Source organism: Proteus sp. FZP2095 (assembly GCF_023701425.1).
Classification (GTDB): Bacteria; Pseudomonadota; Gammaproteobacteria; order Enterobacterales; family Enterobacteriaceae; genus Proteus; species Proteus cibarius.
The window spans coordinates 1-57,671 of the sequence record NZ_JAMQBJ010000004.1 but is presented as its reverse complement, the minus strand read 5'-3'; the positions used below and the strand labels follow the sequence as shown (position 1 = coordinate 57,671).

The 57,671-nt window shown below is 38.3% G+C and carries 57 protein-coding genes (1 of these 57 running past the window's edge); 37 read left to right on the top strand and 20 right to left on the bottom strand.

From position 1 onward, the window contains the following. The 7 genes from dppA to NBG71_RS14995 form a co-directional block, all read left to right on the top strand. Window positions 1-1,312, top strand: the 3' portion of a protein-coding gene (dppA, locus tag NBG71_RS15025; RefSeq protein WP_075671334.1) for a dipeptide ABC transporter periplasmic-binding protein DppA. It extends 296 nt beyond the left edge of the window; 1,312 of the gene's 1,608 nt are visible here — the last part of the coding sequence; the start codon falls outside the window, past its left edge; the stop codon is at window positions 1,310-1,312. A gap of 165 nt (window positions 1,313-1,477) precedes the next feature. Then, complete coding sequence (gene dppB / locus NBG71_RS15020; protein ID WP_075671336.1) at window positions 1,478-2,497, top strand: dipeptide ABC transporter permease DppB; 1,020 nt, start codon at window positions 1,478-1,480, stop codon at window positions 2,495-2,497. Window positions 2,498-2,508: 11 nt separating this feature from the next. Beyond that, window positions 2,509-3,411, top strand: coding sequence for a dipeptide ABC transporter permease DppC (gene dppC, locus NBG71_RS15015; RefSeq protein WP_075671338.1), 903 nt, complete (start codon window positions 2,509-2,511; stop codon window positions 3,409-3,411). Between the two features lie 12 nt (window positions 3,412-3,423). Then, the gene (gene dppD, locus NBG71_RS15010; protein ID WP_075671340.1) at window positions 3,424-4,407 is read left to right on the top strand and encodes a dipeptide ABC transporter ATP-binding protein; all 984 of its coding nucleotides are present in this window, start codon (window positions 3,424-3,426) and stop codon (window positions 4,405-4,407) included. Next, window positions 4,400-5,401 (top strand): dipeptide ABC transporter ATP-binding subunit DppF, encoded by a 1,002-nt coding sequence (gene dppF, locus NBG71_RS15005; RefSeq protein WP_156734292.1) that lies wholly within the window; start codon window positions 4,400-4,402, stop codon window positions 5,399-5,401. The genes dppD and dppF overlap by 8 nt, the downstream gene beginning before the upstream one ends. Before the next feature lie 529 nt (window positions 5,402-5,930). Then, window positions 5,931-6,641 carry a HAMP domain-containing protein gene (locus tag NBG71_RS15000; RefSeq protein WP_223672670.1) on the top strand — a complete coding sequence of 237 codons (711 nt, stop codon included), beginning with the start codon at window positions 5,931-5,933 and terminating at the stop codon, window positions 6,639-6,641. A 186-nt stretch (window positions 6,642-6,827) separates the two neighbouring features. After that, on the top strand, window positions 6,828-8,306 hold the full coding sequence (locus NBG71_RS14995) for an insulinase family protein (protein ID WP_235410057.1): 1,479 nt from the start codon (window positions 6,828-6,830) through the stop codon (window positions 8,304-8,306). A 142-nt stretch (window positions 8,307-8,448) separates the two neighbouring features. On the opposite strand, the gene NBG71_RS14990 is transcribed toward NBG71_RS14995, so the two are convergent. From NBG71_RS14990 to NBG71_RS14975, 4 genes are all read right to left on the bottom strand, one after another. Beyond that, window positions 8,449-9,459 carry a serine hydrolase domain-containing protein gene (locus tag NBG71_RS14990; RefSeq protein WP_075673347.1) on the bottom strand — a complete coding sequence of 337 codons (1,011 nt, stop codon included), beginning with the start codon at window positions 9,457-9,459 and terminating at the stop codon, window positions 8,449-8,451. A gap of 80 nt (window positions 9,460-9,539) precedes the next feature. Beyond that, window positions 9,540-9,749: a 2-hydroxymuconate tautomerase family protein gene (locus tag NBG71_RS14985; protein WP_075673346.1), complete on the bottom strand. Its 210-nt coding sequence runs from the start codon at window positions 9,747-9,749 to the stop codon at window positions 9,540-9,542. A gap of 69 nt (window positions 9,750-9,818) precedes the next feature. Further along, window positions 9,819-10,838: an inner membrane protein YhjD gene (gene yhjD / locus NBG71_RS14980; protein ID WP_075673345.1), complete on the bottom strand. Its 1,020-nt coding sequence runs from the start codon at window positions 10,836-10,838 to the stop codon at window positions 9,819-9,821. 330 nt (window positions 10,839-11,168) lie between these two features. Beyond that, complete coding sequence (locus tag NBG71_RS14975) at window positions 11,169-11,558, bottom strand: DUF1090 domain-containing protein (RefSeq protein WP_075673344.1); 390 nt, start codon at window positions 11,556-11,558, stop codon at window positions 11,169-11,171. Between the two features lie 180 nt (window positions 11,559-11,738). Here NBG71_RS14975 and NBG71_RS14970 point away from each other — a divergent pair, with 180 nt between their 5' ends. The 4 genes from NBG71_RS14970 (at window position 11,739) to NBG71_RS14955 (ending at window position 16,655) form a co-directional block, all read left to right on the top strand. Further along, a complete protein-coding gene (locus NBG71_RS14970) occupies window positions 11,739-12,581 on the top strand; it encodes a 23S rRNA (adenine(2030)-N(6))-methyltransferase RlmJ (RefSeq protein ID WP_191901642.1) in 843 nt (280 codons plus the stop codon). 144 nt (window positions 12,582-12,725) lie between these two features. Further along, window positions 12,726-14,081, top strand: coding sequence for a glutathione-disulfide reductase (gene gorA, locus NBG71_RS14965; protein ID WP_099075969.1), 1,356 nt, complete (start codon window positions 12,726-12,728; stop codon window positions 14,079-14,081). Window positions 14,082-14,693: 612 nt separating this feature from the next. Continuing rightward, complete coding sequence (locus tag NBG71_RS14960; protein WP_075673337.1) at window positions 14,694-16,115, top strand: NAD(P)/FAD-dependent oxidoreductase; 1,422 nt, start codon at window positions 14,694-14,696, stop codon at window positions 16,113-16,115. Between the two features lie 45 nt (window positions 16,116-16,160). After that, on the top strand, window positions 16,161-16,655 hold the full coding sequence (locus NBG71_RS14955; RefSeq protein WP_069369589.1) for a RidA family protein: 495 nt from the start codon (window positions 16,161-16,163) through the stop codon (window positions 16,653-16,655). 231 nt (window positions 16,656-16,886) lie between these two features. Here NBG71_RS14955 and NBG71_RS14950 read toward each other — a convergent pair whose 3' ends face one another. Then, window positions 16,887-17,867 (bottom strand): LacI family DNA-binding transcriptional regulator, encoded by a 981-nt coding sequence (locus tag NBG71_RS14950; protein WP_156734286.1) that lies wholly within the window; start codon window positions 17,865-17,867, stop codon window positions 16,887-16,889. 215 nt (window positions 17,868-18,082) lie between these two features. Here NBG71_RS14950 and NBG71_RS14945 point away from each other — a divergent pair, with 215 nt between their 5' ends. Further along, the gene (locus NBG71_RS14945) at window positions 18,083-19,741 is read left to right on the top strand and encodes a glycoside hydrolase family 13 protein (protein ID WP_250916977.1); all 1,659 of its coding nucleotides are present in this window, start codon (window positions 18,083-18,085) and stop codon (window positions 19,739-19,741) included. Window positions 19,742-19,800: 59 nt separating this feature from the next. Here the strand turns inward: NBG71_RS14945 and mobB are convergent, their stop codons facing one another. Next, the gene (gene mobB, locus NBG71_RS14940; protein ID WP_075673334.1) at window positions 19,801-20,319 is read right to left on the bottom strand and encodes a molybdopterin-guanine dinucleotide biosynthesis protein MobB; all 519 of its coding nucleotides are present in this window, start codon (window positions 20,317-20,319) and stop codon (window positions 19,801-19,803) included. Window positions 20,320-20,330: 11 nt separating this feature from the next. Beyond that, entirely contained in the window at window positions 20,331-20,915 is a 585-nt protein-coding gene (mobA, locus tag NBG71_RS14935; RefSeq protein WP_075673333.1) for a molybdenum cofactor guanylyltransferase MobA, read from the bottom strand. 220 nt (window positions 20,916-21,135) lie between these two features. Here mobA and NBG71_RS14930 point away from each other — a divergent pair, with 220 nt between their 5' ends. From NBG71_RS14930 to polA, 4 genes are all read left to right on the top strand, one after another. Next, complete coding sequence (locus tag NBG71_RS14930) at window positions 21,136-21,405, top strand: YihD family protein (protein ID WP_075673332.1); 270 nt, start codon at window positions 21,136-21,138, stop codon at window positions 21,403-21,405. Window positions 21,406-21,419: 14 nt separating this feature from the next. Further along, complete coding sequence (locus tag NBG71_RS14925) at window positions 21,420-22,415, top strand: serine/threonine protein kinase (protein ID WP_075673331.1); 996 nt, start codon at window positions 21,420-21,422, stop codon at window positions 22,413-22,415. Window positions 22,416-22,435: 20 nt separating this feature from the next. Beyond that, window positions 22,436-23,059, top strand: a complete 624-nt coding sequence (dsbA, locus tag NBG71_RS14920; protein ID WP_075673330.1) for a thiol:disulfide interchange protein DsbA — start codon at window positions 22,436-22,438, stop codon at window positions 23,057-23,059. Between the two features lie 638 nt (window positions 23,060-23,697). After that, window positions 23,698-26,496, top strand: coding sequence for a DNA polymerase I (gene polA, locus NBG71_RS14915; RefSeq protein WP_250916976.1), 2,799 nt, complete (start codon window positions 23,698-23,700; stop codon window positions 26,494-26,496). A 54-nt stretch (window positions 26,497-26,550) separates the two neighbouring features. Here polA and NBG71_RS14910 read toward each other — a convergent pair whose 3' ends face one another. Both NBG71_RS14910 and def read right to left on the bottom strand, forming a co-directional pair. Beyond that, a complete protein-coding gene (locus NBG71_RS14910; RefSeq protein WP_196576348.1) occupies window positions 26,551-27,009 on the bottom strand; it encodes a hypothetical protein in 459 nt (152 codons plus the stop codon). 171 nt (window positions 27,010-27,180) lie between these two features. Then, the gene (gene def, locus NBG71_RS14905) at window positions 27,181-27,699 is read right to left on the bottom strand and encodes a peptide deformylase (protein ID WP_075673328.1); all 519 of its coding nucleotides are present in this window, start codon (window positions 27,697-27,699) and stop codon (window positions 27,181-27,183) included. A 286-nt stretch (window positions 27,700-27,985) separates the two neighbouring features. On the opposite strand from def, the gene spfP reads away from it, so the two are divergent. Then, a complete protein-coding gene (gene spfP, locus NBG71_RS18955; RefSeq protein WP_438361642.1) occupies window positions 27,986-28,033 on the top strand; it encodes a small protein SpfP in 48 nt (15 codons plus the stop codon). A 150-nt stretch (window positions 28,034-28,183) separates the two neighbouring features. On the opposite strand, the gene yihA is transcribed toward spfP, so the two are convergent. Continuing rightward, complete coding sequence (gene yihA, locus NBG71_RS14900) at window positions 28,184-28,816, bottom strand: ribosome biogenesis GTP-binding protein YihA/YsxC (RefSeq protein WP_075673327.1); 633 nt, start codon at window positions 28,814-28,816, stop codon at window positions 28,184-28,186. Window positions 28,817-29,086: 270 nt separating this feature from the next. On the opposite strand from yihA, the gene ppiA reads away from it, so the two are divergent. The 3 genes from ppiA to argD all read left to right on the top strand — a co-directional run bounded on the left by ppiA (window position 29,087) and on the right by argD (window position 31,938). Beyond that, window positions 29,087-29,656 carry a peptidylprolyl isomerase A gene (ppiA, locus tag NBG71_RS14895; protein WP_072064793.1) on the top strand — a complete coding sequence of 190 codons (570 nt, stop codon included), beginning with the start codon at window positions 29,087-29,089 and terminating at the stop codon, window positions 29,654-29,656. 374 nt (window positions 29,657-30,030) lie between these two features. Next, on the top strand, window positions 30,031-30,606 hold the full coding sequence (locus tag NBG71_RS14890; protein ID WP_036933913.1) for an aminodeoxychorismate synthase component II: 576 nt from the start codon (window positions 30,031-30,033) through the stop codon (window positions 30,604-30,606). A 117-nt stretch (window positions 30,607-30,723) separates the two neighbouring features. After that, complete coding sequence (gene argD, locus NBG71_RS14885; protein WP_075673326.1) at window positions 30,724-31,938, top strand: bifunctional acetylornithine/succinyldiaminopimelate transaminase; 1,215 nt, start codon at window positions 30,724-30,726, stop codon at window positions 31,936-31,938. 95 nt (window positions 31,939-32,033) lie between these two features. Here argD and crp read toward each other — a convergent pair whose 3' ends face one another. Further along, a complete protein-coding gene (gene crp / locus NBG71_RS14880; protein ID WP_004246872.1) occupies window positions 32,034-32,666 on the bottom strand; it encodes a cAMP-activated global transcriptional regulator CRP in 633 nt (210 codons plus the stop codon). Window positions 32,667-32,979: 313 nt separating this feature from the next. Here crp and NBG71_RS14875 point away from each other — a divergent pair, with 313 nt between their 5' ends. Continuing rightward, a complete protein-coding gene (locus tag NBG71_RS14875) occupies window positions 32,980-33,387 on the top strand; it encodes an OsmC family protein (protein WP_075673325.1) in 408 nt (135 codons plus the stop codon). Window positions 33,388-33,476: 89 nt separating this feature from the next. Here NBG71_RS14875 and NBG71_RS14870 read toward each other — a convergent pair whose 3' ends face one another. The 3 genes from NBG71_RS14870 to NBG71_RS14860 form a co-directional block, all read right to left on the bottom strand. Next, window positions 33,477-34,346: a phosphoribulokinase gene (locus tag NBG71_RS14870; protein WP_075673324.1), complete on the bottom strand. Its 870-nt coding sequence runs from the start codon at window positions 34,344-34,346 to the stop codon at window positions 33,477-33,479. A gap of 65 nt (window positions 34,347-34,411) precedes the next feature. Then, window positions 34,412-34,633: a YheU family protein gene (locus NBG71_RS14865; RefSeq protein WP_075673323.1), complete on the bottom strand. Its 222-nt coding sequence runs from the start codon at window positions 34,631-34,633 to the stop codon at window positions 34,412-34,414. Next, window positions 34,630-35,610, bottom strand: a complete 981-nt coding sequence (locus NBG71_RS14860) for a hydrolase (protein WP_075673322.1) — start codon at window positions 35,608-35,610, stop codon at window positions 34,630-34,632. Before NBG71_RS14860 ends, NBG71_RS14865 begins: the two co-directional genes overlap by 4 nt. A 99-nt stretch (window positions 35,611-35,709) precedes the next feature. On the opposite strand from NBG71_RS14860, the gene NBG71_RS14855 reads away from it, so the two are divergent. The 3 genes from NBG71_RS14855 to NBG71_RS14845 all read left to right on the top strand — a co-directional run bounded on the left by NBG71_RS14855 (window position 35,710) and on the right by NBG71_RS14845 (window position 39,581). Then, window positions 35,710-36,315, top strand: coding sequence for a LysE family translocator (locus NBG71_RS14855; protein ID WP_099659191.1), 606 nt, complete (start codon window positions 35,710-35,712; stop codon window positions 36,313-36,315). 711 nt (window positions 36,316-37,026) lie between these two features. Then, window positions 37,027-37,887: an SIS domain-containing protein gene (locus tag NBG71_RS14850; RefSeq protein ID WP_075673320.1), complete on the top strand. Its 861-nt coding sequence runs from the start codon at window positions 37,027-37,029 to the stop codon at window positions 37,885-37,887. Window positions 37,888-38,036: 149 nt separating this feature from the next. Further along, window positions 38,037-39,581 carry a methyl-accepting chemotaxis protein gene (locus NBG71_RS14845; RefSeq protein ID WP_075673319.1) on the top strand — a complete coding sequence of 515 codons (1,545 nt, stop codon included), beginning with the start codon at window positions 38,037-38,039 and terminating at the stop codon, window positions 39,579-39,581. A 99-nt stretch (window positions 39,582-39,680) separates the two neighbouring features. On the opposite strand, the gene NBG71_RS14840 is transcribed toward NBG71_RS14845, so the two are convergent. The 3 genes from NBG71_RS14840 to NBG71_RS14830 form a co-directional block, all read right to left on the bottom strand. Then, complete coding sequence (locus tag NBG71_RS14840; protein ID WP_075673318.1) at window positions 39,681-41,426, bottom strand: methyl-accepting chemotaxis protein; 1,746 nt, start codon at window positions 41,424-41,426, stop codon at window positions 39,681-39,683. Between the two features lie 540 nt (window positions 41,427-41,966). Next, window positions 41,967-43,655, bottom strand: coding sequence for a methyl-accepting chemotaxis protein (locus tag NBG71_RS14835; protein WP_075674191.1), 1,689 nt, complete (start codon window positions 43,653-43,655; stop codon window positions 41,967-41,969). A 331-nt stretch (window positions 43,656-43,986) separates the two neighbouring features. Further along, the gene (locus NBG71_RS14830) at window positions 43,987-45,921 is read right to left on the bottom strand and encodes an ABC transporter ATP-binding protein (RefSeq protein ID WP_099659190.1); all 1,935 of its coding nucleotides are present in this window, start codon (window positions 45,919-45,921) and stop codon (window positions 43,987-43,989) included. Between the two features lie 121 nt (window positions 45,922-46,042). On the opposite strand from NBG71_RS14830, the gene kefG reads away from it, so the two are divergent. The 4 genes from kefG to slyD all read left to right on the top strand — a co-directional run bounded on the left by kefG (window position 46,043) and on the right by slyD (window position 49,391). Next, window positions 46,043-46,594, top strand: coding sequence for a glutathione-regulated potassium-efflux system ancillary protein KefG (gene kefG, locus NBG71_RS14825; RefSeq protein ID WP_098941719.1), 552 nt, complete (start codon window positions 46,043-46,045; stop codon window positions 46,592-46,594). Then, on the top strand, window positions 46,594-48,447 hold the full coding sequence (kefB, locus tag NBG71_RS14820; RefSeq protein WP_250916975.1) for a glutathione-regulated potassium-efflux system protein KefB: 1,854 nt from the start codon (window positions 46,594-46,596) through the stop codon (window positions 48,445-48,447). The genes kefG and kefB overlap by 1 nt, the downstream gene beginning before the upstream one ends. Before the next feature lie 13 nt (window positions 48,448-48,460). Then, window positions 48,461-48,664 carry a YheV family putative zinc ribbon protein gene (locus tag NBG71_RS14815; protein WP_036914399.1) on the top strand — a complete coding sequence of 68 codons (204 nt, stop codon included), beginning with the start codon at window positions 48,461-48,463 and terminating at the stop codon, window positions 48,662-48,664. Between the two features lie 88 nt (window positions 48,665-48,752). After that, the gene (gene slyD / locus NBG71_RS14810) at window positions 48,753-49,391 is read left to right on the top strand and encodes a peptidylprolyl isomerase (RefSeq protein ID WP_069369613.1); all 639 of its coding nucleotides are present in this window, start codon (window positions 48,753-48,755) and stop codon (window positions 49,389-49,391) included. An 80-nt stretch (window positions 49,392-49,471) separates the two neighbouring features. On the opposite strand, the gene NBG71_RS14805 is transcribed toward slyD, so the two are convergent. Further along, on the bottom strand, window positions 49,472-49,690 hold the full coding sequence (locus NBG71_RS14805; RefSeq protein ID WP_023583298.1) for a SlyX family protein: 219 nt from the start codon (window positions 49,688-49,690) through the stop codon (window positions 49,472-49,474). Window positions 49,691-50,024: 334 nt separating this feature from the next. Here NBG71_RS14805 and fkpA point away from each other — a divergent pair, with 334 nt between their 5' ends. Continuing rightward, a complete protein-coding gene (fkpA, locus tag NBG71_RS14800) occupies window positions 50,025-50,777 on the top strand; it encodes an FKBP-type peptidyl-prolyl cis-trans isomerase (protein ID WP_250916974.1) in 753 nt (250 codons plus the stop codon). 98 nt (window positions 50,778-50,875) lie between these two features. On the opposite strand, the gene NBG71_RS14795 is transcribed toward fkpA, so the two are convergent. Both NBG71_RS14795 and NBG71_RS14790 read right to left on the bottom strand, forming a co-directional pair. After that, complete coding sequence (locus NBG71_RS14795) at window positions 50,876-51,757, bottom strand: DMT family transporter (RefSeq protein ID WP_075674196.1); 882 nt, start codon at window positions 51,755-51,757, stop codon at window positions 50,876-50,878. Window positions 51,758-51,903: 146 nt separating this feature from the next. Beyond that, window positions 51,904-52,062 (bottom strand): hypothetical protein, encoded by a 159-nt coding sequence (locus NBG71_RS14790; protein ID WP_156734278.1) that lies wholly within the window; start codon window positions 52,060-52,062, stop codon window positions 51,904-51,906. A 347-nt stretch (window positions 52,063-52,409) separates the two neighbouring features. Here NBG71_RS14790 and NBG71_RS14785 point away from each other — a divergent pair, with 347 nt between their 5' ends. From NBG71_RS14785 to NBG71_RS14750, 8 genes are all read left to right on the top strand, one after another. Then, the gene (locus tag NBG71_RS14785) at window positions 52,410-53,114 is read left to right on the top strand and encodes a helix-turn-helix transcriptional regulator (RefSeq protein ID WP_023583301.1); all 705 of its coding nucleotides are present in this window, start codon (window positions 52,410-52,412) and stop codon (window positions 53,112-53,114) included. A gap of 9 nt (window positions 53,115-53,123) precedes the next feature. Continuing rightward, window positions 53,124-53,519 carry a sulfurtransferase complex subunit TusD gene (gene tusD, locus NBG71_RS14780; protein WP_075674197.1) on the top strand — a complete coding sequence of 132 codons (396 nt, stop codon included), beginning with the start codon at window positions 53,124-53,126 and terminating at the stop codon, window positions 53,517-53,519. Beyond that, window positions 53,519-53,887: a sulfurtransferase complex subunit TusC gene (gene tusC, locus NBG71_RS14775; protein ID WP_083629137.1), complete on the top strand. Its 369-nt coding sequence runs from the start codon at window positions 53,519-53,521 to the stop codon at window positions 53,885-53,887. Before tusD ends, tusC begins: the two co-directional genes overlap by 1 nt. A 31-nt stretch (window positions 53,888-53,918) precedes the next feature. Further along, entirely contained in the window at window positions 53,919-54,212 is a 294-nt protein-coding gene (gene tusB / locus NBG71_RS14770; RefSeq protein WP_075674198.1) for a sulfurtransferase complex subunit TusB, read from the top strand. A gap of 127 nt (window positions 54,213-54,339) precedes the next feature. Continuing rightward, on the top strand, window positions 54,340-54,714 hold the full coding sequence (gene rpsL, locus NBG71_RS14765; protein ID WP_004236497.1) for a 30S ribosomal protein S12: 375 nt from the start codon (window positions 54,340-54,342) through the stop codon (window positions 54,712-54,714). A 98-nt stretch (window positions 54,715-54,812) separates the two neighbouring features. Beyond that, window positions 54,813-55,283 (top strand): 30S ribosomal protein S7, encoded by a 471-nt coding sequence (gene rpsG / locus NBG71_RS14760; RefSeq protein WP_004246897.1) that lies wholly within the window; start codon window positions 54,813-54,815, stop codon window positions 55,281-55,283. Between the two features lie 78 nt (window positions 55,284-55,361). Further along, complete coding sequence (gene fusA / locus NBG71_RS14755) at window positions 55,362-57,476, top strand: elongation factor G (protein WP_075674199.1); 2,115 nt, start codon at window positions 55,362-55,364, stop codon at window positions 57,474-57,476. A 67-nt stretch (window positions 57,477-57,543) separates the two neighbouring features. Continuing rightward, the coding region (locus tag NBG71_RS14750; protein ID WP_228407520.1) for a GTP-binding protein at window positions 57,544-57,671 on the top strand (128 nt) is incomplete at its 3' end.

The window sequence follows — 57,671 nt, the reverse complement described above, 5'->3', positions numbered from 1 at the left end:
GAATTGGCATAGTAGTAAAACCTTTAAGCCAACACGTGAATTTAATGCGGATGACGTGATGTATACGTTTATGCGTCAAATGGATCCAAAACATCCTTACCATAAAGTGTCTGGTGGAAGTTATGAATACTTCTCAGGAATGGATATGAACAACATGATCGAGAAAATCGAGAAAGTTGATGATCATACCGTTCGTTTTGTTTTAACGCGTTCAGAAGCCCCTTTTATTGCTGATATGGCAATGGACTTTGCTTCTATATTATCTGCTGAATATGCGGATAATATGATGAAAGCGGGTACACCTGAAAAAGTGGACTTAGATCCTATTGGTACAGGGCCTTTCCAATTACAGCAATATCAAAAAGACTCTCGTATTCTTTATAAAGCTAATGACCAATATTGGGGTAAAAAACCAGATATTGACCGTTTAGTCTTCTCTATTACACCTGATGCCTCAGTACGATATGCAAAACTGCAAAAAGGTGAGTGTCAGGCAATGCCTTTCCCAAATCCTGCTGATATTGCGAAGATGAAACAAAATAGCGATATCAACCTATTAGAGCAACCAGGCTTAAACGTAGGTTATATCTCTTTTAATGTTGAGAAAAAACCACTGGATAACCAAAAGGTTCGCCAAGCATTAAGTATGGCGGTGAATAAAGACGCCATTATTGAAGCTGTTTATCAAGGTGCAGGTCAGAAAGCGAAAAACCTTATCCCTCCTACAATGTGGGGTTATAACGACGATATCGTTGATTACGAATATAACCCGGAAAAAGCCAAAGCACTGCTAAAAGAAGCGGGTCTTGCAGATGGCTTTACTATCGATTTATGGGCAATGCCAGTACAGCGCCCTTACAATCCAAATGCACGTCGTATGGCTGAAATGGTACAAGCGGATTGGGAAAAAATTGGCGTTAAAACCAAGATTGTAAGTTACGAGTGGGGCGAATATCTCAAACGTGCTAAATCCGGAGAACACCAAGCAGTGATGATGGGTTGGACAGGGGATAATGGGGATCCAGATAACTTTTTCGCTACGCTATTTAGTTGTGCGGCAAAAGAGCAAGGATCGAACTATTCAAAATGGTGTTATAAGCCATTTGAAGATCTGATCCAACCTGCTCGAGTCGCAGCCGATCACGACAAGCGTGTTGAACTCTACAAACAAGCTCAAGTTGTTATGCATGATCAAGCACCTGCACTGATTATTGCTCACTCGACCGTTTATGAACCAGTGAGCAAAAAAGTAGAAAACTACGTAGTTGATCCATTAGGTAAACATCACTTCGAGAATGTCTCTCTTAAATAATAGCAATACCTAATCGTTGGATTGCTTTAAATATGGTGTCTTTCTTTATGAAAGGCACCACTATTCAATAATAACGAATACATTCAGTACACTGTGGGCGCAGGGGACTTTCCCCTGATTTATCAGCGCTATCTTTTAGCTGATGTTTGAAAAGAGAATTAGGATATGCTGCAATTTATCCTTCAACGTTTGGGACTTGTGATCCCTACGTTTATCGGAATTACATTACTGACGTTTATTTTTGTCCATCTTATTCCCGGTGATCCGGTAATGATTATGGCGGGTGAACGTGGCCTTTCTCCAGAGCGCCATGCTTATTTAATGGCAGAATTGGGGCTGGATAAGCCTTTATGGCAACAATATATCAATTACCTAAATGGCATTTTCCATGGTGATTTGGGTATCTCATTAAAAAGTCGCATTCCTGTATGGGATGAATTTTTACCTCGCTTTAAAGCCACTTTAGAACTTGGCGTGTGCGCCATGATTTTTGCGGTTTCAGTTGGTATTCCTGTGGGCGTTTTAGCTGCGGTGAAACGTGGCTCTATCTTTGATCATACTGCGATTAGTGTGTCATTAGCAGGTTATTCTATGCCAATCTTCTGGTGGGGGATCATGTTAATCATGCTAGTGTCTGTGAAATTAGACCTTACACCTGTCTCTGGGCGCCTTGCTGATAGCGTCTTTTTAGATGACAGTAATCCACTCACTGGATTTATGCTGATTGATACCTTTATTTGGGGTGAAGAAGGGGATTTCTTAGATGCTGTCCATCACATCATTTTACCTGCCATTGTATTAGGAACCATTCCTTTAGCTGTTATCGTGCGTATGACACGCTCTTCGATGCTTGAAGTATTAGGCGAAGATTATATTCGTACTGCAAGAGCAAAAGGCTTAAGCCGTGCTCGAGTCATTCTTATCCATGCATTACGTAATGCGATGTTGCCTGTTGTCACAGTTATTGGGCTACAAGTCGGGACAATGCTGGCAGGTGCAATCTTAACAGAAACCATTTTCTCATGGCCGGGATTAGGTCGCTGGTTGATTGATGCTTTACAGCGACGTGACTACCCCGTTGTTCAAGGTGGTGTGCTTTTAATTGCAACGATGATTATCTTCGTCAATCTGTTGGTTGATGTTCTTTATGGCATTGTGAATCCTCGTATTCGCCATAAAAAATAAGGAATGCATAAATGACTGAAAATAAAGTAACACCGGTCATCAGTGCACCGGCTCCCATGACGCCCTTCCAAGAATTCTGGCATTATTTTAAACAAAATAAAGGTGCCGTTGTTGGGTTAATCTATATTGTAATTATGTTGCTTATTGCATCACTTGCAGGTTTTCTTGCACCTCATGCCCCTAATGAGCAATTTCGTGATTTCTTATTGGCACCTCCTGTTTGGCAAGAAGGCGGAAGCTGGCAATTTATTTTAGGTACAGATGATGTTGGCCGCGATATTCTTTCGCGCCTAATGTTTGGTGCTCGCCTTTCATTATTGGTGGGCTGTATTGTTGTCGTACTGTCACTTATTTTAGGAATTATTCTAGGGTTAGCAGCAGGTTATTTTGGTGGTCTTGTGGATATCGGCATAATGCGTGTTGTTGATATCATGCTGGCACTACCTAGTTTATTATTGGCACTAGTATTGGTCGCCATTTTTGGTCCCTCTATTGTTAATGCTTCTATCGCATTAACTTTTGTTGCCTTACCGCACTATGTTCGACTGACTCGTGCCGCTGTTTTAATTGAAGTTAACCGCGATTATGTGATTGCCTCTCGTGTTGCGGGTGCGGGTTCAATGCGTCAGATGTTTATCAATATCTTACCTAACTGCCTTGCGCCTTTAATTGTTCAAGCCTCTTTAGGTTTTTCTAATGCAATCTTAGATATGGCGGCATTGGGCTTTTTAGGCATGGGCGCACAACCACCAACACCTGAATGGGGGACCATGTTATCTGATGTGTTGCAGTTTACACAAAGTGCATGGTGGGTTGTGACGTTTCCTGGTCTAGCGATTTTGTTTACCGTATTAGCCTTTAACTTAATGGGTGATGGTTTACGAGATGCGCTTGATCCGAAATTAAAGCAGTAACGGAGTAAGAACATGGCACTACTAAATATTAATCAACTATCTGTTCACTTTGGTGATGAAGATACTCCGTTTAAAGCGGTAGACCGAATTAGTTATCAGGTTGAAGAAGGGCAAGTAGTCGGTATTGTCGGGGAATCAGGTTCGGGTAAATCTGTTAGCTCGTTGGCGATTATGGGGCTTATTGATTTTCCGGGGCGAGTGAGCGCACAAGAGCTCTATTTTGATGGTAGAGATCTTATGAAGATCTCTGAATCAGAGCGACGTAATTTGGTCGGTGCCGATGTTGCGATGATTTTCCAAGATCCAATGACAAGCTTGAATCCTTGCTTTACGGTTGGCTATCAAATTATGGAAGCGTTAAAAGTTCATCAGGGGGGAAGTCGTAAAACACGCAAACAACGTGCTATCGACCTTTTAACGCTAGTTGGAATTCCTGATCCAGCTTCTCGCTTAGATGTTTATCCACACCAGCTTTCAGGGGGAATGAGTCAGCGTGTTATGATCGCAATGGCGATCGCTTGTCGCCCTAAATTATTGATTGCTGATGAACCAACCACTGCGCTGGATGTCACTATTCAGGCACAAATCATAGAGCTTTTGCTCGACTTACAAAAACAAGAAAATATGGCACTAGTGTTGATCACTCATGATCTCGCATTAGTAGCAGAAGCTGCAGACACTATTATTGTGATGTACGCGGGGCAAGTAGTGGAATCTGGAAAAGCATCAGAAATTTTTAAAGCTCCTCGCCATCCTTACACTCAAGCATTATTAAGAGCACTTCCTGAATTTGCGAGCAATAAAGCGCGATTAGCATCACTACCGGGCGTTGTACCGGGACGTTATGATAGACCAACAGGCTGTTTACTCAATCCACGTTGCCCATATGCTCATGATGAATGCTATAAGGCTGAGCCTGAATTAAAAGAATTAGGAATGCACCGTGTGAAATGTCATACACCGTTAGATAATGCAGGGAGACCTACCCATGGCTGAAGTTAATCCAACTGTATCAACTCCCTTGTTAAAAGCGGTTAATTTGGCGAAATATTACAGCGTAAAAGGTGGGCTTTTTTCAAAAGAGAGAACAGTTAAAGCCCTTGATGGTGTCTCTTTTGAATTAGAGCGCGGTAAAACCTTAGCCGTTGTTGGTGAATCGGGATGTGGCAAATCCACATTAGGCCGATTATTAACAATGATTGAGATCCCTACTTCTGGAGAGCTTTCTTATCGTGGTCAAAATCTGTTAATTAAAGATAAATCGGCTGAGAAGTTACGCCGCCAGAAGATCCAAATTGTGTTTCAAAATCCTTATGGATCATTGAACCCGCGTAAAAAAGTGGGGCAAATTTTAGAAGAGCCTTTATTAATTAATACAACACTGAATGCCTCTGAGCGTAAAGAAAAAGTATTATCAATGATGGCTAAAGTTGGATTAAAAACAGAACACTATAGCAGATACCCACATATGTTTTCTGGTGGTCAACGTCAGCGGATTGCTATTGCGCGTGGTTTGATGCTTGATCCAGATATTGTAGTAGCAGATGAACCTGTTTCTGCACTGGATGTATCTGTTCGTGCCCAAGTGCTGAATTTAATGATGGATCTGCAACAAGATATGGGGCTCTCTTATGTGTTTATTTCCCATGATCTTTCGGTTGTCGAGCATATTGCAGATGAAGTTATTGTAATGTACTTAGGGCGTTGTGTAGAAAAAGGAACAAAAGCGCAAATTTTTGAAAATCCACAACATCCTTATACGCAGGCATTATTATCAGCAACACCGAGATTGACACCTGAATTAAGGCGAGAGCGTATTAAATTAACGGGAGAATTGCCAAGCCCATTAAATCCGCCACCGGGTTGTGCTTTCGCCGCTCGTTGTCGTCGTGCATTTGGATCATGTAGTCAATTACAGCCAACATTAAAAGAGTATAACGGTCAGCTTATTGCTTGTTTTGCTGTGGAGCAAGATAACGCAATAGTTTAAATAAAATAAACGCATCTCATTAAATAAGAACAATATATTGATTTATATTGTTCTTATTTTTTTCATTAATAATATTTAATTAATCTTAACTAAATAATCTAATAATGATTTTATAGATATCAAATATTATATTTATGTGAATTTTTTAAAATATACACTTCAATGATATTAATGAAAAATAATATTTTCCATTAAGAAATATACAACGCTTAGCATTGTGTTTTAACTTGGGGTTAAGGATTTAATAGTGTTTAATTTTATATGCTCTGGTGTTTTTTAGTGAATTGTATCTTTTCATTAATATAAAGTAGATTTGTTGTAAATAACAAAGAGAGAGTAATATTTTATTTTTATTTTACTATTTTTATCTTATAGCTATACTCAAATAATAATAATTATATATTTATTTACTTTCATTTTAATGGATGGACGCTTTTTATAACGTTGTTTTCTTTATTGAGAGTGATACATAATCATAAAAATACAGTATAATCACTCTGATCAGACATGTATATTGGAAATAGCAATGATGAAACCTCATCTTAAACATTCATTAACAATAAAACAGATGGCCGCTGTTGCGGGCGTTACGTTGGTGACTATTGCTATTTTTATCAGTATTCAACTTGTTTATTTGATAGATCAACGCCGTGAAGATTATCAAAATCAGCTTTTTAATGCCGGTGTAAGTATCCAGCAACCACTCGCTGATGCATTGTTACGGTCAGATTTGAACGATGCTAAACAACAGATAGTTGCACTAAAAGCGACGGGGATTTTGGGTAAAGCGATTGTCATGCAACCCAAGAATGTGCAAGTAATGAATTTAGATTTTGCACCTAAAAAAGAAGTCTCTGAATTTTCAAGTTGGCTTTTTGGTATTCCCGTTGAAGCTGTTGTTCCTTTACAACCATTAGGTATTACTTCAACAGATGATAAATCCTATAGTGGTCATCTCATTTTACAGGCTGACACAAACCGTTTTTATCGTTTTGCCAGTAATACTGTCGCATTGATGCTAACAACATATCTGTTGATGGGGCTTATTCTGACGGTTGCTATTAGTTGGTGTATTAATCGTATTGTTGTAAAACCTTTACGCCAAATCGCCGTCACCCTTAATAAAGATAGCCAAGTTTCAGCGTTATCTTGCCCAAAATCACATTGTGATGATGAGATTGGTTTGCTGGTTAAAGGATATAATCATCAAAAATCTGATCAAAAATTGCCGAAGGTCTGAACCTTCTTACGCCATAATGAGTCTAATCACTATAGTGATTTCATTTCATGTTTTTGTGGTGATAAAGAATGATAAAACAAAAAATAGACATCCAACATCTAACATGTCTTTTGGCACTTATTGTTAAACCTCATAAGTGGTTTAATACCAAGGATTAATACAACAGAGGTTCACATGCAGGGTGTAATGACACGAATTTTATTGGGAAGCGTTATGTTCGGCGCTGTTGTTTGCCAAGTTCAAGCAGAGGCTTTACAGCCTGATCCGGCTTGGCAAGAAGGGCGACTAGCAAATGGCTTTCAGTGGCAAATATTACAAACACCGCAACGCCCAAATGATAGAATACAGATCCGTTTATTAGTTAATACGGGGTCTTTATCAGAAAAAAGCAGTGAAACGGGTTTTTCATCCTTAGTGTCCAAACTCAATGTTTTGGAAAATACAGGTTTAACGCCAGAGAAACGCGATAATCTATGGAAAAATGCGCTAGATCCTGACTATCCGTTACCTCCAATGATCGTTTCATATGATTTTACTGTTTATAATCTAAGTTTACCGAACAACCAGCCTGAGTTGTTAAAGGATGCTTTTGCATTATTAGCAGGTATTGCTAAACCTGCACAATACACAGAAAATGCGGTTCGTAACGCAGTTCAATCACCACTTCCGATTGCAACATTTCCTGTTAATATTGAAGCTCCTATCTGGCGCTCACGTCTTGAAGGCTCTAATTTAAAAGGCCACAATCCGGGCAAACCCGTTAATCAATCAGTAAATACTAAAGAGTTGTCGGATTACCAACAGCGTTGGTACACCCCAGATATGATGACGCTTTATGTTGCAGGTAATGTTGATAATCGAGTATTAACTGAAAGTATTAATCAGGCTTTTTCATCTCTATCAGGAAAGCGTGTAACGCCAGTTCCAGTCCCTGTTCTTGCTGATATGAAACCTGAAACGTTATATGTACAAGAGCCTATGCGTGCAAAAGACCAAATTGCTTTAATTTGGGATTTAAATTGGTCGCCAGTAAAAGATTCTGATACGTTAAATAAATATTGGTTAAGTGATTTAGCTCGTGAAGTGATTTTCGTACATTTAGGTCGTAGCCTTGAACAACGTAAAGAAAATGACAGCACTCAAATTAACATTGATTGCCGAGTACAATATCAGCGTGCAAGTTGTTCTTTAAATCTTGATACTGCTACAGCACACATTCCTGCATTAGCATCATGGGTAGGAGAAGAATTGGGTCGCTTGCGTAACCAAGGTATCAGCGATGAGTTGTACCAAGAGTTGCAACAAGAGAAACAACTTCAATTAACTCAATTATTTGCGCGTTATGCAAAAACCAGTACGGCTATTTTAATTAATCAGCGCCTGTTATCGCAACAAAGCAATATTATTGATATTCCACCTGAACAATATCAGCGCCTACGCCAAGCATTTTTAGCGGGCTTAACAAAAGAGACGTTAAATCAGGAACTTTCAAGAGTTTTATCTGAAGATATTGCATTTGTGCTAACGCAAAGTGGTGAAACGCCAACTGTAAATCTAGGTGAATTGCGCATTCAATTTGAAAAGCAAGTTCATCCAGAAACGGCAAATACATCTGTTCCTGTCACAACGACTACACCCAGTAAAGCAGTTGAAACCCAGCGGTAACAACTCCAGCGGTAGAAACAACACCAACGAAGAAATCGTAATAGAGCAAAAGATAGGCTGATATTGAAAATATATCAGCCATAAAGTAACTAAAAAGCCAAAAGTGTTATTGATACATTTTTGGCTTTTTATTTGTTTGATCTTAAAGACGTTTAAAAGCTTCTTTAATAATAGCTATCAAATCGTCACGGTTATTTCGTTGGGTTGTAAAACCTGCAATAGCAATCTGTTTTTCAGGTAAGTAATACGCTGCTGAGCCCCAGTAACCAAGGTGATAGTAAAGCGTACCTAGACTAGTTTCTTCAGCCATTAAACCTAAACGATAATTTGCAGCCCCAGAGTGTGAGCCTTGCCATTTCATCTCTTTTAAGGTTGATGGATGCAAGTAAACTCTATCTTCGAAGAGATCAGCTGTAAATTTAGCTAATTCAAGGGTTGTCATCACAAGTCCGCCACCACCAAAAGCATCCATTGAAGCATCAATATGAGTTCCTTCATGTTCGCCTATAAATTGTCTGGCACGCGCTTTGGGATGCTTGGGTTGTGGTTCTAAACCTTCCCACCACGTTTGTGGCAAATCTAAGCCTTGAAAATGCAATAGTTCACGAACGGCAGTAGCCATATCTTTTCTCATAAACTGAGAAAGAATATCACCTAGCAAAATATATCCTGTATCTGAATAAATGAAGCGTTTCCCCGCAGGGATAATGGGAAAAACTTGTTGAGTATAGCGTGTAATTTGCTCTTCTCGTGTCCATTTATGAGAGGGATCTTTAATTACATCTTCAAGATAAGCTTCATTTGCATGATCGAATAAACCACTGCTATGGCTTAATAAATGGCGTAGTGTAATGGTCTTAAGATCATAGCCTAGCTCTAATAATGTCTGTTGATAATTAGCACTTAAATACTTCGTTATGTCATCATCAAGAGACAGAGCATTTTGTTCCCATAAACGTAAAAAAGCGGCAGCGAGAAAGGTTTTTGTATTACTAGCGATTCGAAAAGGCGTATCTACAGTTAATTTTTTCTGGGTACTTTCGTCGGCAAATCCGTGTGCCATACCAAAAGGGTATTGGATGCCTGCGCCTGTAATATAGATAGCACTTGCTGAAGGTAAGGCATGAAAAGCATCAGTTATTGATTGAACCATAGTTACTTCCTTATCTGTCAGGAAAATAAATCAGCAAAAAGGGTGTACTTGGCACCCTTTATTTATATTGCAGAAATTCATTATTTATTTTTTGTTGCTGCTCGTAATTCTGTTACTGTTTTACCGCCTATTCCCCAGTTGTCTGTTTCAACTTCATCAATTACTACAACGGTAGTTGCTGGGTTTTTACCTAATACATCAACCAAAAGTTGTGTTGCTCCCACAATAAGTTGCTCTTTTTGCTCAGCGGTTGCACCTTCGCGTGTAATTTTAATATTAACGTATGGCATTGTTTTTCCTTATTACGTTATTTATAGGTGGTTAATGCAGGGAATTAACCATATAGTTTTATCATAAAGTTAAGATGTTGATTGCGTTTCAGCCAGCTGTTCTTTACGCATATTTGGGCCATCAGTGGCTATCCATGCGGCACAAAAGAGCGTTAATCGGGCAAAAAAGTAGAAGAAAGCCATTAAACCTATCACTGAACCAAATGCAGCGCCTGAAGGTGAACTGGCTATTCTTGGTAGCATCCATGTCATTACCGATTTCAAAATTTCAAAACCGATCGCAGCGATAAGAGTACCTTTAATAAGTGAAATCCGTTTGGGCTGATGACGAGGCAAGATCCACAAAATCCATAAAAAGAGTAAATAGTTTGCGGTAATGGAAATAGTTAAGCCGATTGTTGTCCATGCTGGTGTTAGCCATTCAATACCATCTAACCCTAGTGTATGAACAATCATTCTTTGGGCTGAACCTGCCACAGAAGTTAGTGTAATAGTGACAATTAACGCAAAAAGTAAGCCAATTAGCGCTAAAAAGTCACGAAAATAGCGGAAATAGATTTTTTCTTGCTCTTCTTTATTTCTTTCCCAAACGGGGCGTGATTGCGCCAAAATTGCTTGGCGTAAATTACCCACCCAATTGACACCAGAATAAAGTGCAATCGCTAAACCAGTTAAACCAACAGTTGTACGCTGGCGAACTGCGGTATCAATACTCTGTTGAACAGTGGATGCAAGCGTTGGGTCATCAATGCTATTTGCAACACCTGTAATTAATTTAGCGAGTAAATCTGGGTTTGAAGCTAAAACGAAACCCGCACAAGCAAAGGAAAGCATTAATACAGGGATTAATGATAAAAATGAAAAGTAGGTAATGGCGGCACCAAACTGATTTCCCATTCTGTCAGTAAAACGTTCGGCGGTGCGAATTAGATGTGCAATAAAAGGAATGTTAGTAATAAAATTACTGATTTTAATCCCAACACCAATGGCTTTTTTTCCGCCATGGAGCCCTTTTTCCAGCCCTTTTTTGAGCGGCTGAGTCAGTTGAGTTTTTTCATTTTCTGTTTGGGGTTGCTGCTCTTCTGACATATATCCTCTTTAATTAGATCTGTCCATTTTTAATAATTGAGTGTCACTACTATAGTTTTCACTCAAAAATATCATAGCTTAATTTCTATTACACACCTTATGCTTATTGTAATTAGCCACTGATTTAGGAGATGTATTTGTTTGTTCTGGCTTAAGTGTAGATGATGCTCTATCAAAAGGCGTAGATAATCTTGTACTTAATAAAGGATAAAAAACCAATACAGCAATTCTGAAATTAAGTTTAGTTTAATAAGAGAATGGCTACTCACTTATTATTTTATTCTGTATTTCACAGTCAAATAAGGAGTAGGCATTAATTACTGATAATGACTACTTTGTCAGTAGATTTAATTCATCTTCAATGGCTTTTAATTCTGCTTTTTCTTCAGCCAGTTTTCTTTCTTGTTTAGCAATTTTATCTGCATCACCTTTAAGTTGCGCTTCTTTTAATTCAAGTTCACGCTCTTTGACATCGAGTTGTTTTTCACGTAATTCAAGGCGTGTGTTTTCAACCACTTTTTCTGGTGTGCAATAGCGTTCAACATTTTGCAATGCTCGCTCTAAACCTTGGATACGGTATTGATTACCATGTGCTTTCGCATATTCCATCTGTTTTTGGATATTTTGTTTTTTTATTTCGCAGCCATTGATTGATCTATCAGCATAAGCATTACTTGCGAGTAAACTTAGGGTTATGGCAGTAAAAAGTAATTTTTTCATCTTATTATCCTATTTAAACTAAAGTGAAATATGGACTTATCATAACGGTTGAATACTAAGACACAACGTTTCTTTCGCTTTCAATGAAGAAGTTCGGCTTTTTCTGATACACTGAGTTTAATCACGATTTCAGAGTAAATTAATTACTAAGCTATACTTATTTCTAACGGAAGATAAAGAATGCTGAGCTATCGCCATAGTTTCCATGCTGGCAACCACGCCGATGTTTTAAAACATATTGTTCAAACACTCATCATTGAGTCTTTAAAAGAGAAAGAGAAACCTTTTCTTTATCTTGATACTCATGCTGGCGCTGGACGTTATCAATTAACCAATGCTCATGCGACTCGCACTGGCGAATATTTAGAAGGGATTGCGCGCTTATGGCAACAAGAAGAGGTGCCTGAGCTTATTTTGCCTTACCTTGAAGCGGTCGGAGAATTAAACGCAAGTGGAGAACTGCGTTATTATCCTGGATCTCCTCTATTAGCGGGAAAATTACTAAGAGAACAAGATTCTTTAGTACTAACAGAATTACATCCAACAGATTTTCCTTTATTACGTACTGAATTCTCTCGTGATGAGCGAGCTAGAGTTTCTCGTGAAGATGGTTTTGGTCAATTAAAATCTAAGTTACCTCCTCCAAGTCGTCGTGGATTTGCATTAATTGATCCACCTTATGAGCTTAAACAAGACTATTCTGCCGTTGTTAAAGGTGTTGTTGAAGGCCATAAGCGCTTCGCGACGGGAACTTATGCGATTTGGTATCCTGTTGTTCATCGTCAGCAAATCAAACGTATGTTAAAAGAGCTTGAAGCAACAGGGATCCGTAAGATTTTACAAATCGAATTAGCAGTAAAACCTGATAGTGATCAATTGGGAATGACGGCATCAGGGATGATTGTGATTAATCCACCTTGGAAATTAGAATCACAAATGAAATCAATACTCCCTTGGTTACATAAAACCTTAGTTCCTGAGGGGATTGGACATACATTAGTTGAGTGGGTTGTACCAGAATAAGCATCTTTATTATTGTTTTTGCCTATTACTGTAAAAGTTAAAATCTAACGTGCTATGTTTTAAATTTTGTCATAATAGACATCATGATATGAAAGACTTAGCCTGTGAGTTACCTATTTTTCTACAGATAAATGGATCAGAGAAATGACGAGCAAACATTACGATTATATCGCCATCGGTGGCGGTAGTGGCGGTATCGCTTCAATTAATAGAGCGGCAATGTATGGCCAAAAATGTGCATTAATTGAAGCGAAAGCATTAGGTGGCACTTGTGTAAACGTGGGTTGTGTACCTAAAAAAGTGATGTGGCATGCAGCCCAAATTGCCGAAGCTATTCATCAATACGGTCCTGATTATGGTTTTGATACCACAGTGAACCGTTTTGATTGGGATACACTCATCAGTAGCCGTTCTGCTTATATTGACCGTATTCATCAATCTTATGACCGTGTTTTAGGCAATAACAAAGTTGATGTTATCCAAGGGTTTGCTCGTTTTGTTGATGCCAATACTATTGAAGTCAACGGTGAGAAGATCACGGCTGATAATATTCTGATTGCAACAGGCGGCCGTCCTGTTCAACCTAATATTCCGGGCGCTGAGTATGGTATTAATTCTGATGGTTTCTTTGAATTAAAAGCCTTACCAAAACGCGTTGCTGTTGTTGGTGCTGGTTATATCGCTGTTGAACTTGCTGGTGTATTAAATGCTTTAGGTAGCGAAACACATCTATTTGTGCGTAAACATGCACCACTGCGTAATTTCGACCCATTAATCGTTGAAACACTGTTAGAAGTGATGGAAACCGAAGGGCCTAAGTTACATACACATGCTATTCCTAAAGCTGTGATTAAAAATGCAGATGGAAGTTTAACGCTACAACTAGAAAACGGTACAGAGCAGACTGTTGATACTTTAATCTGGGCAATTGGACGTGAGCCTGCAACAGATAACCTGAATCTGGCAGTAACGGGCGTCGAGTTAAATGAAAAAGGTTATATCAAAGTTGATAAATTCCAAAATACCAATGTAAAAGGTATTTATGCGGTTGGCGATAACACAGGAGCGGTTGAATTAACACCCGTTGCTGTTGCCGCCGGGCGTCGTTTATCAGAGCGTTTATTTAATAACAAACCTAACGAACACTTAGACTATTCAAATATTCCGACCGTTGTATTTAGCCATCCTGCTATTGGTACTGTTGGTTTAACAGAGCCCCAAGCGGTTGAGCAATACGGTGCTGATCAGGTCAAAGTATACAAATCGTCTTTCACAGCGATGTATAGTGCAGTGACTCGTCATCGTCAACCATGTCGTATGAAGTTGGTTTGTGTTGGTGCAGACGAAAAAATTGTTGGTATTCATGGTATTGGTTTTGGTATGGATGAAATGTTACAAGGCTTTGCTGTTGCACTGAAAATGGGCGCAACGAAAAAAGACTTTGATGATACTGTGGCAATCCACCCAACTGCAGCAGAAGAATTTGTTACGATGAGATAAGCTATATTTATACAGCTTACTTTTATAATTACATGAAAAGCCAGAGTTAACTCTCTGGCTTTTTTATTGAAAAATTGTACTTAGCCCCGTTTTGTTTCGGACTCAAACATCCTCTTTTCTACCTATTTTCCCAAAAAAGCATATTCGTCTACTAACTAACCAATAAACCAGTGATTAAGTAAAATTATCGACTTGTAAAAAAAAGGTTATTACCTAATCGATATCCTCTTTTTATTTTATGCATTTGTGCGATGGGTTTTGCTTGTTTTGTAAACAAATATTGACAGGTTTACATACTGATTTGTATCTAAATGTTAATTAAATAAACAATTATATTTTTTATTAATAATGTTAAGGTGGGTAATTATATCTTTATTTATCATAGGGTAACCTAGACTCATTCAGGGAAGGAATGTCTTTAAATGATGTTTTTTTATGAGAAAAATCGATTAAATTGACCATATTGTATCTATGGATATTGTTGTTGAGGTAAATGGTTAACAAATAATTATAATTATTAACAATGTAATGAACTATGATAATATCCACTTTTAAAGATACAAATTAATAACATTATAAATATAAATGGTAAATCCATTACTGAGGTAGAAGATGAAAATTTCAAGGAGAAAGCTGCTTTTAGGTGTTGGTGCTGCGGGTGTTTTAGCTGGTGGCGCTGCGTTAGTTCCAATGGTTCGCCGTGATGGCAAATTCGTTGAAACTAAATCTAGAGTATCATTTGTCGAAGGCACAGAGGGTGCTCTGCCTAAAGAGTCTGATGCAGTGATTATCGGTGCTGGTATCCAAGGTATCATGACCGCTATCAACCTTGCAGAACGTGGCATGAGTGTCACTATTTTAGAAAAAGGCGAGATTGGCGGTGAACAATCGGGCCGAGCATACAGCCAAATTATTAGTTATCAGACATCACCAGAAATTTTCCCATTACACCATTACGGGAAAATCTTATGGCGTGGAATGAACGAGAAAATTGGTGCCGATACCAGTTATCGCACACAAGGTCGTGTAGAAGCCCTTGCTGATGAAAAAGCGTTTGATAAAGCTCAAGCATGGATCAAAACAGCTAAAGAAACGGCTGGATTTGATACACCATTAAATACTCGCATTATTAAAGGTGAAGAGTTATCAAACCGTCTTGTTGGTGCCCAAACACCATGGACTGTTGCTGCTTTTGAAGAAGACTCAGGTTCTGTTGATCCAGAAACAGGAACACCTGCATTAGCTCGTTACGCTAAACAAATTGGCGTAAAAATCTACACCAACTGCGCTGTAAGAGGCATCGAAACTGCGGGTGGTAAAATTTCTGATGTTGTAACAGAAAAAGGCGCAATTAGAACATCTCACGTTGTTCTTGCGGGGGGTATTTGGTCACGTTTATTTATGGGTAACATGGGCATTGATATTCCAACGCTGAATGTTTACTTATCACAGCAACGTGTATCAGGTGTTCCGGGCGCACCTCGTGGCAATGTGCATTTACCAAATGGTATTCACTTCCGTGAACAAGCCGATGGTACTTATGCTGTCGCACCACGTATTTTCACAAGTTCTATCGTGAAAGATAGCTTCTTGTTAGGGCCTAAGTTCATGCATCTGTTAGGTGGTGGTGAGCTGCCATTAGAATTCTCTATCGGTGAAGACTTATTTAATTCATTCAAGATGGCAACATCTTGGAAATTAGATGAAAAAACACCGTTTGAACAATATCGTACAGCAACAGCAACACAAAATACTGAGCACTTAGATGCTGTATTCCAAAGAATGAAAGCGGAATTCCCAGTATTTGAAAAATCACAAGTCGTTGAACGTTGGGGAGCTGTTGTTAGCCCAACATTTGATGAATTACCAATTATTTCTGAGGTCAAAGAATACCCTGGTCTGGTTATCAATACCGCGACAGTATGGGGTATGACCGAAGGCCCAGCAGCAGGTGAAGTGACTGCTGATATCGTAACGGGCAAAAAACCAGTTATTGATCCAACGCCATTTAGTATGGATCGTTTTAAGAAATAAGTAACCCCTTGTTTTACTGTAAATTAAACATGTTAAGGAGTTTTCATGCGCTATAAAAGTTTACTTGTTGCCCTACCTTTTATTTTTGGTGTAGCAAGTGCGAATGCGGAGGGTGTTGTGCACCATAAATTAAACGGTATGCCTATTTCGGAGTCTGTTGAAGTTAGTGCAGGTAACAACCTTGTTTTCTTAAGTGGCAAAGTACCCGCTAAGAAATCAGCAGATGCGCCAGAAGGTGTATTAGCTTCTTATGGTAACACTGAAGAACAAACTATCAGTGTATTAGAGCAAATCAAAACTCATCTGAATGAACTTGGCTTAGACATGAAAGACGTTGTTAAAATGCAAGTCTTCTTAGTCGGTGGTGAAGAAACTAAAGGTGAGATGGACTTTAAAGGCTTTATGGACGGTTATTCTAAGTACTTTGATGCTTCGAAAACTGAACAACTGCCAGCTCGTTCAACGTTCCAAATCGCTAAACTGGCAAATCCAGCATGGCGTGTAGAAATTGAAGTCATCGCTGTCCGTCCTGCAAAATAAGAACGATAGCTTTTACTCAATTTTGAAGTAAAACATAATCGAATAAAACGCCAAAGAGGGGCAACTTTCTTTGGCGTTTTTTTATGGTATAGACATGTTATAGCTATATGTCTATATAAATGAGTTTTATAAACATATGAGTTGGGTTTCTAAAACACCCTATAACGATTTACCACTATTACCACCAGATCTATAATTAATTGAAATACGTAAATATTTATAAATTATGTCTTAGCTACTTTCACCTTGAATAAACTTCACTGGAATAACAGAGACGTTATCTGCTATTTCTTTATTCTCAATTAATGCACTAATCACTTCTACACTTTTTTCAGCCAGTTTTTCAAAGGGCTGTTCAATACAAGTTAATTGGCGCAGTGTCTGATTTAACCAAGGGCTTCCATCGTAAGCAACAATTTTTAATTGTTCTGGAATGGCAATATTTCGTCTTGTTGCTTCATTAAATAATGCCATTGCTGGAATATCAGCGGCAAAAATGGCATCAATATCTGAATACAAAGAAAGTATTTTTGTGGCAAAAGAGTGAAAATAATCTTTCTCTTCTTCCTTCCAATTTACTTTGCATGGAATAGGTTTAATACCTGCCTGAATAAGCGTTTCTTTAAAAGCTAAACAGCTTTGATATGAAGGTGTTGATGATAAATAACTTGAGTTATCTTCAATATAGAGGATTTTTTTGCAACTCTTTTGAATAAGGTGTTCTGCAGCTAATCGACCGCCAGTATGGTGATCAGAGCAAACCAATGGAATATCACGAAGATGACGATCTAGTGTTACCACAGGCTTTTTAATATGTTGATATTCTCTATCATCCAATAATAGATATTCTGCAATAATACCGTCGATCTGACCACGTTTGAGCATATCAAAAAATATACGTTCGCGTACTTTGCTATTTTGTGTTGCACATAACATCATGCTATAGCCATTTTCAGCGAGCTTATTTTCAATAAAACGTGTCACTGTCGCAAAATAAGGGTATTCAAGGCTATTAATAATGACACCAACAACGGCACTTTTCTGTTGATATAAATTTCTTAGCCAAGTATCAGGAATATAATCTAATTCCTCTACCGCTTTCTTTATTTTTTCTCGTGCAGCTTGAGATACATAACCACTGTTATTTAATGCTCTAGAAACAGTGCTTGCTGCGACATTGGCTTTTTTTGCGACATCACGGATCCCGGCCATTGAATATGCTGTGCTCCTTTTTATTAGTTGAATGCTTAATATATCTTAATCTGATTTATACAAAGCCATATTTAATGAGGTAATTGTGTTTTTTTAGTATGAGCTATTTCACATTTTTGTAGGTTAATGGCCTTATTCGCAATTTTAGTGTCTATAGTAACTTATATTAATTATGGAACAGTTCCATAAATACTAATTACCTTAGTGGGGTGAATATGTCTAATTCTTGGTGGAAAGAAGCGGTGGTCTATCAAATTTATCCTAAGAGTTATTATGATAGTAACGGGGATGGTGTTGGGGATTTAGCAGGGATCACAGAGAAATTAGATTATATTCAGTCACTCGGTACAAATGTTATTTGGTTATGCCCCATTTTTAAATCGCCAATGAAAGACAATGGTTATGATATTGCTGATTATTCTGTTGTCGATCCTATCTTTGGGGATAATAACGCGTTAGATAAGCTAATTAGCGAAGCTAAAAAACGTGATATTAAAATTCTATTAGATTTAGTATTAAATCACTCTTCTGATGAGCATCCATGGTTTAAAGCCGCAATTGAAGATCCAAATAGCCCATATGCCGATTACTATATATTTAAACAATGGGATAAGCCGACTCCTCCTAATAATTTACGTACTTATTTTGACTGCTCTGTTTGGAGTCGTGTTGGAAAAACAAATCGTTGGTATTTCAATTCATTTGGCCCTGAACAGCCGGACTTAAATTGGGAAAATCCACAATTACGTAAAGATATTATCAATATGATTAATGCCTGGATCAAAAAAGGTATTGCTGGATTTCGTATTGATGCGATTGGTAATTTAAAAAAATCCCCTGAAGCCTTATCTGAATATCAATTTGAACCCGATAAAGATGATGGTTCTGCATCTTTAGTACCTTGGGTTTTAAATCAACCTGGCATTGATAAGTTCTTAACTGAATTAGCTGAGAACACTTTTAAGCCAGCAAATAGTATGACAGTTGCTGAAATTGACGTGCCTGAAAAAGATTTACGTGCTTATGTTGGTGAGAATGGTTATTTCTCTATGGTATTCGATTTTAGTATTGCTGACTTAGACATTCGTAATGAGAAACCATTTACCATAAATCCAATCACAGGTGAAAGATTAAAACCTGTATTTATTAAAAGCCAATTAGATACTCAACGAGTAGGTTGGGGGGCACCTTATTTAGAAAATCACGATCAACCTCGTTCATTAAATAAATTTCTTCCTACAGGAGGCATTAATCCTATTAGTGCCAAAATGTTAGCGACATTTTTATTAACTCAACGAGGGACGCCTTTTATTTATCAAGGGCAAGAAATCGGCATGACAAATTGCCCTATGACATTAGAGGAACATGATGATTTACATGTGGTTAAATTGCATGAATGGGGCAAGAAATTAGGTTATAGCGATAAGCAAATTATAGAATACTTTAATAGCCGTAGTCGTGATAACTCAAGAACACCTTTCCAATGGAATAGTGAAATAAATGGTGGTTTTAGTACAGGTAAACCTTGGTTAAAAGTTAACCCTAACTATGTCGATATTAATGCGCAACAAGAAACGAACGATAAGCACTCTCTTTTCGCTTATTACCAACAATTAATTGCATTAAGACGACATTCAGAGATCAGTGATATTCTGATTTACGGTGAGTTTTTACCATTAGATTCACCAGAAAATGTGATTGCTTTTAAGCGTACTTATGAAGGCAACTCAGTCAATATTTACTGTAATTTTAGTGGTGAAGAAAAAACACTAACCATTAACGCTAAAAATATTTATTTGCATAACAGTCCAATAGTGGAAGATGGACAAGGCCATTTTATTCTTCAGCCTTATCAAGCAATTATATTTGCTTAATTTCCTCTATTTAATTGAAAATAAAGCGCCTTTATAGGGCGCTTTATTATTTGAGATTTTTATTTCATCCGCTTCAGCCAATCTGCAATAAATTCTGCAATAGCCTCAGGTGCGTTGATATCGAGTAATGGAAAATTGACGCTTAAATCGCAATCACTGGCGACGGCAATAACGTGCTCATCAAGTAAATCATTAAAATCACGGTTGTTGATATGGCGATAAAGGGCAATTTTAGGAATAGTTTCGCCTTTAAATCCTTCCACTAAGATTAAATCCAGCTTACTCGCATCAAAGCGAGATGCGAGGTAATACAAATCTAATTCTGGGATTTCTGGAGTTTCTGTCATTAATGCCCAACGTTGTTGGCTTGCGACTAATGTTTGGTCTGCTCCTGCTTTTCTAAGTTCGTAGCTGTCTTTTCCGGGTTTATCCACATCCATATCATGATGAGTGTGTTTGATCATACCTACACGAATTTCTCTTTTGCGTAATTGTGGAATAAGTTGTTTTAGGAGTGTCGTTTTACCCGTTCCACTCCATGCAGTGATCCCTAAAAGGGGTAAATCTACTTGTGCCATATTTTTCATTCCTATTTTTCTAATTTGTTGGCTTTTTCAATATCGTCAGGGGTATTTAAATTAATAAAAGCATTTGCTTGATCTGCAAATAAAACCGGGTGCGCATTTATCTGCTTCATAAACAACATTAATTTTCGATCACCTTGTGCTAAATAAGCTTCTAGCATAGGAATAATACGACGATTTAACAGTGCTAAGGTAGGATGCTCTCTTTCACCATCATCAACATAAACGGCTAATGCTTCTCCTCTTTGTTTATAGAGTTTTTCAACTAAATTAAGAGGAAAGTAGGGGACATCACAGGGTACAAAGGCAACCCAAGGTGTTGAGGCTTGCTTTAATAACGTAAGCATGCCAGCTAAAGGCCCTGAAAATCCCTCTATTTCATCGGTAATAACGGGATATTGGCTTTGGCGATATTGTTCTAAATTTCGGTTAGCACTAATCAGTATGCTATCAACTTGAGGTGCTAGTTTTTGGGCTATATGGTGGTATAAAGGCTGTCCATGTAGAATTTGAAGCCCTTTATCAGCACCTCCCATTCGTGTTGCTTGGCCACCCGCAAGTATACCACCTGTAATATTCTTCATTTTCATATTCAATATTTGTGAATAAATTGGCTAAAATTTCCGAACGATTTTTATCAAGTAAAGACGATATACTAATAAAAAATATCGACTTAATGAGATTTCATGTAAAGCGACAGCAATTTTTATCAAAAAAGCGTAATCTTTACGCATATTGACAGAGGTTTCCTTTTTCTATCGGATAATAATTGGTACTTTGTTGTTGTAATTAATAATAAGGATTTTTTGTATGAAATGTCACCGTCTTAATGAAGTTATGGAATTACTGCACCCAGTTTGGGAAGAAAATTCTGATTTAAACTTAGTTCAATTATTGCAGAAACTGGCTGATGAAGCGGGTTTTAAAGGTCAATTATCTGATCTGACTGATGATATTTTGATTTACCATCTGAAAATGCGCGGTTCAGCGCCGACAGATGTGATACCAGGACTGAAAAAAGATTACGAAGAAGATTTTAAAACCGCCATTTTACGTGCTCGTGGCGTGATTAAAGATTAAATTCAGGATAGAAAATGGAAATGTCTGCCTCATTTAATTTTCAGGGACTTTCACCTGATAACATTTGGGATGCGTTAGTTAAAATCGGTTTTTATCCTGAATCAGGGTTAACGGAATTAAATAGCTATGAAAATCGTGTTTTTCAATTTATGGATGAACATCGACAACGTTATGTGGTGAAATTTTATCGTCCACAACGTTGGTCGTATGAACAAATAAAAGAAGAACATGAATTTGCTTTAGCATTAAAGGAGGCTGAGGTATCTGTAGCTGCCCCTTTAATGATTAATAATGAGACAGTTCATTTTTCTGATGATGGCTTTTATTTTGCAATATTCCCCAGCATAGGGGGAAGAGCATATGAAACTGATAATTTATTTCAGCTAGAAGAAGTAGGACGCACATTAGGGCGCATTCATCAAATAGGCAGAAAAAAGAGTTATGAGTATCGACCAACAGTTTCTATTGCAGAATATCTGATAGCACCAAAATTGGAATTTGAAAGTAGTGCGTTAATTCCTAATAACCTCAAATCTCAATTTATAGAGGTTATAGATAAACTTATTTATGATGTGCGTCCTAGAATAGAGGACTCTACATGGCAAATATTACGGCTACATGGTGATTGCCATCCCGGTAATATATTGTGGCGTGATGAAGTTGTAATGGTTGATTTTGATGATTCCCGAATGGGACCTGCGGTACAAGACTTTTGGATGCTATTAAATGGCTCACGGCAAGAGCAGGTTATACAATTAGATACGATCCTTGAGTCTTATTATGAATACCAAGATTTTGATTTACGTGAATTGTCATTAATTGAACCACTAAGAGCGATGAGAATGGTGCATTACCTCGCATGGGTATTAAAACGCTGGAATGATCCTGCTTTCCCTCGCGCTTTTGTTTGGTTTAAAGAGCAAGATTTTTGGTTTAAACAATTAGCCTTATTCAAGGGACAAGTGGAGCAATTAAATGAGCCTCCTTTACAGCTTGGTCCAATGTATTAATTCTTAGGAGACGATGAGAAATGAAAAAGATTTGGCTGGCGTTAGCAAGTATGGTATTGGCATTCAGTGTTTCTGCTGCTGATATTTCTGAAGGGAAACAGTTTACTAACCTTTCTAAACCTGTTGCTTCGGCGCCTGATGTTGTTGAGTTTTTCTCTTTTTATTGCCCACACTGCTATCAATTCTCTGAAGTGTATAAAGTTAATAGCACTGTTGAAAAGAATGCACCTGAAAACACCAACATTGTCCGCTATCATGTTGATTTCTTAGGGCCTTTAGGTAAGGATTTAACACGTTCTTGGGCTGTTGCAATGGCATTGGGTGTTGAAGATCAAGTTTCTCCAGTTTTATTTAAAGGAATTCAAGAGACTCAATCTATCCGTTCTGTTGACGATATCCGTAATGCCTTTATTAACGCTGGCGTTAAAGGCGAAGATTATGATGCTGCAATGAATAGCTTTGTGGTGAATTCTTTAGTTAGCCAACAACAAAATGCTGTCGCTGATTTTCAAATCAATGGTGTTCCTGCCATGATAATTGGCGGTAAATATAAAATGAAAAATGATGGTATCAGTGCAAAATCACCAGAAGAGTATGCAAAAACATATTCTGATATTGTGAATCAATTATTGCTGAAAAAATAATATAGGCTTAATCTTTTCCTATATGGACTAAGTAAAAGTATATAGATTTTTATATGAGAAATAGCACTCAAGAAATAGGAGTGCTATTTTTTTTACTTTCATATTTTTGTCATAATATAACTATCCACATTAATAAAAAATACTAAGATTAATTTATAATATCTTAATGAATTCTCTAAGTGATTGATTTTTTAATTATGTTAATAAATTGAAAAGAAGCTTAACTTATTAATATAGAGAGGGTTACAAAACTACTCACAGAGTTATCCACAGGTTGTTTTGATACTGGTTAAAAAAATAAAGTCTGAGAGGAAAAAGATGACACTAATATGACCTTTAATATTAATGATGAGTAAATGGCCCTATCTTAAATGCTTTATAAATAAAGTGGTCTGTTTGCTTTTTAGTCTTTATTTATAATTAGAATCAGATTAATGGGAGTGGTTTCTGATAAAAAAGTACTTTAATAAATATTAATTTATCATTCATACTTATTTTTCTGTTAAGTTCGGCTAATAATAAATAATTGAGTATTTAAGCCGAATTTCTGAATTTAAGAACAGGTAATATTCGTCTATTGGGCTGTGATGTGGCATTCTAGTCATATCAACGAACCTCAGAACAATGATGAACAGATTATGGTCCAGATAGCAGAAAACCCCTTTATCCTTGTAGATGGCTCCTCATATCTTTATCGCGCCTATCATGCATTTCCACCGCTAACCAATAGCCAAGGTGAGCCAACTGGTGCGATGTATGGTGTGTTGAACATGTTACGTAGCCTGATAATACAGTATAAACCAAGCCATGTTGCGGTTGTGTTTGACGCTAAAGGTAAAACATTCCGTGATGAATTGTATGAGGAGTATAAATCTAATCGTCCTCCAATGCCGGATGATTTACGTGAGCAGATAGCGCCTTTACATGAGATGGTGCAAGCAATGGGTTTACCCTTGTTATCTATTTCAGGCGTAGAAGCGGATGACGTTATTGGCACATTGGCACTAAAAGCAGCGGCTGATGGACGTGATGTCCTAATAAGTACTGGTGATAAAGATATGGCGCAATTAGTGACGCCAAAGATCACGCTTATTAACACCATGACCAACGTTATTTTAGGCCCCGATGAAGTTAAAGAGAAATATGGCGTTCCTCCTGAACTGATTATTGATTTCCTCGCATTAATGGGTGATTCATCAGATAACATTCCTGGTGTTCCGGGGGTGGGTGAGAAAACCGCATTAGGCCTTTTACAAGGGCTTGGTAGTTTAGATGATATCTATCAACAGCTTGATAATATCGCAACCTTGAGTTTCCGTGGCGCTAAAACACTGGGCGCAAAAATGGCGGAACATGAGAAAGTAGCAAAACTTTCTTATAAGCTGGCAACGATTAAAACAGATGTTGAACTCGATAAAACATTTGATGATTTAGTGGTTAATGAGCCAAATTTAGATCAATTATTAGATATGTTCACGCGTTATGAATTTAAACGCTGGATAAGTGATCTTCAGAATGGTGGCTGGTTAGCACAACGTAGTACACACAAAATCGCAGTGCCTTACACCTCCGAAGTTGTAAAATCCAAGGAAGTACCTGTGTCAGCTAATTTCCCTGTTATTACACAGGAAAATTATGAAGCTGTTTTAACACACGAAAGCTTAGCGCGATGGGTTGAACTCCTCAAAAAGGCATCAGCATTTGCATTCGATACAGAAACCGACAGCTTAAATAATATTGATGCTCGCTTAGTAGGATTGTCATTTGCTATTGAGCCGGGTAAAGCCGCTTATATTCCACTGCGTCATGAGTATTTAGATGCACCAGACCAGCTTCCGGTTAATGATGTGCTCACGGCATTAAAACCCATTTTAGAAGATAAAAATATTCTAAAAATTGGGCAGAACTTGAAGTTTGACCGCGGCATTATGGAAAATGAAGGTATCGCATTAAACGGTATTCATTTTGATACGATGTTGGAATCTTACGTATTAAATAGCGTAGGTAATCGACATGATATGGATACGTTGGCTGAAAAACATTTAAACCATAAAACCACCACATTTGAAGAGATAGCGGGTAAAGGTAAAGGCCAACTGACTTTTAACCAAATTGAGGTTGAGCAAGCGACGTTATATGCAGCTGAAGATGCGGATATCACTTTATTACTTCATCAAGCGTTGTATCCTCAAATAGAAGCCATTAAGCCTCTTAAACATGTTTACCGCGATATCGAAATGCCACTAGTTCCTGTGCTTTCTAGGATGGAACGCAAAGGGGTATTAATTGATGCTCAAGTGCTAGCGGTTCAATCTCAAGAGATTACACAACGTTTAGCTGAAATTGAAAAAGAGACATTTGCGTTAGCGGGACAAGAGTTTAATCTCTCTTCACCTAAACAGTTACAAGAAATTTTATTTGATAAGCTGCAATTACCCGTTATCAAGAAAACCCCGAAAGGGGCACCGTCCACCAATGAAGAAGTATTGGAAGAATTAGCACACAGTCATGAATTACCTCGCTTAATTTTAGAGCATCGTGGTCTTGCGAAACTAAAATCAACCTATACTGATAAATTGCCATTGATGGTGAATAGTAAGACGAAGCGTGTACATACTTCATATCATCAAGCGGTAACGGCAACGGGGCGTTTATCTTCTCGCGATCCGAATCTTCAAAATATCCCAGTGAGAAATGAAGAAGGACGTAGAATTCGCCAAGCATTTATTGCGCGTGAAGGTTTTAAAATTGTCGCTGCCGACTATTCACAAATTGAATTACGGATCATGGCGCATTTATCGCAAGATAAAGGTTTGTTAGATGCCTTTGCTCAAGGTAAAGATATTCACCGTGCCACTGCATCTGAAGTATTCGGCATACCTTTAGAGGAAGTGACCTCTGAACAACGTCGTAGTGCGAAAGCGATCAACTTTGGTCTTATTTATGGCATGAGTGCATTTGGCTTATCACAACAAATTGGTGTTGAGAGAAGAGAAGCTCAGCGTTATATGGATCTCTATTTTGAGCGTTACCCTGGCGTATTAGATTATATGGAACGCACACGTAAGCAAGCTTCTGAACAAGGCTATGTTGAAACGTTAGATGGTCGTCGTCTCTATTTACCAGAAATTAATTCAAAAAATGCTATTCGTCGTAAAGCTTCAGAGCGTGAGGCAATCAATGCCCCAATGCAAGGTACTGCTGCTGATATCATCAAAAAAGCGATGATTGCTGTTGATAACTGGATTTGCAGTGAATGCCCTGATGATGTGCATATGATTATGCAAGTGCACGATGAATTGGTATTTGAAGTGCGAGAGTCTTATTTAGAGAACGCAAATATCATGATCCACAAATTAATGGAAAGCAGTATGGAATTAGCTATTCCGTTAAAAGTTGAAGTGGGTGTCGGTAATAATTGGGATGAAGCACACTAGTTTTTAAACACTATTTTTAACTAGAAAAGGGCACAGGATTGTGCCCTTTTTTGTTTATGCTTTGCTGTTTGGAGCAAGTTCTGACTCTTCAAATTCAAGAAAGTCTTCATGCAAACCTTGGATTAACCTATCTGTTGTGGTGCCTTTGTTATCGAGTTCCATCAAAGACCAACCCACGTTATCATTCACGTCATAAAGATAGCTTTGATCAAGCATATCAATTACTTTTCCAATGATTGATTTACCATAGAAATGCAGTAATTCCTTCAGTTCTTGCTCATCAAATTGGGAAGCTAGCTTTTGATATACTTCGGGTGCTTCATCAGAGTAAATATCCATTTCACTGAGATTTCCTTCAACATCACGATAGATATCGGTGAACCCTTTTAACACAAGGAAGCGTGCAAATTGTGGGATGTTTTCTTGTAATTCACTATTTGCCCATGATTTTGGGTTTGTTGCACCGGCGGCTTTGAGTTGTTCACATAAATCCTTAAATCGACTGTTTTCCATTTTTTCCTCAAGTGATTTACTGGTGAGATTTTAAATCTATTGTATAAGGGATGGAGAGAAAAACAGCGAGAATTTATCTGTATTAGGATATAAAAAAAGAAAAGCTCGGTTAATTACCGAGCTTTTTTATGTCAAAACTTATCAAAATGTGAAAAAGAGATAAGTGAATAATTAAGCAACTTGTGAGTCGATCAGTTTGCTCAATTTCTTCTGTTTTTTCTCAATACGTTGACGTTTTAACGGAGATAAATGGTCAATAAAGAGTTTGCCATCAAGATGGTCTAACTCATGTTGAATACAGCCTGCAAACAAATCAGAGGCTTCAAGTTCAATTTCATCACCATTTCTATCTAATGCCTTGACCTTTAAGAAGCGGTAACGCTCTGTTGGGGCAAAAGAATCTGGAATAGATAGACACCCATCCATCATATCCATCACTTCATCTTCAGTGCTGATAATTTCAGGATTGATAAGTGCAATCGGTTGATCTCGGTTTTCAGAAACATCAATTACAACAATGCGTTTAGATACATTAACCTGAGGTGCCGCTAAGCCAATACCTCGTTCTGCATACATGGTTTCAATCATGTCATCGATTAATGTGCGTATTTCGTCATCTACTTTTTCCACTGGTACTGCGACTCTGCGCAGACGCTCATCTGGAAAACGCAGGAGCGTTAATACAGCCATGGATACCTCATTTTATCGCTAATTACATATTTACTACGGTCTCGCGATAAGCGTATCACAAAATCATTAAGGATAAACCGCACCTTTTGTGTGATTTGTTCTATTTTTAATCATATTCACGTAAGTGATTAAAGTCTCATAATTATGTAATTAAACTACATTTATTTATGGTTTGAATACATAAATACACAGCTGAATCGTGTCTGCATGTGAAAAAAAATTACAAAAGGGCTTTTATTAACCAATAAAATAGAGTACATTATCTCTCGTAGGGTACAGAGGTAAGATGTTCTATCTTTCAGACCTTTTACTTCACGTAATCGGATTTAGCTGAATATTAGCTGCCCCAGTCGACTTTATTTCGACTGGGGCATTTTTTTGCCTAAAATTCACTGGAGTGGTTTGTGCGAGAAGTGAAAGGGAAAGTGATTTCCCTTTTATCAATAGAAGAACAGAACGCTATCGTTGAGAAAAAAGAAGATAATTAAGCGTTGTCATCATTTGTAGGTTGTTCTTCTGAACCTGAAAACCATTCATTAAGTGTGTTACGTAGCTTATCAATACCGATTTTTTTCAATGATGAAAAATATTCTACGCGGATATCGCCCACTTTATTTGCCAGCTCTTCACGTACGCTCATTAACTGCTTTTTACGCGCACCTGATGCGAGTTTATCTGCTTTAGTCAGTAAAACGAGAGTAGGAAGCTCTGAGCCTACAGCCCAGTCAATCATTTGCATATCGAGATCTTTTAATGGATGACGAATATCCATTAAAATAACGACACCTTTTAGGCATTCTCTTTTTTGTAAGTATTCACCTAAAGAGCGTTGCCATTTACGTTTCATTTCTTCAGGAACTTGAGCATAGCCGTAGCCGGGTAAATCGACTAAGCGTAAACCTTCTTCAATTTGGAAAAGGTTGATTAATTGAGTACGGCCTGGCGTTTTACTGGTTCTGGCTAATCCATTTTGTTGGGTTAACGCATTTAAAGCACTGGATTTACCGGCATTAGAGCGACCCGCAAAGGCAATTTCAATTCCTGTATCTAGTGGTAAATGGCGGATATCAGGCGCACTGATAATGAAATGTGCTTTTTGGTAGTTAAATTGGGCCATTATGGTATAAACCTCTCTGAAATAATGCGGCTTTTCATGCATACTTATTTCAATTTTGCATGAAAATGAATATCTAAAATATTTATTTGCTCTATTTTGGCGCAATTTAATGACTTATAACAGTGCTTAAAAATTAAAATTTACCCTGTTATAACGTAATTAGACTTATTGAGCGTAAATAAAGGTAAATGATTGGCACTATTTACCTCAGCGAATTAGAATCGCTGCATATTAAGTAAGTTGTAGACTATTAAAGTAAAGGATCCCTGCATGTTAAAACGTTTTCTTGTCACCTTCGTTACCGCTTGCACTTTAACAACAGCGACTTTTGCAATGGCAACGGGAGAAACCTTCGTTAAATTAGTCACCTCTGAAGGCAATATTGAAATATCACTGGATAATAAAAAAGCCCCCATTACAACGAAAAATTTTATTCAGTATGTCGAAGATGGGTACTATAACGGCACCACTTTTCATCGTGTTATTCCTGGTTTTATGGTTCAAGGCGGTGGTTTTACTGCTGATTTACAGCAAAAACAAACCAGAGCGCCAATTAAAAATGAAGCCGATAATGGATTGCGCAATGTAAAAGGTTCTATTGCCATGGCGCGCACGTCAGATAAAGACAGCGCAACCAGCCAGTTCTTTATTAATGTGGCTGACAATGCATTTTTAGATCACGGCCAACGTGATTTTGGCTATGCCGTATTTGGTAAAGTTGTGAAAGGAATGGATGTAGTCGATAAAATTTCACAAACTCCAACTCGTAACATTGGGCCTTACCAAAATGTGCCAGTAAAAACGGTTACTATTTTATCTGCGGAAGTCGTAAAACAATAAACGCATTATTAGAATAGGATATCTACTTATTCTAATAAGATAAAATGCATATAAACCGGAATGAGTGTTTTCATTCCGGGTTTTTTAGTACGAAAAAAATATTTTTTATCCTTCCTTTTTTCGTGTGATCTCCTGCAATAAGTATTCACTACGCTATTAATCACTCTATTCATCATCAATTACCGTCATTCTTGTTATTGCGCAATAAATCAGCAGGTTTTCTTGCTTACTATTCATATTTTATACCTGTGCTATGATAATCGGCTTTGTTGTACCCAAGTCGGTTAAACAACGAACTATTTTGGCAAATCTACACTCGCTTTAAAATAGTAATAAAATAGATAATGATAAGAAAATCAGTCGGATAGGCTAATATGCTGTTACTTATTGATAATTACGACTCGTTTACCTACAACCTCTATCAGTATTTCTGTGAATTGGGTGCTGAGGTTGTTGTTAAGCGTAACGATGAGATCGGACTTAAAGAGATAGAAAAGATGATGCCAGCACATCTTGTTATCTCGCCAGGACCTTGTACTCCTGATGAAGCAGGGATCTCTCTTGAGGCTATACAGCGGTTTGCCGGTGAAATTCCTATTCTTGGGGTTTGTCTTGGACATCAAGCGATAGGGCAAGCTTTCGGTGCATCGGTTATCAGAGCACGAGAAGTGATGCATGGTAAAAATTCATTAATACATCATAATCAACAAGGTGTTTTTAAGGGACTTAATAGACCTTTAAGTGTGACGCGTTACCACTCTTTGGTGATTGACGCGACAACATTACCAGTACCTTTTGAAGTGACGGCATGGAGCCAACATGATGGAAATGTTGATGAAATTATGGGAATTCGCCATCGTACACTGCCAATTGAAGGGGTTCAATTTCACCCGGAAAGTATTTTAAGTGAACAAGGACATGAGCTATTAAATAATTTCCTTAAATATTAAATGGATAGTATTTAAATAGCGAAATAACGTCTTTTTATACAAAACCACATTTGATTTTTTATTCATATTTAGTGATTATATTTTCATATTGAATATGGATAACGATCAGGTGGGGTAATGACAAATCAAAGCATCAATAGGGCAACATACGATCAAGTAATGTTGCCAATTTATTCACCCGCAGAATTTATTCCTGTCAAAGGGATGGGTAGCCGTGTTTGGGATCAGCAAGGAAAATCGTATATCGATTTTGCTGGTGGTATTGCGGTTTTAGCACTAGGGCATGCTCATCCAGCTCTAAATCAAGCCTTGAAAGAACAAAGTGAGCAACTTTGGCACGTCAGTAATATTTTTACGAATGAACCTGCATTACGTTTAGCACAAAAATTAATAGATAACACATTTGCAGAACGTGTCTTTTTTGCCAATTCGGGCGCAGAAGCAAATGAAGCCGCATTTAAATTGGCTCGCCATTATGCCATTACTCGTCATAGCCCTTATAAAACTAAAATTATTGCCTTTCACAATGCATTTCATGGCAGAACGCTGTTTACAGTATCGGTTGGTGGACAACCTAAATATGCGGATGGTTTTGGTCCTAAGCCTGCCGATATCGTACATGTACCGTTTAATGATTTAGATGCTGTTAAAGCGGTTATGGATGACCACACTTGTGCCGTTATTTTAGAGCCAGTTCAAGGTGAAGGTGGCGTAACAGCGGCAACACCTGAGTTTATGAGAGGGCTACGTGAGCTGTGTGATAAGCATCAAGCTCTACTTGTTCTTGATGAAGTACAAACAGGTATGGGGCGTACAGGTAAACTGTTTGCCTATATGAACTATGATGTGACACCAGACATTATTACAACCGCAAAAGCGCTGGGAAGCGGTTTTCCACTTAGTGCGATGTTAACAACATATGAGATAGCTTCCGCAATGGGGGTTGGAACGCATGGTACAACCTATGGTGGCAATCCATTAGCTTGTGCAGTGGGCAATGTCGCATTTGATTTAATTAATACACCTGAGGTACTTGAGGGGGTAGAAAAGCGCTATCAATGGATTGTGGATGAACTGGCGGCAATCAATCAAACGTACCATGTCTTTTCGCAAATCCGTGGACAAGGTTTATTGATAGGAGCGCAATTAGCGCCACAATATGAAGGTAAAGCCAAAGAATTACTCGGTCTTGCTACTAAACATGGCTTAATGATGTTAAATGCAGGGGCTGATGTGATGCGTTTTACACCGTCGTTAATTATTACTCAAGAAGAACTGCAAGAAGGAATGGTGGCATTGAAAGCGGCTATTGCAGAATTTGTAAAAGGATAGTATCAACTGAAAACCCCATCAGCGAGGATGGGGTTTTCACAAAAAGTATATCAATAGCCCTGTTATGGGCTATTGTTTGTTTCGAGCGGGAAAACTTAGCGAGTCCCGTAAACGACGATAGTTTTACCGTGTGCGGAGATCAAGTTTTGATCTTCCAGCATTTTCAGAATACGGCCTACAGTTTCGCGTGAACAACCAACGATTTGACCAATTTCCTGACGTGTAATTTTAATTTGCATGCCATCAGGATGTGTCATTGCATCGGGTTGTTTTGCTAAGTTTAATAAGGTTTGTGCAATACGGCCTGTTACATCAAGGAAAGCAAGGTTACCTACTTTTTCTGATGTTGTTTGTAATCTGTTCGCCATTTGAGCAGAAAGGCGCATCAGAATATCAGGGTTAACCTGAATTAATTGGCGGAATTTTTTATAGGAAATTTCTGCTACTTCACAGGCTGTTTTTGCTCGAACCCATGCACTACGTTCTTGATCTTCTTCAAATAATCCAAGTTCACCGATGAAATCCCCCTGGTTTAGGTAGGAGAGGATCATTTCTTTTCCTTCTTCATCTTTAATAAGAACAGCCACGGAACCTTTAACAATATAATAAAGTGTTTCCGCTTTCTCACCTTGGTGGATCAGCGTGCTCTTGGATGGATATTTGTGAATATGGCAGTGTGACAAAAACCATTCAAGAGTCGGGTCTGTTTGCGGCTTGCCGAGAACCATTCGCGTTATCCTCTGTACGTTAAATGCAGCCTTTCAAAACGGATAGGTTCCCTTTTGAGACAGCGTGCTTAAAAATCCTATCTTTACCTATTAACTTCCTGAGAACACGGTCAGTTAATATGGAGTAGATTATAATAAATGAGAAAATAATGCATTGATCTTAACCACTATCATCAAGCAGATATTGTTTTTAACACAATTAGTGCATTAAGTCTCGTTTTACGCAGTCAGCATAATAAACCTATTTGCTAATTGCTAGTTGAATTATGAGAATGTACTCTTTTAGTTTCTGTCATCTTTAGGGGGAAAATAAATGGAAGCGCGAGTTAAGTGGGTTGAAGATTTATCTTTTGTCGGCGAATCTTCATCAGGCCATCAGATTATGATGGATGGGAATTCGGGTGATAAAGCCCCAAGCCCAATGGAAATGGTATTAATTGCTGCGGGTGGATGTAGCGCTATTGATGTCGTAAGCATTTTACGTAAAGGTCGTCACCAAGTGACTGATTGTGAAGTGAAATTAACATCAGAGCGACGCGAAGAAGCCCCTCGTTTATTTACTGATATCAATTTACATTTTATTGTTTCAGGTAAAGAATTAACGGATAAAATCGTAGAACGAGCAGTTCAATTATCCGCAGAAAAATATTGTTCTGTTTCTTTAATGTTAGGAAAAGCAGCCAATATTACGCATTCATTTGAAATAAAAGATGTTGACTAATTTTGATATTTTAAAATAAAGTTTAATTTGAAAAATAATATCCCATTAATTAAGGGATATTATTTTTATAGAGACAAATTTTATTTTGGTTAACTTATCTTTTCGCCATTTAATAATTTTTTGACTAATGGTGCCATAATTAATTCCATCGCTAATCCTAATTTCCCGCCCGGTACAACAATAGTGTTTATTGTTGACATAAACGAGCCATGTAACATCGCAAGTAAATAGGGAAAATCAATATCAGTTAAGCCACGAAAACGAATAACAATAAAACTTTCATCAAGAGTGGGGATTGCTTTGGCAGAAAAAGGGTTTGAAGTATCAACGGTCGGAACGCGTTGGAAGTTAATGTGGGTGCGTGAGAATTGAGGAATAATGTAGCTAATATAATCGTCCATTGAGCGTACAACTGAATCTCTTACCGCTTCTTGTGAGTGTCCCCTTTCTGTCGTGTCTCGGATAAGCTTTTGTATCCACTCTAGGTTGACGATAGGAACAACACCGACCAATAAATCAACATGTTGAGCTACATCATGTTCGTTGGTAACAACGCCACCGTGCAATCCTTCATAAAAGAGAATATCAGTATTACTAGCTAATGGCTCCCAAGGGGTAAATGTTCCCGGTAATTGGTTGTAAGGGGTTGCTTCATCATAAGAGTGTAGATATTTGCGAGATTGCCCTTGTCCTGTATCGCTATATTGACTTAAGGTCTTACTCAGTAAGCTAAAATCATTTGCTTCAGGGCCAAAATAACTGATATGTCTACCTTGTTCTCTGGCTTTTCTTATCGCCATATCCATTTCAGGACGGGTATAGCGATGAAAACTATCTCCATCAATCAATGCAGCATTTGCATTGAACTGTTGGAATATTTTACGAAAAGCTTGGCTTGTTGTGGTGGTTCCTGCACCACTTGAACCAGTTACTGCGATGATAGGATGCTTAATTGACATAGGTTATCCTTTTGCTAAATAAGGTTGGCCCTTATTGATGGCGATACATCGCTAACTTTGAATAACTAATCAGAGCGAAATTGCGATGCAGGCATAATATTGACGCTCTCATGAAGTTCAGACCAAACCAACACGGCCTCACCGGATTTAAGTTGTTTTTTTACGTCGGCGACTTTTTGCTCAAGCGTTTTCTCTTGGATACCATAATCAGTACCTTCTCGTAAAACGAAACTTTCAATGAGATTGTCTAGAGTTTCAGTTGAAAGCTCGCTCCAAGGTATTATCATTTTGCTTTCTCCAAATAGGTAGCCAACCAATCAGGAATACGCCTTTCTAGCCACATCACCGGTTTTGATAGCTTCCCACCAACAAATCCCACATGCCCACCAAACTCTGTAAGTTGGTATTCAATGTTATTGGGTAGCGTTTTGACATCAGGAATAACATCCGCAGACATAAATGGATCGTCTTTAGCATGAATGATAAGTGTCGTTTTCTTTATTTTATTTAATAAAGGCAACGCACTGCATTGGCGATAATAATCTAATGCATCTTTAAATCCGTGAATTTTAGACGTAATAAGATCGTCAAACTGGCGTAGTTTTTTGATGGATTTTATCGTCAATAAGCTAATCGGTAAGGATTCTGGATAGCGAATAAGTTTTCGGGTTGCGTTATTTTTAAGTTCTTTTAACAGATACCATTGGTAAAAACGAGAAAAACCATGTTCAATTTTTGTTGAACATGGTTCAAGCATTAATGGCGCAGAGACAATAACAGCTGCATCTACAACCGCATTTTCACCACTTTCAGCAAGATAATAGGCAAGCATATTTCCACCAAGTGAATAGCCAACGGCGGCTGTTGGTTGTTCGCCAAATTCCTTTTTCAACCAATTTAAGAAGTAGCGAGCATCTTCTGTTTCACCTGAGTGGTAAATGCGATTTTGTCTATTGGGTTCACCACTGCATCCTCTAAAATGCATCACAACGCTTAGCCAGCCTCTCTCTTTTGCGGCGGCTAACATGCCATGAGCATAAGGGCTACTAAACCCACCTTCTAAGCCATGAAAGATGACTAAGCGCGGTTTATCGAGTGCCGTTGCCGGATCTTCACTCCACGCTAAATCGACAAAATCATTGTCTGGAAGATTGAGCCGTTGCCAATGTGGCGTAAGTTGTGGCGTCCTACGTACAATTCTTGGTAAGAGCGTTTGTAAATGTGGATTTTTAGCCCAACGTATTGGATTAAAGTATTGAGACATATTTTCCGTCTATCAAAATGAATTAACACTTGTTTGCTAAATAACATACTGCTATTTTCGGTGAAAATAAAACGTCTGTCACATCTTTGAGCATACTCAATGACAATTAGCCTTGTTTTTTCTTTAACTATTTTCCTGTTTATTGCAGCGATAACACCTGGACCAAACAATTTACTGCTTACTTCATCTGGGGCAAATGTGGGCTTTAAGGGCTCGTTAAAGCTAATGGCCGGCATTATGCTGGGTATGCAATGCGTTTTATTAAGCTCTGCATTTGGTGTTGCCGCATTATTGATAATTTATCCTGCACTGCATATCGGGTTGAAGATAATCGGGAGTGCGTATTTACTTTGGCTTGCTTGGAAAACAGCGACATCATCTTATCAGCGTTTAGATATTCCAGCAAAAACACCACAAGCAGTAAGTTGGTTTCAGGGCGGATTGTTGCAATTTCTAAATCCAAAAGCGTGGATGATGGGATTAGGTGCAGTAGGGAGCTTTAGTCTATCAGGCGATGCTTATTTTAGCTCAGTCATTGCTATTAGCATTGTTATGGTTATTGTTAATTTTGTTGCTGGTATTGTTTGGATATTAGGCGGAACATTAATTAGCCTATTTTTACAAAGCAGACGCTCTTGGTTTGTTTTCAATATTTCAATGGGATTATTAACGGCGCTCTGCGTCCCTTTGATTTGGATAGAGTAATTTCAGAAAATAGTTATAAATCAAGTGGTAATCAAACTTTTTTGATTTAAATGATGTTTTTTAAGATTGGTTGAAATGATCTCTCTTGATGTGTATCAAAAAAAGAGTATTCCTCTATAAAAAGAGAGATCTACGATCGCCCACTGACACAATCATTCATGTTAAAGTACTCTCTTGTATAAAGTGATGACTGATTTTTTAGTCGTTATATAGTTCTCATTATTCAACTATTTGATTTTTTTATTTCTCATTATTTACACCATTAAAATGGAAAATAACTATTTTATATAGGAATTATTTATTCTTTTTACTGTTTCTATTAAAGTGATTTTTATTACGTTTATGTTTTTGAATTGTTATTAAATGAATGGAAGTGTTTGAAAATAACAATTTATTAAGAGTAAATAGATTAAGTTTATATCGTTCTATTGACCTAAAAGAATAAATTATTATTTAAAATAGAGAGGGGAGTAAATTAAGTATTATAAATGTAGGGACTGATGAATATCGTTCTGATTGAAAAGATAATTATAAAACTATTATAAAAACAAGTATTCCAATAATAAGGTGATTTTTTCTATACTTTATTGTTGTTCATTATCTCTTTTTAATTGATTTTATTCTAAAAAATTAATTGTTATAGGTATTAAATACTGTACCAAGAATTACTCCATATATAACTATATAGTACTCGAAGTGGATATTGTCATTATGCCGACATTAACGAAAATTGCCTGGATAAAGCCGGGTATGGCTACGAATCAGCGAAAAATAGCAGACTACATTTTAGATAATCCAGAGAAAACAATCACTTTATCGTCACAGCAACTTGCTGAAACAATGGGTGTGAGTCAATCTGCTATTGTTAAATTTAGTCAAAAAATAGGATTTAAAGGTTTTCCTTCTTTGAAACTCGCCATTAGTGAAGAGCTAGGTCGAAAAAACGCGAATTCAGGGGCAAACCCTAGCCTATTACATAATCAAATAGGCTCGGAAGATAGTTTAGAGGTTATCGCACAAAAACTCGCTCAAGAGAAAAATAATTCAATTTGCGATACAACTCGCCAAATTAATTACCTTCATTTTGAAAAGGTGATCCAACTTATTGATGAAGCTCAGCGAGTTCAGATTATTGGTATTGGTGGCTCAGGATTAGTCGCAAGAGATTTAAGCTATAAATTACAAAAAATAGGAATAACCACGCTGATTGAAACAGATCATCATGTTCAGATATCTGTTGCCCAAATGTTAAGCTCAAAGGATTTACAGATAGTTATTTCTTATAGTGGCAAAAGAAAAGATATGTTAGTCGCAGCCTCTGTAGCTAAAAAACAGGGAGCAAAAATCATTGCCATTACAGGAGAAAAACACTCTCCATTAGGAAGAATTTCTGATTATATATTAGAAACAATTGCGGATGAAGGTGAGTGGCGAAGCGCTTCAATCTCTTCACGCACAGCACAAAACACGATCACTGACCTCATTTTTATGGCGTTATTAAAGAAACGTGATGAGTGTGCCAAGACATTAGTGCTAAGTTCGCAGGCATTAATTAATAGCTTAGATAATTAAAAAATTTGAACTGATTCAAAAAATTAATATTTAAACATAGGTATTTACACTTATTGCTAAAGTTATTCTCCTAACGGCCGAAACGATAGTTATTTAGGCAGTCTTTTTTTGTTGAGATGTTTTAATTTCAATGTCGAGGAGAGTAACTAATGCGTAACAATCAACCGGTGACACAGCGAGAATACCCGGTATCTGAAAACGCAACACTGATGTCGACGACAGATCTTGATGGCAATATTATTTATGCTAACGAGGACTTTGTCGAAGCCAGTGGGTTTTCAGTGGAAGAACTAGTGGGACAACCCCACAATATTGTCCGACATCCAGATATCCCTTCAGCAGTTTTTAAGGATATGTGGAAAACGTTAAAACAAGGAGAGGTTTGGACTGGGATCGTGAAGAATCGGCGTAAAAATGGGGATTACTATTGGGTAAGAGCGAATATCACCCCTATTATACGTCAGGGTAAAATTCAAAGTTTTATGTCGGTAAGGACTTCTGCAAGAAAAGAGGAAATAGCACAAGCCTCAGCGCTTTACGCTGCGTTTAATCAAGGTAAGTATCCTTCACACATGTTTTTAAAAGGCGCTTTTGTGTATAAAGGATGGCAGCGTTGGCGCTCATGGAATCAGACAATTTCATTAAAAAAACGACTCCGTCTTTTTATCCTATTACCTCTACCTTTTATGTTGTTGAGTGCATGGTTTGCTGGTTTATCTGGCTATGCTCTTTTTATGCATATGGCGATTTTGCTGGTATTACTGATGGCAAATGAACGTATTCTCTATTTTCAGATTGTTAAGCCAATTAGACTCCTGAATGAGCAAGCGAATCGAGTTGCAACTGGCGATGAACATAACGTTACATATATAAATCGCATTGATGAAGTGGGTATGACACAGCGTTCAGTTAATCAACTAGGGCGTATGTTCCGTTGGTTAGTCAGTGATGTGAGTCATCAAATACATCAAGTAGACATCTCTTGTGATCAATTAGCTGCAGGTAATCGTGATCTGTATGTAAGAACAGAGCAAACTGCCAGCAATGTTGAAGCAACGGCCTCAACGATGAATGAATTAACGACAGCGGTAAGCAGCAATAGTGAAACGGCAGGGCAAGCAAACAACCTTTCTAATGTCACTTGTGAGGCAGCGATAAAAGGAGGTAATGCAATGGATAATATCGTTAATACAATGAATGATATTGCGAAGAGTTCTGATCGTATTAGTAATATCATTGGTGTTATTGATAGCATTGCCTTTCAAACTAATATCCTTGCACTTAATGCATCCGTAGAAGCGGCCAGAGCAGGCGAACAAGGTCGAGGTTTCTCAGTGGTTGCAACAGAAGTAAGGGAGCTAGCGCAGCGCAGCGCAGAGGCAGCGAAAGAGATCAAAACATTGATCAGTGCTTCAAGTAGCAATATCAAAGTCGGCTCAAAGCAAGTCAATGAAACAGTCGGAACTATGGAAGATATTGTCGTGCATGTTAAAAATGTAACTGATTTAATTGGTGAAATTAGTCTTGCATCATCAGAACAGAGTGCAGGTTTAAAAGAGCTTGGTCGCGCTGTTGAAAAATTGGAATCGATTACGCATGAAAATGCGAATTATGTTTCTAAAGCCTCAATGATTTCAGGTGAAATGAAAGTACAAACTAATTACTTAGTTAGTGCAATCAATGTATTTCATTAATTTGTTATTATTTAAGAAGTAAAAGAAAAAGACACCTACTAAAAATAGGTGTCTTTGTGTTTATCTAAATCACGCTTTTATCATGATCAACTCAATGAGTTAAAAGCTTGTCCAATCATCATCTTCACCGTCATTTACAGTTGCTGTTCCTTTTGCTGATTTTCTCTCTTTCACGTCATCTTTAGCGATATTTTTCATGTTCTCATCTTTTGTATGCTGTGATTTTTCAGATGAGAACTGTTTTTCTATTACTTTATGTTGTGTCTTTTTATTGAACTGTTCACTTTCAGCCGTTTTAAATTGCTCAACAATTTGTTCAAGATTACCTGCTTCTTCGGTCAATAAGCTGGCAACAGCAGAAGATTGTTCAACCATCGTCGCATTTTGCTGTGTTGCTTTATCCATTTCAGTGACTGCAAGAGAAACTTGAGTGATACCTCGAGTTTGTTCTTCTGACGCAGATAAAATTTCTGTCATTGAATCTTCAACATGTTTTACGGATGTGAGTATTTCGCCCATAGAAATGCTAACTTGCTCAACCAGATCATTGCCATGACGAACACGACTAATAGAGGCATCAATTAACTCTTTAATTTCCTTTGCAGCTTCGGCACTGCGTTGTGCTAGCTCCCTTACTTCTGTTGCAACCACTGAGAAACCTCGACCTTGTTCGCCCGCTCTTGCGGCTTCAACCGCAGCATTTAACGAGAGAATATTGGTTTGGAAAGCGATGCTATTGATAACCGCGGTAATTTCACCAATTTTTTGTGAGCTATCGGCAATATCAGTCATCGTTTTCACCATTCTATTGGTGACGTCGCCCCCTTTGCTGGCAATATTGGAGGTCTGACTAATCAGGTGTGAAACTTCACGAGCACTTTCTGTATTATTTCTCACTGTTGCTGTGAGTTGTTCCATACTTGAGGCGGTTTCTTCTAATGCACTCGCTTGCTCTTCGGTACGACAAGAAAGATCGGTATTCCCTGCGGATAACTCTTGGACACCGGTATAAATATGATGGCTTGTCCCTCGGATCGCATTCACAATTAATGACAGTTCAGTACGCATATATTGAATACCTGTAATTAATTGGTCGATTTCATTATTTCCTTTTACTGTAACATCTTTATTTTCTAATAAGTTTCCTTGTGAGATTTTCGACATATAATCGACAATTTGATTGATACGTAAAACAATATTTCGACGTATCCAAAGTACAACAAGAACAGTAAAAAGAATGAAAATAAACATAAAGACAAAAGCTAAAACCAAGGTACGTTCATAATTACCTTGAGCTGCTTTTATTGCATGAGTAACAACGTTATCACTGAGATAATCTGTTGCTTCATAAAGGGATTGAGTAAAGCGGTCATTGGTATTATGTGCATAAAGAGATTGAAAGCCGTAGTAATCACGAATTTCTAAACATGATACAAGTTGGTCAAGATCATAAAGTACACGATTAAAGAGCTTTTTCATGCTCTCTATTTTTTCGGGATCAAAATCTGCTTCTTCGGTAGCAGTGAAATATGCAGTAATAATACGTGTAATTTCTTGTTTTCTTTTGGGATAAGAGGAAATGAAATCAGAAATTTTACTTTCTGCAATATCGGGCGTGAGATGGGCTTCAAACATAACATTTAGCATATCTTCACGTAGTTTATTTAACTCAGCATAACCATAATCCATCGTTTTTATCTGTTCAAAGCCATTCGCTAATTGTGAGATCCGCTTATTTGTTAAACTCGCATCACGGATACTCATTGCACCAGAAAAAAGTTGAATGGCGCAAAACAGTATTAAGATAAACATTAAGCCATTAGATATTTTTATTCGTTTCAGCATAGCCTTACCTATTTAATTGGTTTGTAGGACACACAGCAAGGAGCGATAACTATTTATCAATTAAACTTATTCGGCTCAATATTTAAAAACTTTACCTTTTCTACTCTATTTGATAGTAAAGACGACTTATATTTCTTTTTTTAGCTTTGATTATCAGCTAATGGCTAAAATTTTCTAATGATTAACAGAAAAAACCATAAGTATATTATCTTACTTATTTTTTGTGTTAATTATTAAAATATAAATATTAATAATGATTTTTTGGATATTAAAACAATAATAAGCAGTATTTTATTTTTATTTATCTTTTTATCTTATGATAAGTAAAATAAAATTATCGCTTTCATAAACGCTCTTAATTTTTCTAAAAAAATGCTTTTGTTTCGTATAAAAAACGATCTGTTTTTTTGTGTTTATGTGCGGTGGGCTCAGAAATACTCCCAGAAAAATCACTGGGAGTATGGTAGGTAGAGGTTTTGTTATATGTTCTGGACTATTTTCTACACAACTCTCTCTCACGATATTGTGTGAGAGGTATCATTAAAAGCTTTCCCAATTATCGTCTGTTTCGTGATTATTGGTTTTTATTGTTGGTGTTTTAAGTGTTTCTGTGTCTTGTGATTTAGCTGAGAATGTAGGTAACTTAGTTTTAGTTGGTGCAACTTTTTCGTGCTCAACTTTGAATGTATTCACAATCGTATCCAGCATACCTGCTTGTTCACTTAATGTGGCAGAGGCAGCTGTTGATTGTTCAACCATCGCCGCATTTTGCTGTGTTGCTTTATCCATTTCATTAACAGCAAGGCTGATCTGTGCAATACCGCGGGTTTGTTCTTCTGATGCAGATAAAATTTCTTTCATCGAACCCGAAACATGATTAACAGAGGTGACAATCTCACCCATTGATAAACTCACTTGTTCGACAAGATCATTACCTTGTCTAACACGTAATATTGTCGATTCAATCAGCTCTTTGATCTCTTTCGCCGCTTCCGCACTACGCTGTGCTAAATTGCGAACTTCACTTGCAACCACTGAGAAACCACGGCCTTGCTCACCCGCTCTAGCCGCTTCAACGGCAGCATTAAGGGCTAATATATTGGTTTGGAAAGCAATATCATCAATGACCGCAGTGATTTCACCAATTTTTTGTGAGCGATCGGCAATATCTGTCATTGTCATTACCATCTTATTACTATGCTCACCCCCCTGAACGGCAATATCGGCAGTACTCATAACGAGCTCTGTGACTTCACGAGCGCTTTCTGTGTTATTACGAATAGTTGCGGTCATCTGCTCCATGCTGGATGCTGTTTCTTCTAATGCACTGGCTTGCTCTTCAGTTCTACTCGATAAATCATTATTACCTGCAGCAATCTCTTGTACGCCAGTGTAAATAGTTGCACTAGTATTTCGAATCGAACTTACCATCTCTTTTAATTGAGCTCGCATTTGTTGTAAGCCGAGCATGAGTTGATCGATTTCAGTCTTACCTGAAACATCGCTATCAATACGACTGACTAGATCGCCTTTAGCAATTGCCTCTTGATAGATGATCATTTGGTTAATGCGCACAATGATGTATTTGCGGATCCAAATAAGCACTAAGGTGGTAAAGATGAGGAAGATACCCATAAAGAGCGATGCTATCCACAACATGCTGTGGTAGTTGCCTTCTGCTTCAATCACTGAAGGATTCACAACTTCATCGGTAATAAAGTCGGTGGCTTCATACAATGAATTAGTGAAGTTAGTGTTTGCTGGGCTTTTTAAAATTAAACGAACCGCGTTCGTGTTACGTTCACTTAAATACTGCGCCAGTAAATCAAGATCAGCACGGCTCTTTTGATAAAGCTGTTTGATTTGTGCCATACGTTGCTGATCGAAACCTGTTTGCGCAGATAGCTCAACATACTCATTCATCAATGCGTCAACTTGTGCTTTACGTTCAGGCATGGTTTGCATAAATGCAGTAACATTTGCATCCTCGGTTTGAGGATTTGAAATATAATTAAATGCTTGTGCAATAATATCAGTACGTAATGTATTCAACTCCGCATAAGTATTATCCATGGTGCGTAGTTGATCGAAACTGTATGAAATTCTTTTAAGTGTATTTTGAGTCTGGTAGGCATCGTGAATGCTTTGTACTCCAGAAATGATCTGAATAATACAAAACAGAGTCAGGACACACATTAAACCTTGAGAGATTTTAATTCGTTTTAACATAACTCTACCTATTAGCTTTGCCTTTTCGTTGGTAAGTGGGAGGTCCACTTAGCAGAATGATTAATTCGGCTGGAATGTTAAAAACTTTAGCGTGAAAGAATTTATTTCCCTTACTTAATATAAATAGGTAGAAAATAAACGTTAATTAGTTATTTTTATTGGGTTATTGTTAGATAGAGTGAGATTATATTTTGTGTAAATAGTGCTATTGTAAAATGATATAAATACCGTAAGTGAAATGAATTGTATAAATTTTCAGAATGAATTGAAGAGCAAAAATAAAGGAACTATTTACTTTAAAATAGTTCCTTTTTAAATGGATTGCGTTGTATTACTGGGCTTCAAATGTGTTTGTCATTTCTTCCAGTGTTTCTTGTAACTCCATCCATTCCATTTCCACTTCTTCTAGTGCAGATTTCGCAACACCTTGTCGGTTTAAGCAATCAGAAAGCTCATTTTTACGGCTAGTATCATAAATACCACTATCAGAAAGAGCTGTTTCGATATCACTAAGCTCTTGGCTTAATTTATCCATCTTGCTTTCTAATGTTGTGAGTTTCTTGCGTAGAGGCTGGGTTTGTTGTCTAAACTCCGCTTCTTTACGTTTTTGCTCTTTTTTATCTTGAGCGCTTAAATTGGTGGTTGTCGTGATATTGTCGTTATCTTGTTGGCTCTTATTTGCCTGTGTCTCTTGACGATTTTGATCAACTAACCACTGTTGATAATCATCAAGATCACCATCAAATGGCTCAACCTGACCATCGTGCACCAGGTAGAGATCGTCAGTGGTGGAGCGTAATAAATGCCTATCATGCGATACGACAACAATTGCGCCTTCAAAGCTAATTAAAGCTTGAGTCAGTGCTTGGCGCATATCTAGATCAAGGTGGTTTGTTGGTTCATCCATTAATAGCAAGTTAGGACGTTGCCAAACTAAAAGTGATAAGACCAAACGCGCCTTTTCACCCCCAGAGAATTGACCACAAGCATCTGTGACTTTGTCGCCATGAAAGCCGAAACCACCCAAGTAATCACGTAATTTTTGTTCAGTCTCTTTAGGTGCTAAACGAGTTAAATGTTGTAGTGCCGATTCATCTGAGCGTAAAAACTCTAATTGATGCTGGGCAAAATAACCAAGCTTAATACCTTTAGACAGTGCTAATTTCCCCTGTAACGGTTCAATCTCACCTGCAAGTAATTTAATCAGTGTCGATTTACCTGCACCATTGCGTCCTAATAATCCAATACGTGAGCCAGGAACTAAATTAAGTTTGATATCATTAAGAATAATTTTTTCACCATAACCCGCGCTGACTTTCTCCATTGATAAAAGAGGATTAGGCAAGCTTTCAGGTTGACGGAAACTAAAATGGAATGGGTTATCTGAATGTGCAGGAGCAACCTTTTCCATTCGCTCAAGCATTTTGACACGGCTTTGAGCTTGTTTGGCTTTTGTCGCTTTCGCTTTAAATCTATCTATAAAACTCTGTAAGTGTGCAATTTTGGCTTGTTGATTTTCAAACAAAGCTTGTTGTTGTGCGAGTTTGGTCGCACGTTGCATTTCAAACGAAGAGTAGTTGCCTGAGTATTCAAAGATTTTTTCTTGCTCGATATGCAAGATTTTATCCACGATAGGATCAAGAAAATCGCGGTCATGGGAAATTAAAATAAGCGTGCCTGTGTAGCTCTTTAGCCATTTTTCTAGCCAAATAACGGCATCTAAATCTAAGTGGTTGGTTGGTTCATCAAGTAGCAGTAAATCCGAACGGCAAATCAGCGCTTGCGCTAAGTTTAAACGCATTCTCCAGCCACCTGAAAATGATTTTACAGGTTCATTAAGCTGCTGTTGGCTAAAACCTAAACCATTCAGTAAGGTTGCTGCGCGGGATTGTATTGTCCATGCATTAATTGCATCTAATTGCCCGTGGATCAGTGCGATAGCATGACCATCATTTATTTCGTTCGCTTTTTGTAATCGTTGTTCTAACTGGCGATACTCTCTATCACCATCAATAACATAATCAATAGCAGGTACATCAAGTGCAGGTGTTTCTTGGTTAACCCATGCCATTGACCATGTACTAGGATAGGTGACATTGCCTGCTTCAGATTGAAGTTCACCCTTCAATAAAGAAAGTAATGTGGTTTTGCCACAGCCATTTTTACCGACTAGACCAATCTTTTGCCCTGGATTAATAGTTGCACTGGCATTGTCCAGTAACACTCTGACACCACGGCGAATTTGCAAAGAAGAAAAAACAATCATAAATATCGTCTATTAAGAGTATGTAAATTAATATATAGAGTAAGTTGTTCGTAACAGTTGGTCACAATGCGTGCATGGTAACGGAAAAAACAGTTTCTGACACGTTTTGTAAGGAGGAATGATGTCAAACGCATCAAATGTATTGCTGGTGTATGTTCATCCCGAGCCGCGTCAATCAATCGCCAATAAGGCGTTATTAAAAGCGGTGAGGGATTTAGAAAATATAACTATCCATGATTTATATGCTACTTATCCTGATTTTTTTATTGATATACACCATGAACAATCCTTGCTGTGTAAGCACCAAGTGATCGTTTTTCAATTTCCATTGCAAACATATAGTTGCCCTGCATTATTAAAAGAGTGGCAAGACAGAGTGTTAACTCGTCCATTTGCTAACAAAGCAGGTAGAGCACAATTAAAGGGTAAGTCATTTCGTTGTGTTATTACAACGGGAGAGCCTGAGCAGGCTTATCAACATGATGGGAAGAATCACTACACACTGACAGAGTTATTACGTCCTTTTGAATTAATGGCAGAAATGTGTGGTATGCGCTGGTTATCACCAATGATTGTGTATTCAGCAAGACAACAGTCTAAAACAACACTGACTCATATCGGTGAGGCTTATCGTCATTGGTTAAGTGCGCCACTTGAAGGGGAGCAAGCCTAATGGAAGATAATTGGATGATTAAAGCTGTGCTCTTTTTCTTGTGTGCTGCCGTGATTATGGTGCCGATTGCACAACGCCTTAAAATTGGTGCAGTACTCGGTTATTTGATTGCGGGTATTGCTATTGGTCCTTGGGGATTAGGGCTGTTTAAAGATGTTGATAACATCTTACATTTTGCTGAATTAGGTGTGGTTTTTTTAATGTTCCTTATTGGTTTGGAATTAAATCCAGCCAAGTTATGGGAATTAAGGCGAGCCATTTTTGGTGTTGGTTCAATGCAGGTGGTATTAACTGCATCTATTTTTTCAGGGCTCATTCTCGTTTTTACTTCTTTTTCATGGCAGGCGGCTGTTATTGGAGGCTTAGGTATTGCGATGTCTTCCACGGCAATGGCGTTGCAACTTATGAACGAAAAAGGAATGAACCATAATGAAGGCGGGCAATTAGGTTTTGCTGTTTTACTTTTCCAAGATATGGCCGTTATTCCTATCCTTGCCGTTATTCCTTTGTTGGCTGGAGAAACGGCAAGTAGTGATTGGTATCGCATTGGTGTGAAAGTGGCTGCTTTTGCTGGATTGCTGATTTGTGGTCGTTATTTATTACGTCCACTCTTGCGCTTAGTGGTGAAATCGGGAGTAAGGGAAGTTTTTACTGCCGCTGCGCTGCTTGTTGTATTAGGTGCCGCTATTTTTATGGAAACTCTTGGCTTTTCAATGGCAATGGGAACCTTTATTGCGGGCGTGTTATTGGCAGATTCAGAGTATCGACATGAATTAGAGATCTCCATCGAGCCTTTTAAAGGCTTACTTTTAGGACTCTTTTTTATCTCTGTCGGTATGTCTTTAGATATCGGTATTTTATGGCGTTATCTCCCACAAGTATTATTGGGCGTCTTAGTTCTGGTGATTGTAAAAGCATTGATACTTTATAGTATTGCGTGGTTAGCCAGATTACGTTTTTCCACACGATTACAATTCTCAGCTGTGTTAAGCCAAGGCGGGGAATTTGCGTTTGTTGTTTTCTCGACATCGATGGCAATGGGCGTATTAGATAGTCAGCAAATGGCGTTATTGTTGGTTGTTGTCACGCTTTCTATGATGACAACGCCTCTTGTGATGCAAATGACAGACGCTGTGTTTGCTCGTCGCTATAATGAAGCTAAAACGGACGAACAGCCCTTTGTTGAAAATAACCACCCAGAGGTCATTCTTGTCGGATTTGGCCGAATGGGTCAGGTTGTAGGGCGTTTGTTAATAGCGAATAAGATTAACGTCACGGTATTAGAGCATGATGTTGGAAGCATAAGCACCATGCGTAAATATGGCTATAAAGTGTATTATGGTGATGCCACTGATCTCAATTTATTGCGTGCTGCCGGTGCTGAACATGCTAAAACCATTGTTATCACCTGTAATGAACCTGAAGCTACGATGGAAATTGTTCATCTCTGTCAGCATCATTTCCCTAACTTGCATATTATTGCAAGGGCAAGAGGACGTGTTGAAGCTCATGAATTGCTCAAAGCAGGCGTAACAGATTTTAGTCGTGAAACATTTTCTAGTGCCTTAGAGCTAGGTCGTAAGACGTTAATTGAATTAGGAATGCATCCTCATCAAGCTTATCGGGCACAACAGCATTTTCGTCGTCTGGATATCAACTTATTGAGAAAGCTGGTGGATGAATCACCTGAAGAAGTTTCTAACGTTTCACGAGTAAAAGAAGCGAGACGGGAACTTGAGGAGTTATTTAGTGAAGAAATTCGTCAAGAGCACCATCAGCCTGATATTTGGGATGAATCTTTAACAGAAGATATTCCTCAAATACATAAAGAAAAAAAATCTATTGATAAATAGGAGAACTGACCCCATGTCTGCAACCCGTAAACGCTTTATCGCAGGAGCTGTGTGTCCACACTGTCAAGCTCAAGATACACTCAAAATGTGGCGTGAAGATAAAGTGGATATTGTGGAATGTGCGAAATGTGGCCATCAACAACGGCAAACAGAGGGTGAAGTTAATTCCCTTGTTCGTGAAAATGAGCAGGTCATTGGGATCTTTACACCACAATAATTGTAGGTTTTTTGATATAACCCGATACAGAAGATTTATTTTTCGTTACAATCGGGAAAATTTTGCCCACGGGTATGTAGGAGATGTCATGAAAGTAGCAAACGACTTGGTAGTTAGTCTGGCTTATCAAGTAAGATCAGAAGACGGTGTTTTAGTTGATGAGTCCACGGTGAGCGCACCGTTAGACTATCTGCATGGCCGTGGTTCTTTAATCAGTGGTTTAGAAAATGCGTTAACAGGTCGCGAAGTCGGTGAAAAATTCGACGTAGAAGTGGCTTCTGACGATGCATATGGTCAATACGACGAAAACTTAGTTCAACGTGTACCGAAAGATGTTTTTGTTGGTGTTGATGAGTTAGAAGTTGGTATGCGTTTTCTTGCTGATACCGATCAAGGTCCAGTACCAGTAGAAATTACAGGTATTGAAGGTGACGAAGTTATCGTTGATGGTAACCACATGTTAGCAGGTCAAAACCTGAAGTTTCATGTTGAAATCGTTGCAATTCGTGAAGCGACTGAAGAAGAATTAGCTCACGGTCACGTACACGGTGAAGAAGAAGAGCACGAATGTTGCGGTGGCCACGGTCACGGTGAAGAAGGCGGATGCTGTGGCGGTGGCCACGGTCACGGTCATTCACACGGTGAAGAAGGTGGATGCTGCGGTGGCGGCGGTCATGGCCACGGTGGTCACGGCCACGGTAATGGCGGTTGTGGTTGCCAGCACTAATCTTTCGTTGAAAAGATCAAAAGGAGCGTCTAAACGCTCCTTTTTTGTTTTCGGTTTTGATATCAATAACAAACGAGAACTTAGTAGTGAGGTGGAGGTGTTTCGTCCTCAGGTCTAGCAAGTATTGAAGTTTGAGAGTTTTTTAGGCGCTCTGAAACAATTTTTAAGGCTTCTTTAAAGCGGCTAATTTCGATTTGTTGCTGTGTGACCACCTGATTTAATTCTTCAATAGTCGCATCTTGGAAAGCAACTTTGCTTTCTAATTGAATGAGCAGTCGCTCTACTTCCTTAATATCCATTGTGTTTTTCCTCCTTTAAAATGTCCTATTACGACGAATATGATTAACAAACTCGCGAAATTTAATCTTATTTACTGATATATACACAGGAAGACATAAATCTGGTTTGAGATAAAAGACTATTTTGCTAATGTGATAGCACTCTGTGCTGACAAAAATCCTAACATTAACTGTTAAGAGTGTCGGCAAATTTTTTAAATTCATATAAAATTGCTACCCGCGGATGAGATCTATACCGCAACGACAGCAAGATGTGATGCAAAACGTTTAAGCAAAGATCTATGATGATCGTTTGCAAAACGTAGCGACTCACTAACATATACTGGAGAATGGGATGAAATCTTTATTAAAAACGACGTTGCTGGCAACCAGTTTAGCTTTCGCATTCAGTGCACCTCATGCATTCGCTGAAGAAGCTACAGCTAAAGTGCCAACATTAAATAGCGCATTTAAAACTCAAAATGAGCAAAATGCCTATGCGTTAGGCGCGTCGATGGGTCGCTATATGGAAGCTGCATTACAAGAACAAAAAAATATTGGTATTACTTTAGATTCCAAACAACTGTTAGCAGGCGTTCAGGATGCATTTAATAGTAAATCAAAATTATCAGACGCTGAAATTGAATTAACATTAGCGGCTTTTGAAGACCAAGTCCGTACTGCTGCAACAGCAAAAATGGAAAAAGAAGCGATAGAAAACAAAGCTGCGGGTGATAAATTCCGTACAGAGTTTGCCGCTGAGAAAGGTGTAGTAAAAACTAAATCAGGCTTACTGTATTTAGTTGAAAACCCAGGTAAAGGCAAAACACCAACAGATGCTGATCGTGTTACTGTAAACTACAAAGGCATGCTGATTGATGGTAAACAATTTGATAGCTCTTATGATCGTAACGAACCTCTGACAATCAGCCTGAAAAGCGTTATTCCTGGCTGGACTGAAGGTATGAAGTACATCAAAGAAGGCGGTAAAATCAAGTTAGTTATTCCACCAGAATTAGGCTACGGACAACGTGCAACAAGTGGTATTCCTGCTAACTCAACATTAGTATTTGAAGTTGAATTACTGAGTGTTGAAAGCGATAAGTAATTCACTTATCTCTAAATATCACTAAAAAAATGCTGACATTCATGTCAGCATTTTTATTTCTAATGTATAGCTTATTGTTTGTTTATTAACTCATAGTGTTAGTCTATTGTTTCTTCAATAATAATGGCTTTGGGCTTTTTGAAAACAAACAGCAAGCCTACAATGATTGCTCCCATTCCAGCCAAACTTAGCCAAGACATTTTGTTACCTAAGAAGATGTAATCCATTAATGCTGTTACGCCAGGTACTAAATAAAATAAGCTAGTGACGTTAACTAAATTACCCGCTGTGAGTAAGCGGTATAGTAGCAATTGAGCAACAACAGAAATGATCACAGCAAGCCAAAGTACAGGAATGATAAAGCCAATGTCGAATGAAGCATGAAAAGGCTGGAAGGGTACAAATAATAAACATAACGCAAGGCTAACAACATATTGTAACGGTAAGGCATCCATCGGTGCTAATTGCAGTTTTTTCTGTGAGATTGCACCAAAGCTCATGCAGAGTAGTGCGACTAACGCATAAATCATTCCCGTCAATGAGAGGGCCGTATTAAATAAACTTTGGGCAACGACTAACACTAATCCAGCCAAGGCGATTAAAAGCCCTAATAGTCGTGTCGCTGTAAAATTACGTTCTATTATCCATAATGTAATAATTGGCTGAACGCCCATAATTGTGGCTAACATTCCTGGTGTAATGCTATTAGCAAGCGCTAAAAGATAACAGATAGAATAACCACCAATAATAAGTAAACCGACCCATGCTGTTTTTAAACGACTTCCTTTCGGTGGCAAAAAGCGATGGCGCTGAATACATAAAAAAGAGAGAAACGCTAAAGCGATAATAAAACGCCAAGTTAAAATTGCAAATGAGCTACCATTATCTAATCCCCAACGAGAAAAGATAGCGCCACTACTCCACAATAAAACGAATAACGTTGTTGGGCCGAATTTTGCCCAATATTGACGTAAGTACATGATGATATACCTGTAAAATAAGCAATAAGAGAGCTTGATTATTTTTAATGATTATTAGCTAATTGATAAAATATCAATGAATAAACGTAAGCAACATATCACTATATAAGTGGTGATTAAGTCCGTTCTTAAGCTAAGTAAATAAATCAAGCAACGTGAGTTGCAACAACAACCGTTGTATTGACTACAACCACTTTCACAGGCGGAGGTGGTGAAGAGAGAATCTCAATAGGCATAGAAGCAACAGAAATTGATCCTATTATTGATGAAGTTTGCTGAGATTGGCATATCATCAGTGTATTCATAGGATTAATCACTCGTTAAAATAACAATAATTTGGAATATAGGTAATCTATTCAGTAGTGTCAATCTTTATCCTGCCCACTCTGAAAAAGGAAAATTTTCAAAAATAAAAGGTGGGAATGAGTACAAAAGATAAAGAAAAATGAAAAAAGCTGTGACCTATCACAAAGCTCTTATTCTAAGTTACTTGACGTAGATCTTCTGGCGATCTAACGTCAGAATCGTTCTTAATTCTGTTTTTATATTTAAATTTTTTTAATATTGAATTGATCCGCAATGACGAATCGTTATAAAAAATAGAACCTCAAGTCATTATCATAATTAAAGCCTTTAAGGATTATATAATCAAATGTCTAGCCCGTTATTTAATGGTGACAGCAGCGAGTTTGAAAAACTAGATAGCCGACCTTTTACTCAAACTGATCACGAAATACTAAAGTCCTATGAAGCAGCCGTGGATGGTTTGGCAATGCTCATTGGCAATCATTGCGAAATCGTATTGCACTCTCTGGAAGATTTGAAATGTTCAGCGGTTAAAATCGCGAATGGAGAACATACTGGTCGTAAGATTGGTTCTCCAATTACCGATTTGGCATTACAAATGTTACATGACATCACAGATGAAGATTCAAGTTTTTCAAAGGCTTATTTTACTAGAGCGAAAAGTGGTGCATTGATGAAGTCAATCACGATTGCTATTCGTAACCGTGAACGTCGTGTCATTGGTTTATTGTGTATTAATATGAACCTTGATGTTCCATTCTCTGAAATAATCAAAACCTTTATTCCTGAAGAAACGCATGAAGTTGCATCCGATGTTAACTTTGCTTCATCTGTCGATGATTTAGTGGCTCAAACATTAGAGTTTACGATTGAAGAAGTAAATAATGATCGCGAAGTTGCGAATAATGCTAAGAATAAACAAGTGGTGTTAAGCCTTTATGAGAAAGGTATTTTTGATATTAAAGATGCCATTAATCAGGTTGCAGATCGCTTAAATATCTCAAAACATACTGTGTATCTCTATATTCGCCAGTTTAAAAATGGAGAATAAGGCAACATTATGAGTTCCTTGACATATTGTTTAGTGGTTACAGGACCTCATTACGGAACTGAACAAGCTTCAAGTGCCTATTTATTCGCAAATGCCCTTCTTGAAAAAGGGCATAAGATTTCACAAGTATTCTTCTATCGGGAAGGTGTTGTGAATGCTAATAAATTGGTATCGCCTGCAAATGATGAATTTGATCTCCCTAAAGCGTGGGTTACATTGGCTAAAAAACATCAAATTCCCTTGAATGTTTGTGTTGCTGCCGCATTGCGTAGAGGAATTATCGATGAGCAGCAGGCAAAAGAGCAGGAAAGGGATTGCCATAATATGGCAACTGAATTTGAGTTAAGCGGATTAGGTTCACTGGCTCAAGCGATGTTAACCTGTTCCCGTGTGGTGCAATTTTAATGAAGAAAATGAATTCAATCGCATTCCTTTTTACTCAAGCACCTCATGGTAATAGTGCAGGGCGAGAAGGTTTAGATGCTTTACTCGCAACCTCTGCATTAACAGAAGATATTGGTGTTTTTTTTATCTCTGATGGTGTGTTTCAACTTGTTGAAAATCAACAGCCTGAAGGAGTGCTATCACGTCATCATGCGGCAACATTTAAAGTGCTACCCTTGTATGATGTGACAAACGTCTATATATCACAGAAAGACATGGCTCATCGTGGATTATCCTCTCAAACTTCTTTTGTGTTGGATGCACAGGTGATATCCCAAGAAGATATTGCTCAAAAATTGAGTGAATATGATGTGGTATTGCGCTTTTAATACAGAAGTTAGTCAGGAAGGTTGAACGGTTATGTTGTATACTTATTCTGTCTCTATTTATCAAAGTGATTTAGAGGCTTTTTTATCTTTATTGGCAAAAGAAGATGATGTTTTGTTAATACAAGATGGTGTACTGGCAGTTCTTGAAGACAATCCCTTATTAAAATATTGTCTCCAACAGCAAATTTCAGTTTACGCATTAATTGATGATGTTTTGGCAAGAGGCTTAAAAGATCAAGTATCTCATCACATTAAACTTATCAATTATGGTGATTTTGTCGATTTAACGGTAAAACACCCCCAACAAATTCATTGGGGAGCGTAGAATTGCTGTATAATTCTTGACACATGAGCCCGTCAGCAATAAAATTCTGCGTCCTCATGTTTTGTCTTGTTGACAAGACAGAGTTCAAATCCGTGTTTACGAAGCAAAAACCAGGAGCTTTTTTTAAATGGCAACTATTAACCAGCTGGTGCGCAAATCTCGTAGCTCGAAAGTTGTTAAAAGCAACGTTCCAGCTCTGGAAGCTTGCCCGCAAAAACGTGGCGTATGTACTCGTGTATATACTACCACTCCAAAAAAACCAAACTCAGCACTGCGTAAAGTATGCCGTGTGCGTTTGACTAACGGTTTCGAAGTTTCTTCCTACATCGGTGGTGAAGGCCACAACTTGCAGGAACACTCCGTAATCTTAATCCGTGGTGGTCGTGTTAAAGACTTACCAGGTGTGCGTTACCACACTGTTCGCGGCGCGCTGGACTGTTCCGGTGTTAAAGACCGTAAACAAGCTCGTTCTAAGTACGGTGTGAAGAAGCCAAAGGCTTAATGGTTCTCCGTTAAGTAAGGCCAAACATTTTTTCACCATTAATGTCAAAATAAACTCATTGAGTTTTGGACAACCCTGAATTTAAACGGAGTATTTCCATGCCACGTCGTCGTGTAATTGGTCAACGTAAAATTCTGCCAGATCCTAAGTTCGGATCAGAACTGCTGGCCAAATTTGTAAACATTCTGATGGTAGACGGTAAAAAATCTACTGCAGAATCTATCGTATATAATGCGCTTGAGACCCTGGCTCAGCGTTCAGGCAAAACTGAACTGGAAGCGTTCGAAATCGCATTAGATAACGTACGTCCTACTGTGGAAGTTAAATCCCGCCGTGTTGGTGGTTCAACTTACCAAGTTCCAGTTGAAGTACGCCCAGTTCGTCGTAATGCATTAGCAATGCGTTGGATTGTTGAAGCTGCTCGTAAACGCGGTGATAAATCCATGGCTCTTCGCCTGGCAAATGAATTATCTGATGCGGCTGAAAACAAAGGCGCTGCTGTTAAGAAACGTGAAGACGTTCACCGTATGGCAGATGCAAACAAGGCGTTCGCACACTACCGTTGGTAATCCACGGAGTATTGCAACTCTTTTCAGGACAGCTTTGCTGTCCTTTACCTGAATTGAACGCCCACGAGAGAGGAAAAAATGGCTCGTCAAACCCCCATAGCACGCTACCGTAATATCGGTATTAGTGCGCACATCGATGCCGGTAAAACCACTACAAGTGAACGTATTCTGTTTTATACCGGTGTAAACCATAAAATTGGTGAAACTCACGAAGGTTCAGCAACAATGGACTGGATGGAGCAGGAGCAGGAACGTGGTATTACTATCACATCCGCAGCAACTACTGCATTCTGGTCTGGTATGGCTAAACAGTTTGAGCCTCACCGTGTAAACATCATCGACACCCCAGGACACGTTGACTTCACAATCGAAGTAGAACGTTCTATGCGTGTTCTTGATGGCGCGGTTATGGTTTACTGTGCAGTTGGTGGTGTTCAGCCTCAGTCAGAAACAGTATGGCGCCAGGCTAACAAATATCATGTACCACGTATCGCGTTCGTTAACAAAATGGACCGTATGGGTGCAAACTTCCTGCGTGTTGTTGAACAAATCAAAACACGTCTGGCAGCAAACCCAGTTCCACTGCAAATCCCAGTAGGCGCTGAAGAAAATTTCACCGGTGTTGTTGATTTAATTAAAATGAAATCAATCCGTTGGAATGAAGAAGACCAAGGTGTTACCTTCGAATACGAAGACATTCCTGCAAATCTGCAAGATTTAGCTGAAGAATGGCACAACAACCTGGTTGAATCTGCTGCTGAAGCATCAGAAGACCTGATGGACAAATATCTGGGCGGTGAAGAACTGACAGAAGCAGAAATCAAAGCTGCTCTGCGTAAACGCGTTCTAGATAACGAAATTATCCTGGTTACCTGTGGTTCTGCATTTAAGAACAAAGGTGTTCAGGCAATGCTGGATGCGGTAATTGAATACCTGCCAGCACCAACAGATGTTCCTGCAATCAAAGGTATGTTACCAGACGGTAAAGATACTCCAGCAGAACGTCATTCAAGCGACGACGAGCCATTCTCATCTCTGGCATTCAAAATCGCTACTGACCCATTTGTTGGTAACTTAACATTCTTCCGTGTGTACTCTGGTGTTGTAAACTCAGGTGACACAGTTCTGAACCCGGTTAAAGACAAAAAAGAACGTTTTGGCCGTATTGTTCAGATGCATGCTAACAAGCGTGAAGAAATTAAAGAAGTTCGTGCGGGCGACATCGCTGCTGCTATCGGTCTGAAAGACGTAACTACAGGTGATACTTTATGTGCAATTGATGCACCAATCATCTTAGAACGTATGGAATTCCCAGAGCCAGTAATCTCTGTTGCTATCGAACCTAAGACTAAAGCTGACCAAGAAAAAATGGGTATCGCTCTGAACCGTCTGGCTCAAGAAGATCCATCTTTCCGCGTATCAAGCGACGAAGAAACTGGTCAGACTATCATTGCTGGTATGGGTGAGCTGCACTTAGACGTGTTAGTTGACCGTATGCGTCGTGAATTTAAAGTTGAAGCGAACGTAGGTAAACCACAGGTTGCTTACCGTGAAACTATTCGTGATACAGTAACTGATATCGAAGGTAAGCACGCGAAACAATCTGGTGGTCGTGGTCAGTACGGTCATGTTGTTATGGACCTGTCTCCATTACCAGCAGGTGGTGAAGAGAACTACGTATTTATCAATGATATCGTTGGTGGTGTAATTCCTAAAGAATTCATCCCAGCTGTTGATAAAGGTATTCAAGAACAGCTGAAATCTGGTCCATTAGCAGGTTACCCTGTTGTGGATATTCAGGCTCGTTTACATTACGGTTCTTACCATGATGTTGACTCCTCAGAAATCGCGTTTAAAATTGCCGCATCAATGGCATTTAAAGACGGCTTCATGAAAGCTAAGCCAATTCTGCTTGAGCCAGTCATGAAAGTTGAGATTGAAACGCCAGAAGATTACATGGGCGACGTTATCGGTGACTTAAACCGTCGTCGTGGTATGGTTGAAGGTATGGACGATCTGCCTACCGGTAAGATCATCCGTGCTCAAGTACCACTGGCTGAAATGTTCGGTTATGCAACTGACCTGCGTTCACAAACTCAGGGTCGTGCTTCTTACTCTATGGAGTTCTTGAAGTACAACGAAGCGCCTAGCAACGTCGCTCAGGCTATTATCGAAGCTCGTAAAGCGAAATAAGATCCTTTCGAGTTCAATTTAGTTTACGCTCCCTCTATTTGAGGGAGCGATATTAAGGAATATAGTCGTGTCTAAAGAAAAATTTGAACGTTCAAAACCGCACGTTAACGTTGGTACTATCGGCCACGTTGACCACGGTAAAACAACTCTGACTGCTGCAATCACTACAGTTTTAGCTAAAACTTACGGTGGTGC

Coding starts and splice junctions, on each gene's coding strand:
- argD (WP_075673326.1), top strand. CDS start 30,724: ATGACAAATCAAAGCATCAATAGGGCAACATACGATCAAGTAATGTTG.
- NBG71_RS14845 (WP_075673319.1), top strand. CDS start 38,037: ATGCGTAACAATCAACCGGTGACACAGCGAGAATACCCGGTATCTGAA.
- ppiA (WP_072064793.1), top strand. CDS start 29,087: ATGTTAAAACGTTTTCTTGTCACCTTCGTTACCGCTTGCACTTTAACA.
- mobB (WP_075673334.1), bottom strand. CDS start 20,319: ATGGCACAAGTAGATTTACCCCTTTTAGGGATCACTGCATGGAGTGGA.
- gorA (WP_099075969.1), top strand. CDS start 12,726: ATGACGAGCAAACATTACGATTATATCGCCATCGGTGGCGGTAGTGGC.
- dppC (WP_075671338.1), top strand. CDS start 2,509: ATGACTGAAAATAAAGTAACACCGGTCATCAGTGCACCGGCTCCCATG.
- NBG71_RS14955 (WP_069369589.1), top strand. CDS start 16,161: ATGCGCTATAAAAGTTTACTTGTTGCCCTACCTTTTATTTTTGGTGTA.
- NBG71_RS14840 (WP_075673318.1), bottom strand. CDS start 41,426: ATGCTGAAACGAATAAAAATATCTAATGGCTTAATGTTTATCTTAATA.
- NBG71_RS14930 (WP_075673332.1), top strand. CDS start 21,136: ATGAAATGTCACCGTCTTAATGAAGTTATGGAATTACTGCACCCAGTT.
- NBG71_RS14890 (WP_036933913.1), top strand. CDS start 30,031: ATGCTGTTACTTATTGATAATTACGACTCGTTTACCTACAACCTCTAT.
- NBG71_RS14865 (WP_075673323.1), bottom strand. CDS start 34,633: ATGATAATACCTTGGAGCGAGCTTTCAACTGAAACTCTAGACAATCTC.
- kefG (WP_098941719.1), top strand. CDS start 46,043: ATGTCAAACGCATCAAATGTATTGCTGGTGTATGTTCATCCCGAGCCG.
- NBG71_RS14960 (WP_075673337.1), top strand. CDS start 14,694: ATGAAAATTTCAAGGAGAAAGCTGCTTTTAGGTGTTGGTGCTGCGGGT.
- rpsG (WP_004246897.1), top strand. CDS start 54,813: ATGCCACGTCGTCGTGTAATTGGTCAACGTAAAATTCTGCCAGATCCT.
- NBG71_RS14875 (WP_075673325.1), top strand. CDS start 32,980: ATGGAAGCGCGAGTTAAGTGGGTTGAAGATTTATCTTTTGTCGGCGAA.
- NBG71_RS14995 (WP_235410057.1), top strand. CDS start 6,828: ATGACACGAATTTTATTGGGAAGCGTTATGTTCGGCGCTGTTGTTTGC.
- mobA (WP_075673333.1), bottom strand. CDS start 20,915: ATGAAAATGAAGAATATTACAGGTGGTATACTTGCGGGTGGCCAAGCA.
- rpsL (WP_004236497.1), top strand. CDS start 54,340: ATGGCAACTATTAACCAGCTGGTGCGCAAATCTCGTAGCTCGAAAGTT.
- fkpA (WP_250916974.1), top strand. CDS start 50,025: ATGAAATCTTTATTAAAAACGACGTTGCTGGCAACCAGTTTAGCTTTC.
- NBG71_RS14795 (WP_075674196.1), bottom strand. CDS start 51,757: ATGTACTTACGTCAATATTGGGCAAAATTCGGCCCAACAACGTTATTC.
- slyD (WP_069369613.1), top strand. CDS start 48,753: ATGAAAGTAGCAAACGACTTGGTAGTTAGTCTGGCTTATCAAGTAAGA.
- fusA (WP_075674199.1), top strand. CDS start 55,362: ATGGCTCGTCAAACCCCCATAGCACGCTACCGTAATATCGGTATTAGT.
- tusD (WP_075674197.1), top strand. CDS start 53,124: ATGAGTTCCTTGACATATTGTTTAGTGGTTACAGGACCTCATTACGGA.
- NBG71_RS14855 (WP_099659191.1), top strand. CDS start 35,710: ATGACAATTAGCCTTGTTTTTTCTTTAACTATTTTCCTGTTTATTGCA.
- NBG71_RS14925 (WP_075673331.1), top strand. CDS start 21,420: ATGGAAATGTCTGCCTCATTTAATTTTCAGGGACTTTCACCTGATAAC.
- NBG71_RS14850 (WP_075673320.1), top strand. CDS start 37,027: ATGCCGACATTAACGAAAATTGCCTGGATAAAGCCGGGTATGGCTACG.
- NBG71_RS15000 (WP_223672670.1), top strand. CDS start 5,931: ATGAAACCTCATCTTAAACATTCATTAACAATAAAACAGATGGCCGCT.
- polA (WP_250916976.1), top strand. CDS start 23,698: ATGGTCCAGATAGCAGAAAACCCCTTTATCCTTGTAGATGGCTCCTCA.
- yhjD (WP_075673345.1), bottom strand. CDS start 10,838: ATGTCAGAAGAGCAGCAACCCCAAACAGAAAATGAAAAAACTCAACTG.
- NBG71_RS14860 (WP_075673322.1), bottom strand. CDS start 35,610: ATGTCTCAATACTTTAATCCAATACGTTGGGCTAAAAATCCACATTTA.
- kefB (WP_250916975.1), top strand. CDS start 46,594: ATGGAAGATAATTGGATGATTAAAGCTGTGCTCTTTTTCTTGTGTGCT.
- NBG71_RS14945 (WP_250916977.1), top strand. CDS start 18,083: ATGTCTAATTCTTGGTGGAAAGAAGCGGTGGTCTATCAAATTTATCCT.
- NBG71_RS14985 (WP_075673346.1), bottom strand. CDS start 9,749: ATGCCATACGTTAATATTAAAATTACACGCGAAGGTGCAACCGCTGAG.
- yihA (WP_075673327.1), bottom strand. CDS start 28,816: ATGGCCCAATTTAACTACCAAAAAGCACATTTCATTATCAGTGCGCCT.
- dppD (WP_075671340.1), top strand. CDS start 3,424: ATGGCACTACTAAATATTAATCAACTATCTGTTCACTTTGGTGATGAA.
- NBG71_RS14815 (WP_036914399.1), top strand. CDS start 48,461: ATGTCTGCAACCCGTAAACGCTTTATCGCAGGAGCTGTGTGTCCACAC.
- NBG71_RS14990 (WP_075673347.1), bottom strand. CDS start 9,459: ATGGTTCAATCAATAACTGATGCTTTTCATGCCTTACCTTCAGCAAGT.
- NBG71_RS14790 (WP_156734278.1), bottom strand. CDS start 52,062: ATGAATACACTGATGATATGCCAATCTCAGCAAACTTCATCAATAATA.
- NBG71_RS14975 (WP_075673344.1), bottom strand. CDS start 11,558: ATGAAAAAATTACTTTTTACTGCCATAACCCTAAGTTTACTCGCAAGT.
- dppB (WP_075671336.1), top strand. CDS start 1,478: ATGCTGCAATTTATCCTTCAACGTTTGGGACTTGTGATCCCTACGTTT.
- NBG71_RS14950 (WP_156734286.1), bottom strand. CDS start 17,867: ATGGCCGGGATCCGTGATGTCGCAAAAAAAGCCAATGTCGCAGCAAGC.
- NBG71_RS14785 (WP_023583301.1), top strand. CDS start 52,410: ATGTCTAGCCCGTTATTTAATGGTGACAGCAGCGAGTTTGAAAAACTA.
- tusC (WP_083629137.1), top strand. CDS start 53,519: ATGAAGAAAATGAATTCAATCGCATTCCTTTTTACTCAAGCACCTCAT.
- tusB (WP_075674198.1), top strand. CDS start 53,919: ATGTTGTATACTTATTCTGTCTCTATTTATCAAAGTGATTTAGAGGCT.
- crp (WP_004246872.1), bottom strand. CDS start 32,666: ATGGTTCTCGGCAAGCCGCAAACAGACCCGACTCTTGAATGGTTTTTG.
- NBG71_RS14910 (WP_196576348.1), bottom strand. CDS start 27,009: ATGGAAAACAGTCGATTTAAGGATTTATGTGAACAACTCAAAGCCGCC.
- NBG71_RS14835 (WP_075674191.1), bottom strand. CDS start 43,655: ATGTTAAAACGAATTAAAATCTCTCAAGGTTTAATGTGTGTCCTGACT.
- NBG71_RS14970 (WP_191901642.1), top strand. CDS start 11,739: ATGCTGAGCTATCGCCATAGTTTCCATGCTGGCAACCACGCCGATGTT.
- NBG71_RS14870 (WP_075673324.1), bottom strand. CDS start 34,346: ATGTCAATTAAGCATCCTATCATCGCAGTAACTGGTTCAAGTGGTGCA.
- NBG71_RS14805 (WP_023583298.1), bottom strand. CDS start 49,690: ATGGATATTAAGGAAGTAGAGCGACTGCTCATTCAATTAGAAAGCAAA.
- NBG71_RS14830 (WP_099659190.1), bottom strand. CDS start 45,921: ATGATTGTTTTTTCTTCTTTGCAAATTCGCCGTGGTGTCAGAGTGTTA.
- dppF (WP_156734292.1), top strand. CDS start 4,400: ATGGCTGAAGTTAATCCAACTGTATCAACTCCCTTGTTAAAAGCGGTT.
- def (WP_075673328.1), bottom strand. CDS start 27,699: ATGGCTGTATTAACGCTCCTGCGTTTTCCAGATGAGCGTCTGCGCAGA.
- dsbA (WP_075673330.1), top strand. CDS start 22,436: ATGAAAAAGATTTGGCTGGCGTTAGCAAGTATGGTATTGGCATTCAGT.